At 63.6% G+C, this 55,439-nt stretch carries 53 protein-coding genes (1 of these 53 cut by a window edge); 16 read left to right on the top strand and 37 right to left on the bottom strand.

From position 1 onward, the window contains the following. Positions 1-106: 106 nt before the first annotated feature. The gene (locus HF885_RS03645) at positions 107-1,039 is read right to left on the bottom strand and encodes a site-specific integrase (protein ID WP_170103580.1); all 933 of its coding nucleotides are present in this window, start codon (positions 1,037-1,039) and stop codon (positions 107-109) included. Between the two features lie 357 nt (positions 1,040-1,396). On the opposite strand from HF885_RS03645, the gene HF885_RS03640 reads away from it, so the two are divergent. Beyond that, positions 1,397-1,957 carry a flavin reductase family protein gene (locus HF885_RS03640; RefSeq protein WP_170103579.1) on the top strand — a complete coding sequence of 187 codons (561 nt, stop codon included), beginning with the start codon at positions 1,397-1,399 and terminating at the stop codon, positions 1,955-1,957. 172 nt (positions 1,958-2,129) lie between these two features. On the opposite strand, the gene HF885_RS03635 is transcribed toward HF885_RS03640, so the two are convergent. Then, entirely contained in the window at positions 2,130-2,438 is a 309-nt protein-coding gene (locus HF885_RS03635; protein ID WP_206109754.1) for a DNA/RNA helicase domain-containing protein, read from the bottom strand. 294 nt (positions 2,439-2,732) lie between these two features. On the opposite strand from HF885_RS03635, the gene HF885_RS03630 reads away from it, so the two are divergent. Then, positions 2,733-3,692, top strand: a complete 960-nt coding sequence (locus tag HF885_RS03630) for an Abi family protein (RefSeq protein WP_206109753.1) — start codon at positions 2,733-2,735, stop codon at positions 3,690-3,692. Positions 3,693-4,158: 466 nt separating this feature from the next. Then, a complete protein-coding gene (locus HF885_RS03620; protein WP_206109752.1) occupies positions 4,159-4,803 on the top strand; it encodes an NUDIX hydrolase in 645 nt (214 codons plus the stop codon). 180 nt (positions 4,804-4,983) lie between these two features. Here HF885_RS03620 and HF885_RS03615 read toward each other — a convergent pair whose 3' ends face one another. Beyond that, the gene (locus HF885_RS03615) at positions 4,984-5,280 is read right to left on the bottom strand and encodes a DUF1292 domain-containing protein (RefSeq protein ID WP_206109751.1); all 297 of its coding nucleotides are present in this window, start codon (positions 5,278-5,280) and stop codon (positions 4,984-4,986) included. A gap of 202 nt (positions 5,281-5,482) precedes the next feature. Between HF885_RS03615 and HF885_RS03610 the strand changes: the two genes are divergently transcribed. After that, positions 5,483-6,208: an SDR family NAD(P)-dependent oxidoreductase gene (locus HF885_RS03610; protein ID WP_206109750.1), complete on the top strand. Its 726-nt coding sequence runs from the start codon at positions 5,483-5,485 to the stop codon at positions 6,206-6,208. 40 nt (positions 6,209-6,248) lie between these two features. On the opposite strand, the gene HF885_RS03605 is transcribed toward HF885_RS03610, so the two are convergent. Next, positions 6,249-6,758, bottom strand: a complete 510-nt coding sequence (locus HF885_RS03605; protein ID WP_170103574.1) for a pyridoxamine 5'-phosphate oxidase family protein — start codon at positions 6,756-6,758, stop codon at positions 6,249-6,251. A 152-nt stretch (positions 6,759-6,910) separates the two neighbouring features. On the opposite strand from HF885_RS03605, the gene HF885_RS03600 reads away from it, so the two are divergent. Beyond that, positions 6,911-7,687, top strand: coding sequence for a helix-turn-helix domain-containing protein (locus HF885_RS03600; protein ID WP_206109749.1), 777 nt, complete (start codon positions 6,911-6,913; stop codon positions 7,685-7,687). Positions 7,688-7,701: 14 nt separating this feature from the next. On the opposite strand, the gene larA is transcribed toward HF885_RS03600, so the two are convergent. Further along, on the bottom strand, positions 7,702-8,958 hold the full coding sequence (gene larA / locus HF885_RS03595; RefSeq protein WP_170103572.1) for a nickel-dependent lactate racemase: 1,257 nt from the start codon (positions 8,956-8,958) through the stop codon (positions 7,702-7,704). Positions 8,959-9,144: 186 nt separating this feature from the next. On the opposite strand from larA, the gene HF885_RS03590 reads away from it, so the two are divergent. The 9 genes from HF885_RS03590 (at position 9,145) to HF885_RS03550 (ending at position 17,244) form a co-directional block, all read left to right on the top strand. Further along, complete coding sequence (locus HF885_RS03590; RefSeq protein ID WP_170103571.1) at positions 9,145-10,032, top strand: CDP-alcohol phosphatidyltransferase family protein; 888 nt, start codon at positions 9,145-9,147, stop codon at positions 10,030-10,032. A 4-nt stretch (positions 10,033-10,036) separates the two neighbouring features. Next, positions 10,037-11,182 carry a D-alanyl-D-alanine carboxypeptidase family protein gene (locus tag HF885_RS03585; protein WP_170103570.1) on the top strand — a complete coding sequence of 382 codons (1,146 nt, stop codon included), beginning with the start codon at positions 10,037-10,039 and terminating at the stop codon, positions 11,180-11,182. A gap of 8 nt (positions 11,183-11,190) precedes the next feature. Next, entirely contained in the window at positions 11,191-12,048 is an 858-nt protein-coding gene (locus HF885_RS03580) for a hypothetical protein (protein ID WP_170103569.1), read from the top strand. A gap of 64 nt (positions 12,049-12,112) precedes the next feature. Beyond that, entirely contained in the window at positions 12,113-13,342 is a 1,230-nt protein-coding gene (locus tag HF885_RS03575) for a MalY/PatB family protein (protein ID WP_170103568.1), read from the top strand. Next, entirely contained in the window at positions 13,339-13,719 is a 381-nt protein-coding gene (locus HF885_RS03570) for a Rid family detoxifying hydrolase (RefSeq protein WP_170103567.1), read from the top strand. Before HF885_RS03575 ends, HF885_RS03570 begins: the two co-directional genes overlap by 4 nt. A gap of 45 nt (positions 13,720-13,764) precedes the next feature. After that, complete coding sequence (locus HF885_RS03565) at positions 13,765-14,193, top strand: FHA domain-containing protein (protein WP_170103566.1); 429 nt, start codon at positions 13,765-13,767, stop codon at positions 14,191-14,193. Positions 14,194-14,196: 3 nt separating this feature from the next. After that, on the top strand, positions 14,197-14,919 hold the full coding sequence (locus tag HF885_RS03560) for a MerR family transcriptional regulator (RefSeq protein WP_170103565.1): 723 nt from the start codon (positions 14,197-14,199) through the stop codon (positions 14,917-14,919). A gap of 42 nt (positions 14,920-14,961) precedes the next feature. Beyond that, a complete protein-coding gene (locus tag HF885_RS03555; protein ID WP_170103564.1) occupies positions 14,962-15,495 on the top strand; it encodes an adenine phosphoribosyltransferase in 534 nt (177 codons plus the stop codon). Positions 15,496-15,591: 96 nt separating this feature from the next. Further along, the gene (locus HF885_RS03550) at positions 15,592-17,244 is read left to right on the top strand and encodes a ClC family H(+)/Cl(-) exchange transporter (RefSeq protein WP_170103563.1); all 1,653 of its coding nucleotides are present in this window, start codon (positions 15,592-15,594) and stop codon (positions 17,242-17,244) included. A 676-nt stretch (positions 17,245-17,920) separates the two neighbouring features. Here HF885_RS03550 and trxB read toward each other — a convergent pair. The 6 genes from trxB to HF885_RS03520 all read right to left on the bottom strand — a co-directional run bounded on the left by trxB (position 17,921) and on the right by HF885_RS03520 (position 23,206). Beyond that, positions 17,921-18,862, bottom strand: a complete 942-nt coding sequence (trxB, locus tag HF885_RS03545; protein ID WP_170103562.1) for a thioredoxin-disulfide reductase — start codon at positions 18,860-18,862, stop codon at positions 17,921-17,923. A 128-nt stretch (positions 18,863-18,990) separates the two neighbouring features. Further along, positions 18,991-20,268 (bottom strand): uracil-xanthine permease family protein, encoded by a 1,278-nt coding sequence (locus tag HF885_RS03540; RefSeq protein ID WP_170103561.1) that lies wholly within the window; start codon positions 20,266-20,268, stop codon positions 18,991-18,993. Between the two features lie 62 nt (positions 20,269-20,330). After that, the gene (locus tag HF885_RS03535; protein WP_170103560.1) at positions 20,331-21,662 is read right to left on the bottom strand and encodes an NCS2 family permease; all 1,332 of its coding nucleotides are present in this window, start codon (positions 21,660-21,662) and stop codon (positions 20,331-20,333) included. Between the two features lie 63 nt (positions 21,663-21,725). Further along, the gene (dut, locus tag HF885_RS03530; protein ID WP_170103559.1) at positions 21,726-22,172 is read right to left on the bottom strand and encodes a dUTP diphosphatase; all 447 of its coding nucleotides are present in this window, start codon (positions 22,170-22,172) and stop codon (positions 21,726-21,728) included. Beyond that, entirely contained in the window at positions 22,165-22,617 is a 453-nt protein-coding gene (gene nrdR, locus HF885_RS03525; protein ID WP_170103558.1) for a transcriptional regulator NrdR, read from the bottom strand. Before nrdR ends, dut begins: the two co-directional genes overlap by 8 nt. A gap of 112 nt (positions 22,618-22,729) precedes the next feature. After that, positions 22,730-23,206 (bottom strand): hypothetical protein, encoded by a 477-nt coding sequence (locus HF885_RS03520; protein WP_206109748.1) that lies wholly within the window; start codon positions 23,204-23,206, stop codon positions 22,730-22,732. Between the two features lie 179 nt (positions 23,207-23,385). Here HF885_RS03520 and lexA point away from each other — a divergent pair, with 179 nt between their 5' ends. Further along, entirely contained in the window at positions 23,386-24,051 is a 666-nt protein-coding gene (gene lexA, locus HF885_RS03515) for a transcriptional repressor LexA (protein WP_170103556.1), read from the top strand. A 7-nt stretch (positions 24,052-24,058) separates the two neighbouring features. Beyond that, positions 24,059-24,820: a heparan-alpha-glucosaminide N-acetyltransferase domain-containing protein gene (locus tag HF885_RS10700; protein ID WP_170103555.1), complete on the top strand. Its 762-nt coding sequence runs from the start codon at positions 24,059-24,061 to the stop codon at positions 24,818-24,820. Positions 24,821-24,844: 24 nt separating this feature from the next. Here HF885_RS10700 and hflX read toward each other — a convergent pair whose 3' ends face one another. The 26 genes from hflX to HF885_RS03380 form a co-directional block, all read right to left on the bottom strand. Beyond that, entirely contained in the window at positions 24,845-26,140 is a 1,296-nt protein-coding gene (gene hflX / locus HF885_RS03505; protein ID WP_170103554.1) for a GTPase HflX, read from the bottom strand. Continuing rightward, positions 26,141-27,082, bottom strand: a complete 942-nt coding sequence (miaA, locus tag HF885_RS03500) for a tRNA (adenosine(37)-N6)-dimethylallyltransferase MiaA (RefSeq protein ID WP_170103553.1) — start codon at positions 27,080-27,082, stop codon at positions 26,141-26,143. Next, on the bottom strand, positions 27,079-28,389 hold the full coding sequence (gene miaB, locus HF885_RS03495) for a tRNA (N6-isopentenyl adenosine(37)-C2)-methylthiotransferase MiaB (RefSeq protein ID WP_235927273.1): 1,311 nt from the start codon (positions 28,387-28,389) through the stop codon (positions 27,079-27,081). Before miaB ends, miaA begins: the two co-directional genes overlap by 4 nt. Before the next feature lie 61 nt (positions 28,390-28,450). Next, a complete protein-coding gene (locus HF885_RS03490) occupies positions 28,451-28,768 on the bottom strand; it encodes a stage V sporulation protein S (protein ID WP_170103551.1) in 318 nt (105 codons plus the stop codon). A gap of 101 nt (positions 28,769-28,869) precedes the next feature. Continuing rightward, positions 28,870-29,952 carry an ATP-binding protein gene (locus tag HF885_RS03485; protein ID WP_170103550.1) on the bottom strand — a complete coding sequence of 361 codons (1,083 nt, stop codon included), beginning with the start codon at positions 29,950-29,952 and terminating at the stop codon, positions 28,870-28,872. Between the two features lie 5 nt (positions 29,953-29,957). Continuing rightward, entirely contained in the window at positions 29,958-31,508 is a 1,551-nt protein-coding gene (rny, locus tag HF885_RS03480) for a ribonuclease Y (protein ID WP_170103549.1), read from the bottom strand. Positions 31,509-31,776: 268 nt separating this feature from the next. Further along, entirely contained in the window at positions 31,777-32,433 is a 657-nt protein-coding gene (locus tag HF885_RS03475; RefSeq protein WP_170103548.1) for a regulatory protein RecX, read from the bottom strand. Positions 32,434-32,435: 2 nt separating this feature from the next. Beyond that, entirely contained in the window at positions 32,436-33,536 is a 1,101-nt protein-coding gene (gene recA / locus HF885_RS03470) for a recombinase RecA (RefSeq protein ID WP_170103547.1), read from the bottom strand. A 219-nt stretch (positions 33,537-33,755) separates the two neighbouring features. Beyond that, complete coding sequence (pgsA, locus tag HF885_RS03465; RefSeq protein ID WP_170103546.1) at positions 33,756-34,355, bottom strand: CDP-diacylglycerol--glycerol-3-phosphate 3-phosphatidyltransferase; 600 nt, start codon at positions 34,353-34,355, stop codon at positions 33,756-33,758. Between the two features lie 4 nt (positions 34,356-34,359). Beyond that, on the bottom strand, positions 34,360-35,721 hold the full coding sequence (gene rimO / locus HF885_RS03460; protein WP_170103545.1) for a 30S ribosomal protein S12 methylthiotransferase RimO: 1,362 nt from the start codon (positions 35,719-35,721) through the stop codon (positions 34,360-34,362). Beyond that, a complete protein-coding gene (locus HF885_RS03455; RefSeq protein WP_170103544.1) occupies positions 35,687-36,184 on the bottom strand; it encodes a YajQ family cyclic di-GMP-binding protein in 498 nt (165 codons plus the stop codon). The genes rimO and HF885_RS03455 overlap by 35 nt, the downstream gene beginning before the upstream one ends. 69 nt (positions 36,185-36,253) lie before the next feature. Further along, positions 36,254-38,008: a helix-turn-helix domain-containing protein gene (locus HF885_RS03450; RefSeq protein ID WP_170103543.1), complete on the bottom strand. Its 1,755-nt coding sequence runs from the start codon at positions 38,006-38,008 to the stop codon at positions 36,254-36,256. A 3-nt stretch (positions 38,009-38,011) separates the two neighbouring features. Continuing rightward, positions 38,012-40,726 (bottom strand): FtsK/SpoIIIE family DNA translocase, encoded by a 2,715-nt coding sequence (locus tag HF885_RS03445; RefSeq protein ID WP_170103542.1) that lies wholly within the window; start codon positions 40,724-40,726, stop codon positions 38,012-38,014. After that, the gene (locus tag HF885_RS03440) at positions 40,727-42,391 is read right to left on the bottom strand and encodes a ribonuclease J (protein ID WP_170103541.1); all 1,665 of its coding nucleotides are present in this window, start codon (positions 42,389-42,391) and stop codon (positions 40,727-40,729) included. A gap of 556 nt (positions 42,392-42,947) precedes the next feature. Continuing rightward, a complete protein-coding gene (locus HF885_RS03435; RefSeq protein WP_170103540.1) occupies positions 42,948-45,161 on the bottom strand; it encodes a polyribonucleotide nucleotidyltransferase in 2,214 nt (737 codons plus the stop codon). A gap of 89 nt (positions 45,162-45,250) precedes the next feature. Further along, positions 45,251-45,529 carry a 30S ribosomal protein S15 gene (rpsO, locus tag HF885_RS03430; protein WP_090845618.1) on the bottom strand — a complete coding sequence of 93 codons (279 nt, stop codon included), beginning with the start codon at positions 45,527-45,529 and terminating at the stop codon, positions 45,251-45,253. A 203-nt stretch (positions 45,530-45,732) separates the two neighbouring features. Continuing rightward, positions 45,733-46,485, bottom strand: a complete 753-nt coding sequence (gene recO, locus HF885_RS03425; protein WP_170103539.1) for a DNA repair protein RecO — start codon at positions 46,483-46,485, stop codon at positions 45,733-45,735. Positions 46,486-46,491: 6 nt separating this feature from the next. Beyond that, positions 46,492-47,430 (bottom strand): GTPase Era, encoded by a 939-nt coding sequence (gene era / locus HF885_RS03420; protein WP_235927272.1) that lies wholly within the window; start codon positions 47,428-47,430, stop codon positions 46,492-46,494. Positions 47,431-47,529: 99 nt separating this feature from the next. Then, on the bottom strand, positions 47,530-47,916 hold the full coding sequence (locus HF885_RS03415; protein ID WP_170103538.1) for a diacylglycerol kinase family protein: 387 nt from the start codon (positions 47,914-47,916) through the stop codon (positions 47,530-47,532). A 2-nt stretch (positions 47,917-47,918) separates the two neighbouring features. Further along, complete coding sequence (ybeY, locus tag HF885_RS03410; protein ID WP_170103537.1) at positions 47,919-48,422, bottom strand: rRNA maturation RNase YbeY; 504 nt, start codon at positions 48,420-48,422, stop codon at positions 47,919-47,921. Continuing rightward, positions 48,412-49,407, bottom strand: a complete 996-nt coding sequence (locus HF885_RS03405) for a PhoH family protein (RefSeq protein WP_170103536.1) — start codon at positions 49,405-49,407, stop codon at positions 48,412-48,414. Before HF885_RS03405 ends, ybeY begins: the two co-directional genes overlap by 11 nt. 60 nt (positions 49,408-49,467) lie before the next feature. Continuing rightward, positions 49,468-50,748 carry a MiaB/RimO family radical SAM methylthiotransferase gene (locus tag HF885_RS03400; protein ID WP_170103535.1) on the bottom strand — a complete coding sequence of 427 codons (1,281 nt, stop codon included), beginning with the start codon at positions 50,746-50,748 and terminating at the stop codon, positions 49,468-49,470. Next, on the bottom strand, positions 50,745-51,938 hold the full coding sequence (gene dnaJ / locus HF885_RS03395) for a molecular chaperone DnaJ (protein WP_170103534.1): 1,194 nt from the start codon (positions 51,936-51,938) through the stop codon (positions 50,745-50,747). The genes HF885_RS03400 and dnaJ overlap by 4 nt, the downstream gene beginning before the upstream one ends. A 75-nt stretch (positions 51,939-52,013) precedes the next feature. After that, entirely contained in the window at positions 52,014-53,147 is a 1,134-nt protein-coding gene (locus HF885_RS03390; RefSeq protein WP_170103533.1) for a DnaJ domain-containing protein, read from the bottom strand. A 189-nt stretch (positions 53,148-53,336) separates the two neighbouring features. Continuing rightward, entirely contained in the window at positions 53,337-54,557 is a 1,221-nt protein-coding gene (locus HF885_RS03385; protein ID WP_328804322.1) for a coproporphyrinogen-III oxidase family protein, read from the bottom strand. An 8-nt stretch (positions 54,558-54,565) separates the two neighbouring features. Beyond that, positions 54,566-55,439 carry the 3' portion of a tRNA dihydrouridine synthase gene (locus HF885_RS03380; RefSeq protein WP_235927271.1) on the bottom strand. Its footprint extends 212 nt past the window's final position, so 874 of the gene's 1,086 nt are visible here — the last part of the coding sequence; the start codon falls outside the window, past its right edge; its stop codon occupies positions 54,566-54,568.

Below are 55,439 nucleotides of genomic sequence, written 5' to 3'. Positions count from 1 at the left end.
CCTTCTTCGCGAGAGGAGCAGGAGCGAATCGGCGCCCTCTTCGCTCGTCTCGACAACCTCATCACCATTCATCAGCGAGAGCCGCCCTATTGACTTACGCTGAAAATCAGACGAGGCTAGTGAGGGAGCGCATCACCAGGTCTACGTCCTTGTTCTCCAGCTCCTGGATGATATGGAGATAGGTCTTCTCAGTTGTGTTCATGCTGGCATGGCCGAGCCTCTTCGCGACGCTTGCTATTGACACCCCTGCGAAGAGGAGCAGGGAGGCGTGCGTGTGTCGCAGTCCGTGAATCGTGATCACCGGTACCCCTGACTTCTTGCATAGCCTGGCGAGGGTGTTGTTCGCTGTCGAGTTGTAGACCTTCTCGTTCCCTCTGACGAAGATGGGACGTTCTTCCGGGAGGTCCTTAACCAGGACGGAGAACTGAACTATCAGCTGCCAGTCAATCTGGACCTTCCTCACGGAGGACCGGTTCTTTGTCGGCACGAAGCCCCCGCCGTTCTTGTAGTCCCAAGTTTTGTTTACCGAAAGCGTCTGCCTGGTGAAGTCGAAGTCTGCGGGGGTGATTGCGAGCGCCTCGGAAAACCGCAACCCGGTCTTTGCGACCAGAAGGATGAACCACTCCCAGCTAATCTCTGACCCCAAATCGAGGCCGGCGAGCAACCGATGGAGCTCAAACTGGTTGAGATAGCGATTCTTCTTCGGGCGTGGTGGCTTTCCCTTGACGATTGCCTTCCTGGTTGGGTCTCTGGGCACGAGGCCATCATCGACCGCGTCGAGCACAGCGCCCTTTAACAGGTGGTGGAAGTCCATCGTGGTCTGTCGCTCGTGCTCCTTTGCGTACCCGTTTAGGATTCTTTGGTAGGAGATTCGGTCGAGCTCCGACAGCTTCATGTCTGGCGCAAGCCTCTCTATCCAGGCATGGGCGAGATGGTACTTGTTGAGCGTCACTTGCCTTACTGCGTTCTCCTTATATACGGATATCCATTCCTTGTAGTAGTTACAGAACAGGTCGTTGCCGGAAAGTTCGTTAAGCATCGTTCACCTCGATAATGCTTGCAGGGCGACTCTCTTCTTTTGGATGGAAACAGCAGGTTTGAAATCACGCAACAACGAAATTGGGAACATCGCTTGCAAGGGGCTCCATCAGCAGTTCTCGCCTAGCGCGCTTCTCGCTTCTATGGTTACCGACAAGTGCCTTGGTATCCCAAAAGGACGGTATTGTGCCCATGGTGGCTCTCACGTACGGTTGAGGCGTGTAGAGCCGTCGCACGGAGGGAACAGAGCTCCTGCACAAGGGGACGCTGACCGTGCTCGAGGGCAAGTGGCATGCTCCAGCGGCGAAATATACTCTTCTAAACGGTACGCGCAAGGTGAACCAAAGAGGAGGACAGCATGAAGAAGGACCTTGGAAGCGCAGGCGAGCTCTTTCCGCAGTCGGTGTTCATTGTTGCGAGCTATAGCGAGGATGGCACCCCCAACGCTATGAACGCGGCATGGGCGGGGGAGTGCGGCAACAACGAGATTTGCCTCAACATCGGGAACCACAAGTCGACGGCAAACATTGTGGCAAGGCGCGCCTTCACCGTGGCGCCGGCTGACGCCGCCCACGTGGTGGAGGCTGACTACTTTGGCATCGCTACCGGCAACAAGGTGGACAAGGCCGCCGCGTCTGGCATGACCTTTGTGAAGTCTGAGCATGTGGACGCGCCCGTGATCGAGGAGTTCCCCCTGACCATGGAGTGCGAGGTCACAGACGTCCAGGGAGACGAGCATGGCGCGCGCATCGTTGGACGCGTCGTGAACACTCGTGTGGACGAGTCGATCCTCGACGACGAAGGACGGGTCGACTTTGGCAAGATGCGCCCGATTATCTATGACAGCACGAGGCGCATCTACCGCGTTGTAGGCGAGGAGGTTGGCGGCGCCTGGAACGCTGGCAAGAAGCTGTTATAGCAGCGCAGCAGAAAGATCATTTTTTTCTTTCCCCGCACCGCGTTCACCGCAGGGGCGACGATGTGGGGATTCTCATGCTTGGTGGCAATGTATCGGGACTCCCTCTGTCTGACAATCGGTATCGATACTCGTGGTATACGTTGCCGATGCGAGCATACAGGCGGTGACAAGATTAAGCGAAGTGCTGTCGCAGGTGTGCTCGGAGGGCCCCGTCGCAGACGAAGAAGTGGGTCCCGAGGATTCCCCTTGTCAGGAGCACGTAATAGATGTGGCGGACGTACTCCGCAAGGTCCTTCTCGCTCGCCGTCTTCTTGCCGTTGACATCGAAGTAACTGGCCCTGTTGACCACAATCTTCTCGGTAGACCCGTCGTAGGAGAGGTCGGGGTCGACCCAGTTCTCCGGCTTGCGGTTCCAGCGAATCTTGAGGCCGTCAATCTCGATGTCGTACAAGTTGGGGTCGTCGTTTTTGTCTTTCGTCACCCACTTCCACGCGTAGCCGGCGACCATCCTCGTGAGGTCGTGGCGTTCGAGATACCTGTCGAAGGTGTCGTGGAAGTCCGCGAAGCCCTCGTGGAAGACGAGCTCGTAGCCGTCAAACCGTCGCGGCGTGGGATTCCTGTCTCAGAGAATGTCCGCCACGTAATGAATGGCTTGTATTGGGAACGCACTGTTTATTCTTGACGACATTACCTTGGGTGATATAAACTATCGCTCCAGTGAAACGCGTGCAGTCTCGACTTGAGCTGCGGGCAGGAGAGCCGTCAGGTTGCGCATATGCAACTTGGCGGCCTCTCTGTATATGTTGGAGATGCCTCGGAAATGAAGAATCCCAAGCCATTCAAAACTGTTGAAGAGCAGATCGCAATACTTGAGTCCCGTGGCATTCATTTTTCAAACAAAAAGGACGCGGCACGTTTTCTTCTTAAGGAAAACTATTATGCCGTCGTTAATGGCTATAAGGATGCCTTTCTTGATAAACAGAAAACCAACCTAGACAAAGAGGACCGCTACATAGACGGTACTAATTTCGAGTCCTTCAAGCGTGTTTACATCTTTGACAAAGCACTTCGTAATGAAACCATGAATGTGCTTCTAGAAGCAGAAAATGCCATGAAGACTGCAACCATCTACGCCTTTTGCGAAGTGCATGGCAATGTAGACGAGTATCTTGACCCTGCCTGTTATTGTCGTAAGTCCGAGTATAAATATGAGGACTACTATACAAAGGGTCTAATTAAGCTACTTTCAGTTCTCCAAGGCATTCGAGAGAACAAGCCGCACAAGCAATACATCAAGCACTACGTTAACGAGCACCACTGCCTTCCGCTTTGGGTTGCGTCTAAGTGTCTAACTTTCGGAAACATGTCGGCGTTCTTTGACTACCAGCAACAACGAGTGAAGACAAAGACTTGCGTGGCATTAGCAAGGTCACTGAACAAGCAAGTCGTAAAGCAGAAGCAGCTTACTTTCGCGTTTCATGTACTCCCTGCATTCAGAAACATATGCGCGCATGACGAGAGGCTTTACTGCGCAAGGGTTGGCAGACTGGGTGATATGGGCTTTGACCAGCTACTTCGTGCTTTGGCGACTGTTACCACGAAGGAAAGGCTGAGTCAGTTTTCAAAAAGCGTGCTCGTTCTTCTTGATGAGGTGGCAAGAGGTGACCCTTCACTTGAATCCGTGATTCTTCGAGGAATGCGAATCTCACGCAAGGACTTAGAGGAACTCATTTAGCCACATTGAATACAGAGTCATTTTTCGCACCATTTCTGGAGCGACTTGTATGTTCTTCTTGCTTGCCGGCGCTTCCCACGATCGTGTTGGCGAAATTGATGGTGAGTCTGGTGGTTTCCGCCGCGCGATCGCTCTGCGATAGCAGGATGCTGACGGCGAGTGGTCTTACGCTTGCCTCCGCCATCGCGATGAGGAGAAACGCGAGGGAGAACATCTAGGGAGAAGAGCAGTAAATGACTTTACGCGGAGCACTCGAGCGAACTGCTTGAACGTATCACGGACACTGCTGTGCTCGCGGTTCTGGGCAGGGAGGGCCCTTGGCGGGCATGCCCTCGTACGCTCTGGTGTCGGCATACGAGTGCATGCGCGGCATGGCATATCGACCGCGCAGGCCGTCACGCATGGTGGAACGTCGCGTCAATAAGGAGTAGCCTTGTACGGGAAATCCACACGGGAAGGCGGGAGCATGGCATTTGTTCAGGATGCGCGCCACGACGTCGCGCGCGAAGGCGATGCCCTGGGCGTAGCGGCGGAGGAACGTATGCGGGACAGGCGACGCCTCGTCGCGGAAGTGGAGCACTTCTCGCCCACGTGCGAGCAGGAGGAGAAGGACCAGGCGCTGTTTCTGCAGTGGCTTGAGCGCCGCGGCTGCCCCGATATCAGCACGCGCGCAAACGACGTGGCGCACCTGACTGCGTCCGCGTGGGTGGTCGATGCAGACCGCACGCACGTTCTCATGGCGTACCACCGCATATACGACACCTGGGCGTGGCTGGGCGGTCATGCGGACGGCGACTTTGACCTCGCACGCGTGGCGCTGCGCGAGGTGGGGGAGGAGTCCGGCCTTGCGCACGCGCGCCTTGCCGCGCCGTCGCCCGTCTCGCTCGAGACGCTGTGCGTGAACGGCCACGTCAAGCGTGGCGTTTACGTGTGCAGCCACCTGCACCTTAACCTAACGTACCTAATCGAGGCCGACCCGGCGGAGCCCATCCGCCCGAAGCCTGACGAGAACAAGGCGGTCCGCTGGTTCGAGAAGGACGAGGTCCTCGCAAACGTGGCCGAGCCGTGGATGGAGCGTTGGGTTTACCCCAAGCTGCTGCGGCTTATGTAAGCTGTGCCGCATCCGATATCGGATGCGGCACAGTCGACGCAGCGACGTGCGCAGGTCTTTTGGGTCTGGTTAGCGGTCGCCGGCTGCGGAGGAAGCTTTTCTGAGTCTTGCTTGTTTCTCCCAAGGAGTCGTGCACGCCTCGCGGGCTAAACCCGCAGCGAACTCGGAGCCGCCCGGGCCCTATCCCTCCAGCTCGCCCTCAAGCTGGTCCTGGATCGCCAGATACGCGGCGCTCACGTCGTCAAACACGGATTCGTCCAGCTCAAGCAGGTCGAAGCCCCCGTCGTCCGTCTCGCGGTACCCATAGATGTACACGTCGTCGCTCTCCTCGGGCCCCAGCGCGATGTACTCGCCGCCGTCGTGCTCGAAGATTCCGATGACCTCGCACTCCTCCGAGGTCCCGTCATCGTAGTCAAGCGTGATGAAGTAGTCGTCGCCCAGCTCGACGTCCATGTCGCTCGAAGTCTCGTCCGCCATAGAAGCCTCCCTCGCACTCGTACGCGTGATACATCAATCTTAGGCGCCCAACCTTGCACGTAGCTGCGCAAACGCGCACCGTCTCGCACGAGGTCCCCATTGCCTGGCAAACGGCCTGACCTCGCCCACGCGCTCGCCACGCCACGGGTCTACCATGGGCAAAAACCGCCCGTCCTTCTCGGGCACGTCGATTGGGGGAGAAGTGCATACCGACATTTCCGGAGAGCTCGCCTTGGTCACGGGCGCGGGCTCGGGCATCGGCAGGGCAGTCGCGATCCGGCTTGCCAGCTTAGGGTGCGACGTGGTTCTTGTGGGCAGGACCGTCTCGAAGCTCGAGCAGACGGCAGACGAGGTTCGCGCACGGGGCGCGCGTGCCCACTGCATGCCGTGCGACCTCACGGACGCGGACGCAATCGCTCGCCTCGCACGGCGCGTTACAAGCGAGCTCGGAAGGCTGGACATCCTGGTAAACAACGCCGGCGTCATGGTGCGCAAGCGCCTGGAGGACACGACCACCGCGGAGCTGGACGCCATCCTCGCCACGAACGTTCGCGCGCCGTTCCTGCTGTGTCGCGAGCTTATGCCCCTGTTGCTTGAGTCCGACGCGGCGGAGGTCGTCAACGTGTGCTCCGTCGTCGCGCACGAGGGGTATCCCATGCAGGCGGCGTACGCGGCAAGCAAGCACGCCCTTCTCGGCATGAGCAAGTCGCTTGCGAACGAGGTGTACGAGCGCGGGGTGCGCGTGCACGTGGTGGCGCCGGGCGGCGTCCGCACGGACATGGTGGGGGAGGCCAGGCCGGACCTTGCGGGCGTCCCCATGATCGAGCCGGACGACATGGCCGATGCCGTCGAGTACCTGCTGACGCACCGCAGCGACGCCGTCGTGGACGAGATCAGGCTGCACCGATCGACGAAGGCACCGTTCTAGCGCCTTTCTGCGGGGCGGCGCGGCGCCTGCCCGACTCGCCTTACGGCTCCAGCCACTGCCGCACGTCATAGCCCCCGTCCTTGAACGCGGAGCACAGCATGTCCACGCGCGTCGGCCTCACGCGGATGACCATCATCGTGAACGGCAGCGCGCGAAGCCTCTCCGCGGGGATGCCCTTGTGCCCGCATGCGGCAAGGTAGTCCGGCCCAAACGGCTCCAGAACCTCCGCGCGTCCCGTCACCTGCATGCCCGCAAGGTGGCCAAACGTGGGGTCGGGGTCGAAGATCGCGAGGCACACGTTCTTGTTCGACTCGAGCGCGCGGAACTTGAGCCCACCCTCCGAGAACATCCAGAACGCGCCGTCGAACCACTCGTACTCGATGGGGGTGTTGCGCACGAGCGACCCGTCGGAGCTGGCGCACGCAAGCGCGCACACCCTGTGGCTCGCAACAAACTTCTCCATCGCGTCCCTAAGCTCAGCCTCTGGCATGCGGACGGCGTCCTTCTCGCTTGCCTGCCAATGCCCTGCCGCCTCTTCGTAGTCGACCATGTGTCCTCCAACCCTCGCGTCCATCTGACACCCATACTTTAGTTTGTGATGCGGACACCTTTGTCCTAAACCAAAAACAAACCCGTATGCGACATGCGTGTCGTGTTATTTCGCGACGCTTCCGCCTACAATTGCCGCCCAAGGAGGTCGGGATGGAAAGACAAGCGAAAGAAAGCCAGTGCCATACGCACGGGGAGTCCGTCCCCACGCCGCAAGGTGCGGATCAGACAAAGGCGTTGGACCTGCAGCGCATGGGCGCGTTTCTGCGTCAGCTGCGCTGCGAGCAAGACGTGACGCAGGAGGCGCTGGCGGAGCGGCTTGGCGTATCCGCGCGCACGGTATCCCGCTGGGAGAACGGCACGACCATGCCTGACCTTGTCATGGTGGTGGAGCTGGCGAACACCTTTGGTGTGAGCATCCCGGAGCTGGTTGGAGGCAGTAGAAAGGAGCCCGAAATGGATGCGGCGACGGAGGAGACGGCGCGCACGATGGCGACGTATGGGGAGCACGAGCTTCGCGCCCGCCGCAGGAAGACGGTTGCCGCCATGCTCGTGGCATTTGGGGCGCTCGTGGTCATGAGCGCGCTCGCGGTGTTCCCGTCCGACAGCAGCTGGGGCTCCGTCTACGCGATCGTCGGTGCCGTCGTCGTGGTCGCGGCGACGTGGGAGCTGCTCGGCGGCGTCGGCGCCACGCGCCGCGTGCGGGTGGCGGCAACGGCCGCACTTGCAGTAGCCTTCGCGGCAGTGTTCCTGCTGAGCGACTACGTAGGCGTGTCGCAGTTTAACCAGCCGCCCCGCTTCTGCTATCAGAAGGAGTACACGGCGGATTCCGCAGGACACGAGCGCATGGTGTGGCGGACCCCGCTCTACAGCGTCGTGAGCGACGACCCGTCAGACCCATCTGCACCACTCAGGATTCAGGCACGCTAGCGGGCGCGCTTGCGCTATACGCGCATGAGCGGCAGCGTGGAGCCGCCGTGCGGCATGATGAGCACGCGCGGCTCGCGGCCTAGGCGGCGACGCTGTGCCTGCATCGCCGCGTCCACGGCGTCCTGCACGGATGCGAACGGCGTCATGAAGCAGTCGCGAACCTGGTCGGGCGCCATGTCCGAGACCAGGTAGACGTCGCAGCGCAGCTCGATCTGCGCGATGGCGGCCGCCTTGTGCCCGCCAAGGCGGAAGTCGCGTCGCAGGTGGTCCACCACGTCCTGCGGGGACCGCGCCTCGTGCATCCACTGCGCAAAGGTCTCCTGGCCCATGCCCTCCGCGCACGAGCCCACCAGCACTATGACGCCGCCGTCGCGCACGGGGTGCTTCGCGTTGTCGAGCGCCTTCTGCAGCTGGTACAGGTTAAGGTCCTTTGGCGCGCCGCCCTGGCTCACCACGACGACGTCCGCGTACTCGCGCAGCTCGCAGCCGTACAGCGCGTCCAGGTGGCGGCACGCGTCGCGCTGCGCGGCCACGAAGTCGCCCGCGGCGCTGTAGACCACGTTCTTCTCCTCGTCGAGCACCACGTTCACGATGAAGTCCAGCCCCACCATGGAGCAGGCCTCCTCGAGGTCTAGGCGGACGGGGCTCTCCATGTTGCCGGAGTGCGCCGCCGGGTCCACCATGAGCGAGTGGTTTGCCTGGATCGCGGCGAACGTGGAGCAGCCAGGCATGATGGCCTTCGCGCCGCCGGAGTAGCCCGCGAAGTAGTGGTATTCCACGTTGCCCAGGGCGACGCGCACGTCTGCCGCCGCGACCTCGGACAGCACGTCCACCGGCGTGCCGTGCGACGTGGTGCCCACGTGCGCAAGCCCGCGCGAGTCTCCGTTCAGCACGCGCAGGCGGCCGTAGTACGGGCCCATGATCGCGCGGAGTTCTTCGGGGGTCTGCGGGCGGTGGCTGCCCAGGGCTATGGCCAGGAGCACGTCCTCGTCGCGCACGCCGGCCGCGTGGAGCTCGTCCATAACGGGCGGCAGCACCGTCGCCGTGGGTAGCGGGCGCGTCACGTCGCTCGTGATCACGCACACGGTCTGACCGGGGCGCACCAGCTCGCGAAGGCGCGGCGTGCCGATGGGTGCCTCGAGCGAGGCGCGCACGACCTTCTCGCCCGTGGGGCCCGGCGCCACGGGGTTTGCGTGCATGACCTCTATGACGTCGCGCTCCGGAAGCTCGAAGCCCTCCGTGCGCGTGCCGATGCCCACCTCGTAGCGCATGCGTTACCTCCACGTTCGCGATGCCGCAGCCGCGGCGCCTACCATGAGGCAACTGTACTACGGCGCCGCGGCGTGACGGGCCCGCGCGTCCGCGCCGTGACGCATGCGTAATCTTGGCAGAGTTTGGGAATCACGCCGCCAATCGGGTAACATGGCACCGTTATCGATTAAACGAGGAGAGTCCCCTTGGGCACCAAGCGCGAGAACTTCAAGATATCCGTCAAGAACCAGGTCGGTCGCGATGCCGCGATCGCGCAGGCTCAGGGCACGAGCGCCCCGGAGGGGACCTCGGACAACCCCTCACATAGGATCTTCACCGTCGCGAACGTGATAACGATGTGCCGCTTCGTCCTGACGGGCGTGTTCCTGTACATGTTCGTGAACGACCTCAACCGCTACCTTGCCCTCACGTTCTACGTGATAGCCGCCGTGACGGACTTCCTGGACGGCCAGGTGGCGCGCCGCACGCAGACGGTAAGCTGGCTCGGCAAGATCATGGACCCCGTGATGGACCGCGTGCTGCTGTTTACGGGTGTGCTCGGCCTCATGCTCACGGGGGAGCTGCCGGTGTGGATGGCCGTGTTCGTGATCGGCCGCGACGCGTTGCTGTTTTTGGGCTCCATGGTCCTGCAGAAGTACCAGCGGCGCCCCGTCGACGTTATCTACGTGGGCAAGTTCGCGACCGCGTTCCTTATGACGGGCTTCAGCTTCCTGCTGCTGGGGCTGCCGCAGGTGAGCGGCCTGGGCCTGGTTGACGTGAGCTGGCTTCCCGGCCTGGGCCACGGTCGTGCCGCGCTCGGCATATTCTTCGTGTACCCGGGGCTCGCTTGCTCGCTCGTGACGGCGCTGGTGTACACGAAGCGCGGGCTTGCCATCAAGCGCCGTGCGCTCGAGCTGGGCCACCGCACGGACGAGACCCCGGAGGGCGAGCCCACGCCCGCATCCGCCGTTGCCGCGGAGGCGGCCGCTGCCGGCGCCGCCGCGAAGGAGGCAGCCGTGCGAGAGGCCGCGGCCGAGCGGAGCGCGGAGCGCAGCGCCAAGAAGAAGGGCAGCCGTGCCACGGAGGCGAACTAGCAAGATGAGAAGGACGATCTTCCTCATGGCGGCCGCGCTCGTGGCCGCACTGTTTGCGTGGCCCGCGGCGCCAGCGGTGGCCGAGGAGGCAGAGCCGCAGGTGACCGAGGCCAAGAGCTACGAGATCATAGACCAGGACGGCAACGTGCTCGCAAGCCACGACGCGACTGAGCACATGGCGCCGGCCTCGATCACCAAGATCATGACGGCCATGGTGGCGCTGGACTCCGGCGTGGACCTGGACAAGCGGTGCACCATCCAGGACATGACGTACCAGGACGGCGCGCAGCTCGCCGGCTACAAGGCGGGGGACACTCCCACGCTTCGCGAGCTCATGATGGCCATGCTCGTGTACTCCGCAAACGACGCCGCCGCAAACATCGCCTTGACGGTCTCTGGCAGCGTGGACAAGTTCGCGGAGTTCATGAACAAGAAGGCCAAAGAGATCGGGATGACGAACACGCAGTTCAAGAACCCGCACGGCCTTGAGGAGGACGGCCACTACTCCTGTGCGCACGACCTTGCGCTCATGGGACGCTACGCGCTGCAGAACTACCCGTTCATCGCGGCCGCCGTGACCACGCATTCCGTCACGGTGACGGCCGGCGGCCAGCAGAAGACGCTCGCGTCCACGGACGACCTCATGGGCAGCTACGCGGGGCTCTGCGGCATCAAGACCGGCGCGGTCGAGTCTGGCACCACGTTTCTGGGGTCGAGCCGCCGCTGGGGCGTCCAGCTCTTCTCGGCCGTGCTGGGCTGCGCCACGCACGAGGGCCGCTTCACGGACACGGCCATCCTGATGGACTGGGCGTACGACACCTACCTGGGGCGCATCAGCCTTGCGCGCAAGGCGTGGCCCGTACGCGTGGTGGCGGACGCGGACTGCTTCTGGGCAAAGCGCGTGGTTACGGCGCAGTGGGACGCCGCCGGGCGCGTGGTGCGCGGCCGTGACGTGACGTGGCACACCACGATGCTTCCCTCCGGCACGATGCTTGGCGCGCAGCAGCCGTTCGGCCGCTCGACGTGGACGCAGCAGGGCCGGCCGGTCGCGCGCGACGTGTACCGCGCAAGCCGGTGGCTGCATCGGGTATCATCCTATAACGTATTTGCGCTGCCGCTGTTCTACGACGTGGCGGGGCTCGTCTCGTAGGGGGTCTCATGGACGAGAAGGACAGGGTGCCTGGGGTCGTGGGGCCCTTGTACGAAGAGCACCTGCTTCTGGGTGCGACGTTCGAGCGCACGGAGCTGGGAGCTCTCAGGACCGTGGCGTACGCGGCGTCCGAGCCCGTAGCGGAGGCGCTGGGGGACGGCACGCTTTTGGCGGACGCCTCCGGCATGCGGATGCTTTTGGCCTCGGGCGACCCGGTCGCGGCGTTTGGCGAGGCCGCGTTTGCGACGGAGCCCCTGGCCGTAGGGCGCGCGGGCTTCTCGCCCGTGTTCCTGGGTGACGGCGCCGTCGCGTCCATCCCGTTGGCGGCGCGCACGGGCGACCACGAGCTGCTGGCGTTTGACGCGAGCCCGCGCGCGGGGGTGCTTTCCGCGTGGCTCACGTTCGTGGCGTCCATCGAGCAGGGCGGCTTCCGCCCGTACGAGGGGCTCGAGGTGGAGGACGTGAGCCACGACCTGGTGCCGCTCGTCCTGTGGGGAAACGACGCGCCGCGCGTGCTGGGCGACTACGTGGGCGGCGCCGGCGCGCTGCCGCGCGCGGGCCGCGTGGCGAACCTCATGCTCGACGGCCACATCCCCGTGGTGGCGTGCGCGGTAGAGCTGGGCGGCGCGCCGCTGTACGTGATGCTGGTGCCGCCCAACTTCGCACGGGTGCTGTGGCGCAGCCTCCTGAGCTTCAGGGGCGTTCGCCCGACGGGCCTTGCGGAGCTGTGGGACGCGGCGCGCGCGAGGGTGCCGTGGCTCGAGGCGATGCAGAAGCCGGACCGCGTGCGACTTGACCGGGCAGACCTGCTTGAATGGGGCCTCATAAGGCCGTCGGCCGACTTCATAGGCGGGCGGGCGCTGTAGCGCATGGTTTGCGCGGCCCCGCTCTGGATATAATTCCTAACATCTAACGCGAGGGGGGTGCGCCATGCACTACGACTTCAAGACGCTGCCGCGCCGGCGCGGCACGGGATCGGCAAAGTGGGAGCTCATGTACCGCGACCAGCCCGACCTGGGGCCAGACGTCGTGCCGCTCTCCGTGGCGGACATGGAGTTCGAAAACCCGCCGGAGGTGAAGCAGGCGCTTCGCGACTGGCTCGACGGCGCCGTCATGGGCTACACGGAGCCCACGGACGAGTTCTTCTCCGCTTGCCTTGGTTGGCAGGAGCGCCGCCACGGCTGGACGCCACAGCGCGAGTGGGTGGTGACGTCGCCGGGCGTGGTTCCAGCGATCTTCAACGCGGTGCGCACGCTCACGAACCCGGGCGACGGCGTCATCGTGCAGCCGCCGGTATACTACCCGTTCTTCATGGCGGTGGAGAAGGGCGGGCGGCGCATAGTCCGCAACCCTCTTGTGCAGGACCGCCAAGACGGCCGCCTGCGCTACCGCATGGACTTCGATGACCTGGAGCGCAAGGCCGCGGACCCCGCGAACACCATGCTCGTGCTGTGCAGCCCGCACAACCCCGTCGGCCGCGTGTGGACGCGGCAGGAGCTTGAGCGCGTGCTCGAAATCTGCCGGCGCAACGGCGTGACCGTCGTCGCGGACGAGATCCACGACGACCTCGTCATGCCCGGCGTCAGCCACACGGCCATCATGTCCGTCACGCGCAAGGAGGACTGGCCGCGCCTGGTGGTGTGCACCGCGCCCAGCAAGACGTTCAACATCGCGGGCTGCCAGGCGTCCGTGAACTACGTGCCGGACGAGGACGTGCGCGACCGCTTCGTGCGCGGCTTTAGGGACGTTGCGTCCACGGAGCTCAACTGCTTTGCATATCCAGCGACCATTGCCGCATACACCCGCTGCGACGAGTGGCTGGGGCAGCTGCTGGGCGTCATCTGGTCCAACTATCAGGCGCTGTGCGGCTTCATGCGCGAGCGCATGCCCGAGGTCGAGGTGTGCCCGCTGGAAGGCACGTACCTCGCGTGGGTGGACTTTCGCGCGTGGGGCATGACCCCACGCGAGCTCGAGCGCTTCATGCGAAAGGACGCCCAGCTCTACCTGGACGAGGGTCACGTGTTCGGCAGCGAGGGCGACGGCTTCGAGCGCTTCAACCTCGCGTGCCCCCAGCACGTGCTGCTGTCTGCGCTGGAGCGCCTGCACGCCGCGGCGAGAAAAGCCGGCCCCTTGGGCCCAAATGGAGGGAGCCAAACGTGAAGTATGCAATAAACGCGCCTGCGGCGCCTGATTCCATCGGCCCGTACTCCCAGGGCACGACCGCGGGCAGGCTCGTGTTCGCCTCCGGGCAGCTGCCCATCGACCCCGAGCACTGCGACCGGCTGATAGCGGGAGACGCCGCGGTCCAGACAGAACGCGTCATCCAGATTGTCCAAGCGCTTCTCGCCGAGGCGGACTGCACTCTTTCGGACGTGGCCCAGACGACGCTCTACCTGGCGAACCTGGACGACCTCGACGCCGTGAACCGCGTGTACGAGCGCTACTTCGTGGCGCCGGCGCCGGCCCGCACCGTCGTGGAGGTGTCGCGCCTGCCCATGGGGGCGCTCATCGAGATGGACTGCGTCGCATGCCGCTAAAGCGCTATGATGGAACGGAAACTCAACAAGAGGGGAGATAGGCACATGCAGCCTACCAAGAACAACGACGCGGGAGCCACCAAGATCTTCCGCATGCCCGCCACGGACGCCACCTCGCCGGACCTCATGGCCGCGTCGACCCCCAGCCACCCCACGCTCACCATCGTGAAGGGGCCTCAGATGGGCTCGACGTTCGAGCTGGCAGACAGCGTGGTCACCATCGGCCGCGACCCCAGCAACACCGTGTTCCTCAACGACATGACGGTGTCGCGCCGCCATGCGCGCCTTGACCTCTCCGGCCTCGAGAGCGGCCTTGCCACCATCGAGGACCTCGGCTCGCTCAACGGAACGTGGGTCGACGGCGCCATCGTCAACCGCGCGCTGCTCAAGGACGGCTCGACCATCCAGGTGGGCACCTTCCGCATGATCTTCCACACCAACCGGAAGAACGTGAGGATCGAGACTGGGAACTAAGCCATGCCCGATGCCGGATACCTCACAATCGGCAAGGTAGTCAAGCGGCTGCAGGGCCAATACCCGGACCTATCGATATCAAAGGTCAGGTACCTCGAGGACGAGGGGTTGCTCAACCCATCGCGCACGCCCTCGGGGTACCGCCTGTACTCGCAGAAGGACGTCCACAGGCTCGAGACCATCCTCTACCTGCAGAAGAACCGCTTCATGCCGCTCTCCGTCATTAAGCAGCAGCTTGATGGGGGAGAAGGGCGTGCGGACCTTGCCCAGACGCCGTATCCCAACATCGGGGAGGATGACGAGGAGGTCCGCCAGAAGTTCCACCCCATCGACCGCATGCCCGAGCTCCTGGGCGTGCCCGTGAGCTTCGTGCGCCAGCTCTCCGAGGCCGGCGTGATCCGGCTGCGCGAGTCGCCGCACGGCCGCTCGCTCGTGGACGGCAAGGACTTCCAGCTCATCAGGACCTGCGGAGAGCTTCGGCACTTTGGCATCGGCCCGAAGAACCTCCGCCAGTACGTCACGGCAGCTAACCGCGAGAGCGCCATGTTCGAGCAGGCGCTCGTCGTGTTCGCCAAGAAGGGCGGCGGGGTCGAGATGGAGCGCACGGAGGAGAACCGCCAGCAGTTTGGCCAGGCCCTCTCCGAGATGCTCGCGCTCACGGGGCAGGTACGCGATACCCTCATCCGCAGGCAGATCTCGAAGACCTTCAGCGAGATGGAAGAGTAGAATTACGTACTTGGCAGTGCGAAACAAGTGAAAGGAACACCCGTGGCAGAGAGCGACTACGCAGGCCTGATCGTGGACATTCCCGACTACCCCGAGCCTGGCGTCATCTTCAAGGACATCACGCCCCTCATGGCGGACCCCAAGGGCTTCGCTGCGGCCATCGACGACCTCGCGGACCATTTCAAGGGCGAAGGCATCACCAAGGTCGTGGGTGCGGAGGCGCGCGGCTTCCTCGTGGGCGCTCCCGTCGCGTATCGCCTGGGCGCCGGCTTCGTCCCCGCGCGCAAGCCGGGCAAGCTGCCCCGCGAGGTCTACTCGCAGACGTATTCCCTCGAGTACGGCACGGACGAGCTCCAGATCCACAAGGACGCGCTCTCCGCGGACGACAAGGTGCTTATCATCGACGACCTCGTTGCCACCGGCGGCACCGCCGTCGCCACGGCCAAGCTCGTTGAGCAGACCGGTGCGGAGGTCAAGGGCTTCGGCTTCATCCTCGAGCTCTGCTGCCTCGACCCGCGCAAGGAGATCGGCGCTGCCTACGACCAGGACGTCTTCACGCTCATCAAGGTAAGGTAGTCGTAGGGCATCGTGACAACAGGCAAGTAGCTTGATCGGGCACCTGTCGGCTTCCGCTGGCAGGTGCCTCTCATTGGACGCGGAATGGACTGACGCATGGCAAGACGCAAGGACATCGTGAGCAGGCACTTCTCGCGGCGCTTCCAGGTATACATGATCGGCGAGGGCCTCTTCGTGGGCGTTGCGGCAGGCGCGGTCGTCTCGCTCTACCGCCTGGCGCTCTCGCACGCCGAGACCCTCCTGCGCGCCATCGCGGCCGCAATCCAGTCCAACTGGGCGTTCCTGCCCCTGTGGTTCGCGTTTCTCGTCGTTATCTGCGGCGTCGTTTGCCGTCTCATGGTATGGGAGCCCTACACGCAGGGTTCCGGCATCCCGCAGATCGACGCCGAGGTGATCGGCCGCCTCGACATGCCGTGGTGGCGCGTGCTTTCCGCCAAGTTCGTCGAGGGCACGCTCTGCGCGTTGGGTGGCCTCTCACTCGGGCGAGAAGGACCAAGCGTCCAGCTCGGCGGCATGGCCGGCAAGGCGGTCTCGAAGCTGATGGGGCGCGAAAGGGGAGAGGAACGCCTACTCACGACCTGTGGAGCGGCGGCCGGCATGTCCGCGGCGTTCAACGCGCCGCTCACGGGCGTACTCTTCGCAATCGAGGAGATCCACAAGGAGTTCAACGCCCCGCTCATCGTTTCCGTCATGGCAGCTGCCATCAGCTCCGATTTCGTGGTGTCCCAGGTTCTGGGCGTGAGGCCCGTGCTGCAGTTCGTGTTCGCGGCAGACCTGCCTCACCACAGCTACGCGTTCGTCATCGCGCTCGGCATCTTCTGCGGCATCGCCGGTGCCGCGCACAACCGCGGCATGTTCTGGATGACGGAGAAGTTCGACAAGATCAGCCGACACGCGCCGTACACACGACTCATCATCCCGTTCCTCACCTCAGGTGTCCTCATCTTCCTGGCGCCAGACCTCGCCTGCGGCGGTGACGCGATCGTGGAGCGCCTCGCGCAGCAGCAGTCGCTCGCCATCGGGACGATAGCGCTTCTCCTCTTGGGAAAGTACCTCTTCACGACGCTCTGCTTTGGCTCCGGAGCCCCTGGTGGCACGCTGTTCCCGCTTTGCGTCATGGGAGCGCTCCTCGGCTGCCTGTTCGGCAGGCTTGCCGTCAGCTATCTGGGACTCCCTTCCGTCTTCGTCACGAACTTCATCGTCCTGGGCATTGGGGGTCTGTTTGCCTCGGTCGTGAGGGCCCCCGTCACGGCGGTCGTGCTCGCGTTCGAGCTCACGGGCAGCATGGACGCGCTGCTGTCCGTCTCAATCGTGTCCATCCTTTCCTACGTGACCGCAAACCTTCTGCAAGTCGACGCGTTCTACGAGCATCTTCTGGGTCGCCTTCTGGGCAACATGGGCCACAAGGACTCGGACCGCCTGAACGGTAACGGCGAGAAGTGCCTGCAGAACTTCGTCGTGGGCGCCGGGTCGGAGTGCGAGGGTAAGCTCATCCGCGACATCGCGTGGCCCAAGTCCGTGCGCGTGGTCCTGATAGACCGCGCCGGCGAGGAGGTCGTTCCCACGGGAAGCGTCAAGCTCCAGGCACTCGACAACCTGCTGCTGATTCTGGACGCCAACAGGCAGGACGAGGTGCGCGAGCAGCTGTGGCAGATGTTCGGAAGCTCGCTTACGTCCAACTGGAGACCGAAGTCGTCGCGCCTGCGCCACCAGATTCGCAAGCTTCGGGCGGAACACGACTCGAGGTAGGGGAAGCTGGACGGCCTTGGGCATCGATGTCTCGTATGGGAGAAACACTCTTACTTTACATAAGATATATTATCACGGTTTTAAGTCAACTTTGACCGTACGCCTGTCTTACTAGTTCATGGACCGTGCTGCGACTACCGGATCCTCTCTCTCGGCTGATACGGCTATTGCCAGAACCACACCTAATCGAAAATGGCACCTGAGTCTTCCGCGTGCTCCCACGTTGGTCCGTCAGTCGCAGCCTAGCGCCCAGCAAGTATCACGACAACGCCTTCCCATACGCAGGAGTCATCACATCATCCGGACATGTTGCACGTCCCAATACTATCAACGCACCCGATGGCACATGAAGGTACGCGGCCGGACGTGCTTGGTGATTGCCAATCCGTAATTGCAGTTCGTCCGCAACGTAACCCTCCGCAGTCACTACCATTTACGCCCCTGCGCTACGTAGGGAGCGTGGCCAGTCAAGCTCCATGCCCGACAAGCTTCATGCCCGACAGGTTGCAGGAGCCACCGCAACCCTCAACCATGTCTTCTAGAGAGCTGAAAGGTAGCCTGAACGTTACATAATATACTTGAGAGTTTTCCAGAACTCTCAAGTTACAAGTCAACAAGCAGCAAAAACGCCGCCCTTGATACAAGGGCGGCGTAACAGTACGCGTATTTCAACAAACTAGCCCTCAACCGGCTGCCCAAGGAATCCCGCGACGCTTGTGGCTGCAATGGCGCCGTCAGAGGCCGCCGTGACAATCTGCCTGAGTGCCTTCTGACGTATGTCGCCGGCCGCATAGAGTCCTGGCGTGGCGGTTGCCATGTGGTCATCCGTTATGACGTAGCCGCTCGAATCCCTTTCGACGAGGTCGCGCACGAGCTCGCTAGCGGGAACGCGTCCCACAAACACGAAGACCCCAAACGAGCCCTTATCGAAGTCCTGCGTAGTCTTCTCACCCGTAACGGTGTCCTCAAACGTGATCGACTCAAGGAGGCCGTCTCCAGAGACGGAAACCACTTTCGAGTTGAACATGACGTCTATCTTGTCGCTCTTCTCGACCTGGCTTTGCACGGCCGCCTGAGCCCTCATGTGGTCCTTGCGCACGACCATGGTTACCTTATCCGCAAACTTGGTGAGGAAGAGCGCCTCCTCTGCCGCGGAGTTGCCCCCTCCGACAACGAAGATCCGCTTGCCGCGATAGAACATGCCGTCGCATGTGGCGCAGTAGGACACTCCCCTTCCGCCAAACTCCTTCTCGCCGGCAAATCCCGCATGCCGCGGCGTAGCACCACCAGACACGATCACTGCCTTGGCAACGTACTCGTGCTCCGAGGTCGTGACGACAAAGACGTCCCCGTTCTTCTCGACGCTTCTGACAACTTCCATCTGAATGGTTCCGCCAAGGTCTTTGACCTGGGTCTGCATTGCCTCGACGAGACTGTAGCCATCGGTGTGAGGAACGCCTGGATAGTTGTCGACTTCGCTCGTGAGGATTACCTGTCCTCCAACCGCCTCCTGCTCCAGGACGACGTTGTCGAGAAGAGCTCTCTGAGCGTAGATGGCGGCAGATAGACCGGCTGGCCCTCCGCCGATAATGACAAGGTCCTTCTTGATCTGATCCATGTCGGGTCCCTTCTTCGGAGTCTGTTCTAGTAGCATTATACCCGACTATTTTAAATAGCGCACAATATAATCGGCCACATACAAAATGCATGCGGCCGATTACGGACTTGGAAGCTTTTCTCGTCTTCCTACTTCTGGCTATCCACAGCCTCGTTCTTTGGCTTTGCGGGCGGAAGAATCAGGTTCATGATGATTCCCACGAGCGTGGACGTGGCCATTCCGGGAAGGGTGTAGGACCCAATGGGAATGGAGATGCCGGAGGTCTCCATGCCGACGCCAAGGATGATGACGACGGACGCAATCATGAGGTTACGGTTCTCGTCGAAGTCGACATGATTGGTCACAAGCATCCTAAGGCCGTTCGACGCGATGAGGCCGAACAGGAGGAGGCTCACGCCGCCCATGACGGGGACGGGGATTGAGTTGATGAACGCAGCGAGCTTGGGGCAGAAGCCGCCTACCAGCAGCGCAAAGCCAGCCGCATACCAAAAGACCTGCGTAGAGTAGACGCGGGTGACGCTCATGACGCCGATGTTCTCGGCATACGTCGTGGTGGGAGGACCTCCAAGGAAGCCAGAGATGAGCGTGGACAGGCCGTCGCCTGCAAGTGAGCGAGGAAGCATCTCTCGGTAGTCCTTGCCAACGATTTCACCAACCGCGAGGAGGTGTCCGATGTGCTCGATAACTACCACGATAGCGACAGGGGCGATGAGGGCCACGGCACCCGGATCGAAGTGCGGCGCCTGAATGGGCGGAAGGCCGATCCAGGGGGCGGAGACGACCTTCGAGAAGTCAACGAGCCCGAAGAAGCTGGAAACGATGTAGCCGACGATGATGGCAAGGAGGATCGGCAGCGTTCCGATGAGGCCTCCCATGCTGGAGAAGACCACCGCCGCGACAAGCGTGATTGCAGCGACTATCGCACCGCTTGCCACAAACGAATCCGTTGACGAGTTAAGTGCCATCTTCGCTGCGGTCGCAGAAAGGCCGACTCCAATGACGACCATGACCGAGGCGACAAGTACGGGCGGAAGGAGCCTGTCGAGCCACCCGGTACCGACGAGCTTGATGATCCCTGCGGTAGCAAGGAACACGAGGCCGGCAACCACGACGCCCGAGAGTGCCGTGTGTATGCTTCCCGTCGCCGCGGTCGCCGCGAGGATAGGGCTGATGAAGGCAAACGAGCTGCCAAGGTAGCTTGGAATCTTGTTGCGCGTGACGAGCAGGTAGCAGATCGTTCCGATACCGGAGCACATGATGGCGACGTTCGGGTTGAGACCCGTGAGGACGGGCACCAAGACGGTGGAACCGAACATGCTCATCATATGCTGGATGCCAAGAGGTATGGCACGTCCAACAGACACGCGGTCGTCGACGCCTATGATTTCTCTTTCGTGGTGAGCCATGCGCTCCCCTTTCTTTACTTGCAAAAAAGGGCCCGGCGGTGCCGGGCCCTCGTGAGCCGAGACTAGGACATCAGGAAATAGATGATGAACGCCACGATGGCGACCCACATCAACGGCTTGATCTCCTTGGCCTTGCCAGTGACGATGGCGGTGAGGCCATAGGCGATGAAGCCAAGGCCGATGCCGGAGGAGATTGAGTAGGTCATTGCGATTCCAGCGGTAGTGAGGAATGCGGGGAAGCCCTGCAGGAGGTCGGTCCAGTCGATCTCGTGGACCTCAGTCATCATGAGGAAACCAACGTAGACAAGTGCGCCGCAGGTTGCAGCGGAGCTGACGACGGAAATCAGGGGCGCGAAGAAAGCGGCGAGGATGAACAGGACACCAGTGGTGACGGAGGTGAGGCCAGTGCGGCCACCGTCAGCGGCGCCAGAGGCGGACTCGACGAAGGTGGTGATGGAGGACACACCCATTGCGCCACCCACGGCAGCCGCCGCAGAGTCGACGATGAGGATCTCCTTGATGTTCTCGACGTTGCCGTCCTCGGTGAGGAACTCGCCGTTCTTAGCAACGGCCATTGCAGTTCCCATGGTGTCGAAGAAGTCAGACATCATGAGCGAGAACGCAAAAACAAGGGCCGTCGGGTTCGCAAATACCTTGATCAGCCCCATGGTTCCGTTCTTGTCAGACATGAAAGGAGCGCCGACCGTAGAGAAGTCCAGTGCGTCTACGATGCCCTTGGGAGCGGCAGTCACACCAAGGGGGATTCCTACGAGAACGGCAACGATGATGCCGAAGAGGATTCCACCATTAACGTTAAGAGCAGCAAAGATGAGCGTTGCGACGATGGATACAATGCCAACAATGAACGCGGGGTCGTATACGTTGCCGAGGGTAACGACGGTACCCTTTCCAGCAACGACGATGCCGGCGTTCACGAGGCCGATCATTGCGATGAAAAGACCGAGGCCAACGGAGATTGCGTGTCGAAGGCTGACAGGAATCGCGTCCATGATCTTCTCGCGAAGCCCACAAAGGACGAGGATGAGGATGGCCATGCCCTCGACGAAGACGATGCCCATGGCCTCATGCCAATCGCCACCGCACATTCCAGGGGTGACTGCGGCAATCATCGCGTTGACGCCAAGGCCAGAGGCGCAGGCGAGCGGACGATTTGCGGCGAGACCCATGATGATGGTCATGATGCCGGCGCCAACGCAGGTGGCAGTGACCAGCGCACTGGTCAGAGGCTTACCGTCAGCGCCCAGTACGGCGCCGCTTAGCACTGCGGGGTTTACCGCAATGATGTAGGCCATGGCGAGGAACGTCGTGAGACCAGCGCGTAGCTCATCGCTGATCGACGAACCCCTTTCCCCAATATGAAAGAACTTGTCCATGGAACTCCCCCTCTTGGTACAGACAAACAGATACTCAGGTCGAAAGACCTATCCAAAAGGCGTCTAAACGCCACTTGAACCGAAACCGCCAGATCCCCTGTCAGTCTCGTCCAGTTCTTTAACCTCGACGAGACTGACAACGGGCACCTCTTGTATCACGAGCTGGGCAATTCTATCGCCCCTCTTGATGCGGATAGGATTGTGCGGATCAAGGTTGATGGCCACAACCTTCAGCTCACCACGATAGTGTGAATCGATGAGTCCGGGAGTATTGGGGAAAGAGAGGCCCTGCCTTAGTGCAAGCCCACTGCGCGGCTGCACAAACCCCGCGTATCCCTCCGGAATTGCGATGGCAAGACCCGTGGGGATTAACCTTCGCTCAAAGGGTTCGATAACCAGGTCCGCATTCGACCTCAGATCAAGACCTGCATCCCCCGGATATGCGTATCTGGGCAGCTCGACATCATTGTCAAGCCTCTGTATGTTCAGATTGATTTGCCTGCTATTCATCCGCAAGACTCCTAAGCTCCTCGTTGAACTCGTCAACGTCTTTGAAGTCCCTGTACACAGATGCAAATCTGACGTAGGCCACCTTGTCAATTACAACGAGCCTCTGCAGGACGAGCTTACCAATCTCCTGCGATTCAACCTCAGTCATACCATGGTCTCTGAGGTATGACTCGATATCGTCGATCAGTGCATTGAGACGTTCCAAAGGCACGTCGCGTTTGACCGTCGCAGCGACGAGGCCTCGCATGATCTTTTGTCTATCGAAGGTTTCTTTGGAACCATCCTTTTTTATGACAAGAAGCGGCATTTCTTCCCGTCGCTCATAGGTAGTGAAACGAGTGCCACACTTCACGCACTCACGCCTACGTCTAATCGCGTCATTACTTTCAGAAGGCCTAGAGTCAACGACTTTTGACTCGGTGCAGCCACATTTGGGACAGCGCAAAATACCTCCCTTACAGTTTTACAGTAGGAAGATTAACACAATTCCCACAATCAAAACCGCTCAGGAGGAAATTGAATCATTTCACGAAATATTAGTAGTAAAAGAGAGAAACTTACGCTTGATAGTTTGGCAAAACAATCTCAGTGCCGGGTACCAGTCCGTTAACGCCGACATCATTCTTGCTCTGAATCCAGTCTGCAATCTCTTTAGTCGATACGCCCTTAACTTTGCACATCTCTGCATATGACCATATAGACGATCCCTGCTTTGCAGCCACCTTGCTGACCTTAACGTCTTCGAAAGCATGGGAAATTCTCGAGGCTTCCGCCACTTGAATGCCGAAGCTTCCAATTACCACGCTCGCAACTATTGCAAGAGCGAGAACCGCGATTGACACCGGCCCGATCCGGTCGCCTCTCTCGCCTTCTTGTCCGTTGCGAACCCTGCCTTGATTTCGGCTGCTTACACAAGCGGGCTTCGTAACGTTGCCGGAAATAACTACAAAGGTATGGCTTTGCGGGCTAAGTGCGAGCGATCCGTCGGTGGTAAAGCTATAGCTCGTGTACTTGCGCTGAGTTGCGTTGCTCATATTGTCTTCTCTCTCGAAGTTGTTGCCACCTGTTTTAATCGAGGCGGTGGACATCAATTCGACTCCGAACATAGGTACGATATTAAGGAGAACATATGTTTGTGTCAATGCAAATCAGAACATCTGTTTGAATTCATTTGGCAAATGAAATATCATTGCATCAGTCGAAGGAGGAGAACATGTCTAAGGACCGACTCAGCAAGCGTCAGCTAGATATCTACAACTTCATCTGCAAATACACTGACGAGCACGGTTTCCCACCCTCGGTGCGTGAAATCGGGAAGGCAGTCGGCCTTGCGTCCCCGTCGACCGTGCACATGCACCTCAAGGTTCTCCAGGAGCGTGGCTACATTAAGCGCGACTCAAAGAAGCCTCGTACGATTGAGGTTGTTGACGGGGAAGGACGTCGTTCCAACTCCGCCATCGGCACTAAGGGAGTTGCGGAGATTAGACAGGATTTGGATTCGAACTCCATCAGTTTGCCCCTGGTTGGTCGGGTTGCCGCGGGCATACCTATACTTGCCGAGCAAAACGTCGAAGAGACACTCACCCTTCCGACAAGCATTGTTGGCGATGCAAGCTCATTCGTTCTCAGGGTGCATGGTCACTCGATGATTAACGCCGGAATCCTCGACGGCGACTACATCGTTGTGAAGGAGCAACACGATGCTCATGACGGTGAGATTGTCGTGGCACTGATTAATGATTCTGCAACGGTCAAGACGTTTTACCGCGAGAAGGACCGCATTCGACTTCAGCCCGAGAATGACTCGATGGAGCCAATCTATGTTCAAAATCCCATAATTCTCGGCAGGGTGACAGGTCTCTTCAGGTCCATCTCGTAAGGATCTTATGCTTTGCAAAGACGCCACAGAGAGTGCCGTTCTTGATCGAGTCCATGCGTTTGATTTGATACGTGGGTTTTCGGTCATATCGATGGTTCTGTTCCACTATTGCTATGACCTTAGGTTTCTCGCGGGTGTCCACCTGGACTTCTTCGCTCCGCCCTTCGTAGATATATGGAGGGCAAGCATTTCATGGACGTTTGTCTTTGTTGCCGGCTCCATGTACTCCTACTCGCATGACAACCTACGACGAGCGGGCAAATACCTATTCGTAGCTCTCCTCATATTTGTCGCGACATCAGTCGCGCGCGTGGACATTCCTATCAACTTTGGCATCATCTTCTGTATGGGGGCATGTACTCTTACGACTTATATCCTGGATAGACTGAGGATCCTACCCAAGGGAATATTCGGAGCCGTTGTTCTAGCGCTCCTATTTCTCTCTTCCCTCCACGTTCCTCAGGGGTACCTATCTCTCCTTGGTCAAAGAGTCTTTCTTCCGCGAGGGCTCTATGATTGCGGTTGGCTTTCTTGGGCCGGATTTCCAGGACCGTCCTTCTCTTCTGGTGATTACTATCCCCTTATCCCCTATGCGTTCCTCTATCTCTCCGCAAACTCCCTCACTACGCATGTGAAAAAGTCCGGGTTTCCAGTGTGGTTCTCGAAGCTAAAAGGCGCCCCACTTGAGTGCGTGGGACGCCATGCTCTTCCAATTTACCTGCTCCACCAGCCTGTCCTGCTGCTTCTCTCATTGCCCTTCATGGGTTGATTTACTGCGGCTTCGTGGTCTTCCCTACTCTTCCTCGACCTTATAAGGATTGAGCGTCTCATACATTCTTGCGGACGCTTTGACGGTAGCCAACAGGCCCTTCTGCTCGTATCTCTCGCTGATGACTTGGCATCTCTCGTGAACCATCTTCATGAGTAAGCCCTTCTCGTACGGTATCAAGGCCGTTATCGTCTTATCCCCGCGAGAGGCCTCTTGCGAAACGCGATAGAGCAAGCCCTTTATCCCCGTGCCCTCTTTTGCAGAGATGAACTCGGATTCGGGATTCGATGCAAGCAGGTGAGCCCTTTCATCTTCGTCAAGCAGGTCCATCTTGTTATATACGACAACCGATGGGATCTCGTCTGCGCCTATCTCCTTCAGAATCGAGTCTACGGCAGCGATTTCCTTGCCAGCATTCCTGTCATTGGAATCTACCACCTTAAGTATGAGGTCAGCCGCCGTGACTTCCGCCAAGGTCGACTTGAAGGATTCCACAAGCATGGTTGGAAGTTTCTGTATGAATCCCACCGTATCTGTAACGGTGATCCTCCTGCCCTCTTCAAGGTCCATGGCGCGTGTAGTAGGGTCCAAAGTTGCGAACAGCTCGTCCTGGACGTAGACTCCGGCGTTCGTGAGTCTGTTAAGAAGAGTTGACTTGCCGGCATTCGTATAGCCAACGAGGGCAACCCGGTAGACGCCAGAGTCCCATCTCGCCTTGCTTCGGACTCCGCGACGCGTTTCGAGCCTGTCAAGCTCTTTCCTTAGCCAGGAGATGCGCTTCCTCACAAGACGCCTGTCGACCTCGAGCTGGCTCTCGCCCTGTCCAAAGCGGCTTCCGATTCCTCCGCGGGTCTGTTCGCCCACAAGGTGGCTCCACATGCCCCTGAGGCGCGGGTAGACATACTGCAGCTGCGCAAGCTGAACCTGCAGCCTTCCCTCGTTCGTCTTCGCGTGTTCGCCGAAGATGTCGAGTATCAGCGCGGTCCTGTCAATCACCTTTACGTCGCGGCCGACGATACGCTCAAGGTTCGACTGCTGTGACGGAGTCAACTCGTCGTCGAAGATGACGACGTCCGCCTCCAGGTTCCTCGCAAGGCTTACGAGCTCCTCGGACTTGCCGCTTCCAATGAACGTCTTCGGTACGGGTGCGTCCAGCCTCTGTACCATCCGGTAGACTACTTCCGCGCCATCCGTCTGAGCCAGCCGCTCAAGCTCGTCCATGGACTCCTCGATCGACCATTCGGAATCGCCCATGTCGACGCCCACCAGAATCGCCCTCTCGGGGACCGGCGCGGTGTAAAGTGGCTTGAACCTTCCCACCTACTCATCTCCATCGCTCTTGAAGCCGTCAATCACAAACTCTGATGCCTCTTCGATCGTCATGGCATCCAAGTCGACCTCTCGCGCCCTGCCGTCGCGTCGTATCCATGACAGCTGCCTCTTCGCATAGCGCCGCGACCTGAGCTTTATCGTCTCCACGCACTCCTCGAGCCCGCAGTTTCCGTCCAGGTACTCGACTACTTCCTTGTACCCTATGGCCTGCGCTGCGGTAGTCGATTCCCGCAGGCCCTGGTCGAGAAGGGCTTTGACCTCTTCCACCAAGCCCGCTGCCATCATCGCGTCCACGCGGGCATCGATTCGTCTGTACAGCTCTTCTCTCCTACGAACCGTTGCGAAGATCGATGCGACGTAATGCGGGGCGTGTCTCTTGAGCCCCTCGTGCTCCTTTGCGTAGGACGTTCCCTCGTCCAGCAACTCGAGCGCACGCTCAACCCTGCGTACGTTGTTGGGGTGTATGAGTTCCGCGCTCCTAGCGTCACGGCTCCTGAGCATCTCCCACAGCGACGCGGCTCCCTGTCGACGAGCCAGTTCCTCGTACTTGCGCCTTGAGTCGCCGCCCTTCGTACCGCGCGGGAAGTCCATCTCGTCGATCACGGCGTCGAGGTAGAGGCCAGTGCCGCCGCACAGCACGGGTACCCTGCCGTTTTGGAGCAACCCGTCCACGCGGGCCCTCGCCTCCCGCTGGAACACCTGGGCGGAATAGTCAAACCTCACGTCCGCAACGTCCACCATGAGCAGCGGAACGCGCCTTGACTCCTTGGGCTCCTTCGCCGTGCCGATGTCCATGCCGCGATACACCTGCATGGAGTCCACCGACACGACCGACGTCCCAAGCCGCAGGGCCACCTCGTCCGCAAGGGAGCTCTTGCCCGAGGCGGTCGGCCCCACGATCGCTATCAGCCTAGGCCTGTCGTCGCTCATCGCGGCTCGCCGACCAGCTTACCCCGCAGGTACCACGTCTTCGCGACGTCTACCTCGACGTCGCACATCTTGCCGACGAAGTCCCCTGCCACCTTGCCCTCGGGCAGGTCGAACAGGACGGTCTGGTTCTTCGGGCTGTGTCCCACGAGCACGGAGCTGTCGCGCTTCGAAGTCCCCTCCACAAGCGACGTGACCGTCGTGTGCAGGTCGACCTGGTTCGCATCGTGCGCTAGGTCCTCAACGAGCCTGGCAAGCCTGTCGAAGCGTTCCTGAATCACCTCGCGCGGAGTGTCATCCTGGATCTTCGCAGCAGGCGTGCCCGGACGCTTGGAATAGATGAACGTATACGCGGATGAGAAGCCCACCTCGCGGACAAGCGTGAGCGTCTGCTCGAAGTCCTCTTCCGTCTCCCCCGGGAACCCGACGATGATGTCGGTGGTAAGCGCGATGCCCGGAACGGCAGCCTTGATCCTCTTCGCAAGGTCGATGTACTGCTCTCGCGTGTAGCTACGGTTCATGGCCTTCAGCACTCGCGACGAGCCGCTCTGGACTGCAAGGTGCAGGTGCGGCATCACGTTGGGCACCTCCGCCATGGCGGTGATGATCTCGGGCGAGAGGTCCTTCGGGTTCGATGACGTAAACCTTATGCGCTCGACACCCGTCTCTCCCACCGCGCGAAGCAGTTCCGCAAAGCGAAGCTCGCCATATAGGTCCTTGCCGTACGAGTTGACGTTCTGGCCGAGCAGCGTCACCTCGCGCACGCCGTCGTCCACCAGGCGGCGGCACTCGTCCACGATGCGCTCGAAGACACGGCTCTTCTCGCGTCCGCGAACGTACGGCACGATGCAGTACGTGCAGAAGTTGTTGCAACCGGTCATGATGGGAACCCATGCGTGGAACTGCTGCTCGCGATGGCTCGGAAGCTCCGTTGAGAAGCCCCTGCCCTCCTCGACCGTGTCGACGAACACCTCTCCATCGTCGCCGTCCTCGAAGGCGTCCACCAGGAGCTGTGGCACGGACGCGAGCGCGCTCGTGCCGAACACGACGTCCACGTTGGGAATCTTCTTCTTGAGGGCCTCGCCATCGCGCTGCGCAATGCAGCCGCCTATGGCAACGACGCGCCTCCCGCAGGGCGGCTTTGGCAACCTCACCAGGTTCGACGCCTCGCCGTACAGGTGCGTGTCCGCCTTCTCGCGCACGGAGCACGTCATGAACACGACGATGTCCGCCTCGGAGACGTCGCTTACCTGGACGCAACCGCAGTCGTCCAGAAGACCCGCCACCCTTTCCGAGTCGTGAAGGTTCATCTGGCATCCGAACGTTCGGACGTGGTAGGTTTTCCCTACGAGCTGTGGAACGTAAGACAAGCTAGACCAACTCCGTTGTTTCGTGTGGCGACGACTCCGTGCGAGCCGCGGGAACCAGGCGATGGACATAGACCGCTATTCGAATTGCCGTCCTATTGTCGCCGTTGATTTCGATGTCGGCAAACGTGGGCGCACAGGAAATGTCCACGCCTGTGGGGATAAGGAAGCCACGCGCGATGGCTACGGCCTTTATGGCCTGGTTGACGGCTCCTGCTCCTACCGCCTGCATGTTCACCGGGACGCCGTCCTTCACCATGCCGGCGACAGCACCTGCTACGGATGCCGGGGACGACTTGCTGGAGACCTTGAGAAACTCCATCTCTGTAACTCCTGATTACGCTGCGAGCTGTTTCGTTTCTGGTATGGGTTATTGACGTACTGAAGGTACCATTTCCTGCTCAAACGTCAATCCCCGTGATTCTAATCCGATTCGTCTATGTCGAACGTCACGACGATCTTTCCGCGGGACACGCGAATTCGCGGCTCGTCCGAGAGGTTCAGGTAGTACTTGTCCGCAAGGATCCTGAAGTCCCTCTCGACCGCGCGCGAGAATTCCTCCGCGTCCCCCTTCGATATCTTCAGGCCGCGCCTGTCCTTCATGAGGTCGATCGCGCGTTCGATCGACTTGTCGCTCTTGTGCGTGAGCCGCTTCAACACGCTCCGCTGCGGATGTATCTGGCCCGCTATGATGCGGTGCGCGGTCCTCTCGCTCATATCGAGCCCAAGGCTCGCCGAGACCCTCATGAGCTCGGAGGCGTCCGCGGCGGCATGCATCCTCTCCAACACGGGCAGCTCGCCCAGGTCGTCGATGAACAGTAGAGAAGAGCCTTCGACCGTAGGCTTGACGCGCTTTCGGGCCGTCGCCACCATCTCGGCGGGCGACCCGAAGTACACGTTGCATCTCCCCCGCTCCTCGAGCGCGAACTCGCAGCACGTTCTCACGATGTTGTGCGGACCCGTGGCGACGACCTGATTGCCCTCCTCGTCCGTACCGAGCGTCGGCCAGGTAGACTGGTCCTTTCGCTCCGCAAGGGTCCCTGCGTCGGTGACGATCCTGATGGCGCTGCCAAGTCCCGGTGCCGATGACATCACCCGTGCGGATTCGGCGTTCTCCCTGACGGAATAGAGCGCCATACCCCTGCCGTGAATTCCCCACCGGTCCATGTGGACTGACTCGAGCTTCGAGGTCACACGTGCCTCGAAGATCCTGTCCTGCATCTCCTCCGGGATGCCGCATCCGTCATCGAGGACGGTGAGGTAGCGCTTCTCGCCCTCGCGCGTCGTCGCGACGAAGATGTTCTCGGCACCGGCATCGCGCGAGTTTCGAAGCATCTCTATCACGACGTCCTCGATGCAGCGGATGTCGTGCTTTGCCTGACGCCTTTCGGCCTCGGCAACCCGGAGACGGACGAATCCGTCTCCGTAGTTCTCCTCTACCCTCAGCGACCTCTCGCCGCCCATGGAGGCGACGAAGTCCACGAGGCTTGACGCAGAATCGGACATCGCAGCTACTTTGCGATGTCGACCGCGCGAGACTCGCGAATCACGACGACGCGCACCTGACCGGGATACTCCATCTCGTCCTCGATCTGCTTCGCGATGTCGTGGGCGAGCACCGTGGCCTCGGCGTCGGAGATCTTCTCGGGCTCAACCATGACGTGGAGCTCGCGACCGGCCTGCATGGCGTAGGTGCGCTCGACGCCTTCATGGGCGTTCGAGATCTCCTCGAGCTTTTCGAGCCTCTTAATGTAGTTCTCGGCGGACTCGCGACGAGCACCAGGTCGTGCGGCCGAGATGGCGTCGGCGGCCTGGACGAGGGCGTCGAGGACGGTGTCGGGCTCGATGTCGGCATGGTGCGCCTCGATCGCGTGCACGATCTCGGGCTTCTCACCATAGCGACGGCAGAGGTCGGCACCAATCACCGCGTGCGGGCCCTCGACCTCGTGGTCGATTGCCTTTCCGAGGTCGTGGAGGAGCCCCGCCCTCTTGGCGGGAGTGGGATCGAGGCCAAGCTCGGACGCCATGATTCCGCAGAGCTCGCTCACCTGAATCGAGTGCTGCAGCACGTTCTGCCCGAACGACGTCCGGTAACGCAGCGCGCCAAGCGTCTTCACGAGCTCCGGGTGCAGGTCGTGGATGCCGGCGTCGAACGCAGCCTGCTCGCCAGCCTCCTGGACGCGTTCGCTCACGAGCTTCTCGGCCTTCTTGTACATCTCCTCGATGCGCGCGGGATGAATCCTGCCGTCCGCGATGAGGTTCTCGAGCGCCACGCGCGCCGTCTCGCGGCGGACGGGGTTGAAGCTCGAGAGAACGACGGTCTCGGGCGTGTCGTCGATTACAAGGGATACGCCCGTTACCTGCTCGAAGGTTCGGATGTTCCTTCCCTCTCGACCGATGATACGACCCTTGAGGTCGTCGGAGGGAATGTGCACGGAGGTGACGGTGATCTCGCCGGCCTGGTCGGCGGCGCAGCGCTGAATGGCCGTGGAGACGATTTCTCGTGCGGTCTTGTCAGCCTGCGCGCGAACCCGCTGCTCCGACTCGCGCAGGATCTGGGCCTCGTCGCGGACGGCCTCGGAACGCACCCTGTCCAGCAGCTCCTGGTGCGCATCCTCTCTCGTGAGGTCGGCGATGCGCTCGAGCTCCGAGGTCTGCTTGTGGAAGAGCTGGTCCACCTCGCTCTTGCGCTTGTCTAGCTGCCCCTGGAGACTCGAGAGCTGGTGCTCCTTGCGGTCGAGCGCGTCATTCCTGCGGTCGAGAGACTCCTCGCGCTGCATGATCCTGTTCTCTAGCTTCTGGATCTCCTGCTTGCGCTTCTTTTCGTCAGACTCGGACTTCTGCTTCAGCTGCAGAATCTGCTCGCGCGCCTCTACGAGCGCGGCCTTCTTCGCGGTCTCCGCGTCGTGCTTCGCGTCGCTTGCGATGCGCTCCGCCTGTTCCCTCGCGTCCTCGACGGCCTTGTTGGCCTCCTGGACCTTCGAGTTGTTACCACTCGTGACCACGAAATAGGTGACGAGCGCGCCTACGACGAGGCAGACAATTCCAATTACGATTTCCATGTCTGGGCTCCTTGATGTATGAACGTGCATAGTGGTTCAGGAGACTGCCATTCTTGGCAGAACCCGCCATCAGAGGAAAATCCCGGCCCTGGAAAGCCTATGTCAGCAGAACAGATATCAACTAATGAACGTCAGCTGCCATAACAGCAGACGAGAAAATACTCAAACGGCACATTTATCGTAAGTTTATTCGGGCAGACTGTCAATCTGGCCTTCCGCTTACATGAGGCGTCGTACTTCTGGCAACATAATTACTGCAAACGCAGTCTCACTCTGCATCGTCACAAATCTTGTGGGCCACGCCATATGCAACCGCCCCCGAGAAACCTCTCCCCATCACGAAGCGAACCACCTTGGAGAACCTGTTCCGCTCCGAGAACGTCTTCCTGGATGCGATCTGCAAGGCGCGCTCGAACTCGTTGACCTCGTCGAAGTACTCGAATGGCCAGCCGTCGAGGCATCCTGCGTCGACGCCCCTCGCCCTCAGCGCGGCAGACACCTTTCGCTCGCCCCACCCTGACGACACCTTTGAGCGTATGAAGGCGTCGGCGTATCTCGCGTCATCAAGCAACCCCACGTCGCTCGCGCGCCTGAGGTACTCGTCGACGACTGGACCATAGAACCCGTCCTCCAGAAGCTTCGCCCTCATCTCGGCGGTCGAGTAGTCCCTTCTGTTAAGCAACGACTCCGCCCGCTCGGAGCAGCACTTCCTCTCCAGGTCCCGTTCCAGCTCCATGACGGAACGCGCACTATCGGCCGCCCAGGGCCTCTCGTCGGCAATCCCCTTCAGACGCTTCGCAACCACGACGGGAATCGACAGCCTTCGCTCCGACCCCTCCTCCGAAAGGACGAGCTCGGCGCGCGCCTTTCGCGCGCCGAGCCGAGCCTCGCCCCTTTTCGGGAGGTTGAGCTCCCATGACTCCATGCCTAAGCTTCCTTGCCCTCGCCATCGGCCGGCTTGGAGACCGGCTCACCGACCCTTTCGTCGCCGAGCGCGAGACCGCAGGCGACGCGCACCTTCTGGTCGATCTCGTCCCTGAGGTCGGGGTTCTCCGCGAGGAACTCCTTTGCCGCCTCTCGCCCCTGTCCAAGGCGCTCCGTCTCGTACGTGAACCACGAGCCGCTCTTGTCCACGACGCCGTAGTCGACGGCCATGTCCAGGATCGAGCCCTCCTTGGAGATGCCCGTGCCGTACATTATGTCGAACTCCGCCTGCTTGAAGGGGGGAGCCACCTTGTTCTTGACGACCTTCACCCTGACGCGGTTGCCGATGACGTCGCCGTTCTTCTTGATGGAGTCGATCCTGCGAATGTCCATGCGCACCGACGAGAAGAACTTGAGGGCTCGGCCGCCGGGCGTGGTCTCGGGGTTGCCGAACATGACGCCGATCTTCTCGCGAAGCTGGTTGATGAAGATGCACGTGGTCTTGGACTTCGCAAGGGAGCCCGCGAGCTTTCGAAGCGCCTGGCTCATGAGACGCGCCTGCAGTCCCACCGTGGTATCGCCGATCTCCCCCTCGATCTCCGCACGCGGGACGAGTGCCGCAACGGAGTCAACGACGACGACGTCGATGGCGCCGGAGCGAACGAGCATGTCGCAAATCTCAAGCGCCTGCTCTCCCGTGTCCGGCTGGGAGATCAGCACCTCGTCGATGTCGACGCCGATCCTCGCCGCATATCCTGGGTCGAGGGCGTGTTCCGCGTCGATGAATGCGACCACGCCACCCATCGCCTGGGCCTCTGCCAGGATCTCGAGGGAGAGGGTCGTCTTTCCCGAGGACTCGGGACCGTAGATCTCTATGATTCTGCCGCGTGGAACACCACCTATGCCGAGTGCGGCGTCCAGCGCGAGCGAGCCAGTCGGAATGGCCTCGATCTCGAGGTCCGGGCCATCATCGCCGTACCTCATGATGGAGCCCTTGCCAAACTTCTTGATGATCTCGGACGTGGTCGCGTCGATCATCTTGTCTCGCTCTTCTCCGTACGTCTTCTCGTGCACCTCGCGCACGGAACCCTTGCTCTTGGCCATTGCCCTCCCCTTCTCTGCTACCAGTCGCAATCTTATACGAACAACCGTTCTATGTCAACGTTGACACCCCATGTTAGCGCAGCGCACTCGCAGATGCTTCTCATTTGCTTTGCCGAAGTCTTTGCCATGCGAGCCGCATGAGAAAAACAAAAGGACCCGGTGGTGCCGAGTCCCAAGTACCGAAACTAGTTTGCGATATTCAACTCAGGTTGCAGAAGGTTAGTCTGCGTCCGCAATGTAGCGCCACGACTTCATGAAGTAGTCGATGCCAGACCATGCCGTCAGGACGACCGCGATTATCAGCAGCACGTTCGAGATCCCCAGAAGGACGGTGTACAGGGGCCCCGCGGGAAGCGCGCGCACAAGCAGCAGGCCGGAGATCGAGACCATCGTGGTCGCGGTCTTCCACTTGCCGAGGTTGCTCGCCGCGATGACGGTGCCCTCGGAGGCCACGACCATGCGCAGGCCGGACACCAGGAACTCCCTCGCGACGATGATGAGGAGCACCCACGCGGAAACCGCGCCCTGCTCCAGCAGGAAGCACAGCGACACGATGACGACGAGCTTGTCGGCGATCGGGTCGAGGAACTTACCGAACGTGGTCACCTCGTTGCGACTACGCGCAAGATAGCCGTCGAGCTTGTCCGTGAGGGACAGCACCATGTAAAAAAGCGCGACGAACAGCGCCGCACCAGAGAACGCCTTGCCGTCGCCGGAGCCGCAGACCTCGGCCGCAACCAGCCAAATCGGCACGAATACGACTCGAATGGACGTGACGATGTTCGCCGGGGTCCAAATACTGCTCTTTTTTCCTGCCATCAGGCTACTCTCCATCCACAATCTCGCCGACCAACTCATAGCAGAACGAATCCACGAGGTCGACCGTCACGACGTCGCCAACCGTCGCCTCCCCGGACTCGATGTGAACCGCACCGTCACAGTCGGGCGCCTGGAACCAGGTGTGACCGATGAGCTCCACCCCGTCGTCCGAATCGTCAACGCCGTCGATGATGACCTTAACCCTCTCGCCCACGTGCTTTGCCGTGGCACTGAATCCAAGCTCCTCCGCAACGTCGAGCAGCCGCTGCGCTCGGTCCATCTTGACGTCCTCGGGAACCTGGCCCTCCATGTTGGCTGCCTTCGTACCGTCCTCCTTCGAGTACGGGAAGACGCTCATGTAGTCGAACTCCTGCTCCTTGAAGAAGTCGAGAAGGGCCTCGAACTCCTCTTCCGTCTCCCCCGGGAAGCCGACGAGCCCCGTGGTCCGGAGCACCATGCCGGGAATCTCGGCGCGAAGGCGCGCGAAGAGCTGGCGCAGCTGCCCCTCGGAGCCGGAGCGCCCCATGCTCTTGAGCACGCGCTCGCAGCAGTGCTGTATGGGGATGTCGATGTACGGCAGAACCTCAGGCACGTCGCGGATGACGCTCACGAGGTCGTCCGTCATGCCCTCGGGCTGCAGGTACAGCACGCGGACCCAGCCGTCGTACGGCCTCACGACCTCCGCGACCCTGCGCAGCAGGTAGGCGAGGTTGCGCCCGTCGCCCAGGTCCGTGCCCCAGATGCCGGTGTCCTGGCCTATGAGGACCACCTCTCGGACGCCGCCCTCCATGAGCGAGGACACCTCGTCCAGGATCTCCTGCTCTTCTCGCGACTTGTAACGACCCCTGATGTAGGGGATCGCGCAGAACGCGCAGAATCGGTCGCAGCCCTCGCTGATCTTCACGAACGCGCTCGTGCCCTCGATGGTGCGGTGCGTGCCGGTGAGGTCCGCACGCCCTTCTCGCCCGTCGTTGCCGAGCACGGAGTCGACGACGGACACGATGCCGTCCTCCTCGTCGGCCTTCACGAAAGCCGCGACCTCGGGCAGCTGGTCGTCAAGGTCGTCGCCGTAGCGCGACGGCACGCAACCGCACATGACGATGGGCTTCTTGCGGACGCCTGCGCTGACCTCGTCCGCGAGGTCCAGCGTGGTGTCGATGGACTCGGACGTGGCGGACGCCAGGAACGAGCACGTGTTGATGAGGACGACGTCCGCGGAGTCGACGTTTTCCGCGACGCCGTAGCCCGCGTCTATCAGAAGCGAGCGCATGCGGTCCGTGTCGACCTCGTTCTTTGCACAGCCGAGCGTGACGAAGAGGCAGCGCTGCGGGCTAGCGGTAGTTGGTGAACTGGAGAGGCTGTCCATAGTCCCTTTCCTTTAGAGCGGCGATGACCTGTTGCAGGGTGTCGCGCGATGCGGAGCTCACACGGAGCTTGTCGCCCTCGACCGTCGCCTTGCACTTGAGCTTGAGGTCGCGGATGTCCTTCGAGATTCTCTTGGCGGTGTCCTTGTCGATACCCTGCACGAGCTGTGCGCGGCGCCTGACGGCCGCGCCCGTAGCTGGCTCGAGCTCGCCCCACCTGAGGGCGCCCAGCTCTATGCCGCGCTTCACCAGCTTGCCGTTCAGCACGTCCACGACCTGCCCCGCCACGAACTCCGATGGCGCCGTGACGGTGAACGTCTCGTCCTTGCGCGAGAACTCGATCGTGGCGTTGCTCTGCTTGAGGTCGTAGCGCTGCGTGAGCTCGCGCGCCGCCTGCTGGTACGCGTTGTCCACCTCTTGCATGTCAATGCTCGACACCACGTCGAAGCTTGATTCCTTGGCCATGCCTCATCTCCCTTCTTACGCGGTCGCGGGGCGCGGCCTCGCGTCCCGCCCGCTTCGCGAATCGAAAACCTATCCGTTGTCCGTCGTCTGGCCCGTCTGGTTCGTCGAGGTGCCGGTCGTCTGGGTCGACGTGGCTCCGGTCTGCTGCGTCGACGTCGTCGCAGCGTCCGTCGACGTGCCGCTCGTCGAGTCCGTGGACTGGCCGTCCGTGGACGTCGCGTCCGTCGTACCCGTTGCCGAATCGGTCGCCTGGCCGTTCGTGGACGTCGCGTCGTCCGAGCTGGAGGCGTCGTCCGTCTTGGTCACCTTCGTGCCCTGGATCGTGATCGAGCCGACGCCCGCAGTCTTCGAGTCGAACTTCTGCTTCTTGCCGTTCTTCTTGACGGAGACGGCCGTCGGGTTGCTCACCTGTATGGTGATGGAGTCCGTGACCGTGTACGTCTTCTTCCACGGGCCGGTCACTTGTTCCGCAACGTCGCTCTTGCCGTCCACCTCGATCTCGACCCACGAGACCTCGCCGTCGGCCACGGACACCGTGACCTTCGTCTCGGTGTTGGCCTCCTTCTCGGCCTTCGCCTTCTTCTCGGCGGCAGCGGCCGCCGCGGCCTCCTCCGCCTCCTTCTTCTCGGTCGACGTCTTGGACGAGCTCTTCTTGGTGCTTGAGGAGGAGCTCGACGTCGACACGGACACGGTCTTCTCGCTCGTGGCGCCCTGGTTCCTGACGCACGAGCTCACGGACGAGATGATGACCACCGTGATGATGAGGGCCGCTATGACGAGCGCGAACGCCGCGGCGCGGCGACCATCCGAGAAGAACGCCTCAACGACGCCCAGGACGCCGCCGTGACGCGGGGCCCGGCGCCGGCCGTCGCGCTGCTGGCGCGAGCCGCGTCCGCCCTGCGGCGGACGGCGCCGCACGTTGGGGCGCTGCATGTTCGCGATGTTGCGAGACGACTGGCGGCCGGAGCGCGTGGACGCGGCCTCGTACGGACGCGCGTCGTCGTAGCGGAGGTCGTCCACGTACTGGCCGGAAACGTCCTGCGTCATGACGCTGTCCCGCGCGGCGCGTTCCGCCCTGCCCTCGCGACCGGTGTAGCGCGCCGCGTTGCCGTACTCGTCGGGCTGGCGGCGGTACCTACCCTGCTGCTGGGTGCGACGCCTTCCGCTGCGCACGGGAACGTCCCGTCCCGTGTATCGCCTGTCCTCGTCGTAGACGCGGCCGTACGCTCCCTGCGGCGCGCCGGTGGCATAGCCCCGGTCGCGGCTGTAGCCGGCGTCCTGCCGGTAGCCTTGGCCGTACCCCTGCTGGTAGCTCTGTCCGTAGGCATCGTCGCCCGTCGCGCGCTGCATGCTCTGCCGGTAGTTCACGAGCGGGCTCGGGCGCGAGTTCTTGGGGCGGGGGCTCGACACCGCGGAGAACGTGGTGAGGTCGCCCGCGAAACCGCCGGACGTGGGCAGCAGGCCTGGCGTGCCACGGTAGCTCGCCCTTCGGCTCGCGGGGTCTCCCGGCAGCTCGTACACGGGCTCGTCGCGACCCGCGGCCCTCGTCCTTCTCGCCCTGCCGCCCGCGGTCTGCCGCTCCCACTCGCGCAGGTCGTTCGCGAACTGGTTGATGACCTCGCGGCTGTTCATGCCGAGGTAGCGAGCGTAGGAGGACAGCATTCCCTGTGCGTAGCCGCTCTTGGGCATCGCCTCGAAGTCGCCCTCCTCGAAGGCGATGAGCACCTCCTCCTTGAGGCGCAGCACGCTCGAGGCCTGCTTGACCGAAAGGCCCAGCTGGCGCCTCCTGTTGACGAGCATCTCGCTAAAGCGTGGACGTGGCATGCGCTACACCTCCCTGTACTTTGCCTCGGCGGCCCTGAGCTCCTCAAGTCCGTCCTTGTCCAGCAGCACCTCGCGCGGCTTCGAGCCCTCCGGCGGTCCGACGACCCCCTTCGCCTCGAGCATGTCCATGATCCTGCCTGCCCTAGCGTAGCCCACCTTGAGGCGCCGCTGCAGCCCGGAGGTGGAACCCAGCTGAGAGTCCACAACAATCTGCGCGGCCTCCCACACCAGCGGGTCGTCGTCCTCCGCGACGTCAGCGCCGCCGCCCGCGCTCGGCTGGCCGGGCACCACCTGCGAGAGGATCTCGTTGTGGTAGTCCGGTTCCGCCTGGTCGCGGATGAAGCTCACGACGGACTCTATCTCGTCGTCCGACGTGTAGCAGCCCAGCACCCTTCGCGGCGCGAGCCCGCGGTCCTTGAACAGCATGTCGCCGTTGCCCAGCAGGCGCTCGGCTCCCGTCTCGTCCAGGATGACGCGCGAGTCGATGCCGGAGGACACCTTCAGCGCCACGCGGCTGTCGATGTTCGACTTAATGAGGCCGGTCACGACGTTCGCGGACGGGCGCTGCGTCGCGATGACCAGGTGTATGCCCGCGGCGCGCGCGAGCTGCGCGATGCGCACGATGGACGCCTCGACGTCCTTTCCGGCCGTCATCATGAGGTCGGACAGCTCGTCGATCACCACGACGATGTACGGCATGGGCTCCGGCGGGTTATCCATCTCGGATAGCTTGCCCGTCGTGCACATCTGGTTGTACACCTTGATGTTCCTGGCGCCCGCGCGCTCGAACACCTTCAGGCGGCGCTCCATCTCGCTCACGGCCCACTGCAGCGCACTCGCAGCCTGGCGGGGGTCCGTGACGACGGGCACGTACAGGTGCGGCAGCCCGTTGTAGCAGCTGAACTCAACGCGCTTGGGGTCGATCATGATGAGCCTGACCTGCTTGGGGGTGGAGCGCATCAGAAGCGACATCACCATGGAGTTGATCATGACGGACTTGCCCGAGCCCGTGGTGCCGGCCACCAGCATGTGCGGCATCTTCGCGATGTCAGCCACGACGGGCTTCCCAGCGGAGTCGCGTCCGATGGCCACCTCGAGCGGGCCGCCTGTGGCGTACGGCAGCACGTCTCCCAGGTGCACGTTGGCGCGCCGGCTGTTCGGGATCTCGATGCCCACGTACGACGTGCCGCGAATGGGCGCGAAGATGCGCACCTTCTCGGCAGCGAGCGTGAGGGCGATGTCGTCCTCCAGGTTCTTGATCTTGCTGACGCGCTCGCCCTCGCCCATCTCGATGCGGAACGTCGTGACGAGCGGCCCCGAGACGTAGTCCACGACGCGGCTCGAAAGCCCGAACTCGTGCAGCGTCCCCTGCAGGCGCTCCTTCGTCTCGTCCAGTTCCTCCTTGCTCGAGGCGGAGTTCGCGCTGTTGGGGTTGGAGCTCAGCATCGAGAACGGCGGCAGCTCGTAGTCCTCGACGCCGTCGCCGGGCCGCTTCACGCCCTTTGGCGCCGCGGCGACGGCGCCCTTGGGCGAGAAGGACTCGCCCTCGGGCACGATGGGCATGGCCGTCTGCACGGACGCGGCCTTCGCCCCGGCGGCCTTGCCCGGCCGGGACGCCCGGCCCTTCTCGCCCGGCGCCTTGCGCGCGCTGTCAGATGTGCCCTTGCGGCCTATGCCCGAGCCCTTCGCGTCTCGCAGGAAGTCCGGCACGGCCGGCTGTGCGGCGGGCCTTTCGCCGGGCACCACCGGCAGCGGCGCCGTCACGGCAGGCGCCACGGCAGCTTCCGCGCCGTCCGTTTTGACGGAGCCCGCGGGAACGGCCTCGTCCTCGTCGATGGGCGGGTGCTTCTTGCGCCTGCGCTCCAGGATCTTGGTCTTCGCGCTCGAGAGCACGGTCGTCTTCTGCTCGGGCTCGTCCTCCGCAGGCTTCATGTCGGCCTCCGCGGTGGCCTGGTTGCGCCTGAACACCGTGGTGCGGCGCTCCGCGATGGGCGCCATGCCCGCGTCGTGCTGGTCGGCAAACGGGTCCTGCGCCATGTCGAGCGTCTCGTCATACGCATCGTACGCGGCGCCTCGGCCCGCCATGCGCTGCTGGCGCGCCGCCTCGTGGCGCGCCTCGAACGCCTGGTAGCGCTCGCGCAGCCTTTCGACGGCGCCGGATAGCGAGAACCCGCACACTATCGCGCCGGCGGCTATCACGCCCACCAGCACCACGTTGCCAACCGTCATGCCCACGGACTCAAGCAGGCACCACGCGATGCCGCCGCCCACGTACCCTCCGCGCGACGCCGCGACCTGCGCCACGAGCACGGCGTCGGGGTTCGTCTCCGCACCGGGCACGTTGATGCTCAGTATTCCCAGGATCGCCGCCACCACGAGCGCAAGCCCCACTGCGACGCGCGTTCCCGCAGAGCCCTCGCGCTCCACGAAGAACGTTGACGAGTACACGATGAGCGCCACGGGGCACAGGAACGCCCCCATGCCGAAGCACAGGGTCAAAAACTCGCCCAGGGCACGCGTGACGGGCGCGCTCGTGGGGGTCACGAGCGAGAGGAACATGACGACGGACACGACGATAAGCGCCACCCCGAGGATGTCGTTCGCCGCAGTGCCCCGCGCCGGTACCAGAGACTCTCGCTGGGCCCTGCCGCGGCCGGCCGAGCCCGAGCCCTTTGCCCTTCTCTTCTGTTGTGCGTTTGAGCTGCGTTTAGAGGGCATCTAAACCTCCATCACGACCGGGATGACCATGGGTCGCGTGTGGGTCTTGCTCCAGAGGAAGTTTGAGAGGCTGTTGCGGGCGTTCTTCCTGAGCATGTCGATGCTCGTGCCCTCCTTGCCGGCCGTGACCGAGACGTGCTCGCGCACGACGTCCTGCGCCTCGGTTATGAGCTGGTCGTCGCCGCTGAACGACACGCCCCTGCAAGCGATCTCCACGTCGCCGACCTTCTTGCTGCGCGGCGCGAACGTGACGACGCACGTAACGATGCCGTCGCTCGCGAGTTTCTGGCGGTCGCGGAACACGATGGGATCCGCGTCCGTGATGGAGAGGCCGTCCACGTACACGACGCCGGACTCAACCGGCTCTCCCCATGTGACCTTGCCGTTGCGCATCTCGAGCGTGTCGCCGTTGTCCGCGATGAAGATGTGGTCCGGCTTGATGCCCATCTTCAGGCCGAGCTTCGCGTGCGCGCGCAGGTGGACGGCCTCGCCGTGCACCGGCATGAAGTTGTGCGGCTTCGTCATCGCGAGCATGAGCTTCAGCTCCTCCTGGCTCGCGTGGCCGGACACGTGCACCAGGGTGTTCGACCTGTCGTACACGGTGCAGCCGATCTTCGAGAGCGAGTTGATGATGGACTGGACGCTCTTCTCGTTTCCGGGGACGGGCGTCGCGCTGATGATGACGGTGTCGTCGGACGTGATGGTGAACGACTTGTGCTCGCCCGCGGCCATGCGGCCGAGGGCGCTCAGGGGCTCTCCCTGGCTGCCGGTGCACAGCACCACGATCTTGTCGTCCGGGATGTCCTTCACGTCGTACGCGTCGATTATGTCCTCCTGGGAGATCTTCAGGTATCCCAGCTCGCGCGCGATCTTCGTGTTGTTAACCATGGAGCGGCCGGTCACGACCACCTTGCGGCCCACGGCCGTCGCGGCGTCGCACACCTGCTGCAGCCTGTGGATGTGGCTCGAGAACGACGCCACGAACACCCTGCCCGTCGCGTTCTTTATGATGTGGCGCAGCTGCGGCCCCACAGCGGCCTCCGACTGGGTGAAGCCCGGCCTCGTCGCGTTGGTGGAGTCGGACATCAGAAGGTCGATGCCCAGCGTTCCGTACCTGCAGATTGCCTGGTAGTTGGGCGTCACGCCGTCGATGGGCGTCTGGTCCAGCTTGAAGTCGCCCGTGTGGAGCACCGATCCCGCCGGCGTCCTCATGTACACGCCGAGCGCAGCCGGTATGGAGTGCGTCATGCTGAAGAAGTCGATGCTGAAGACGCCCAGATTGATGTGGGTGCCGTTCTTGACCTCGCGGAACTTGGGCGAGTTCAGCTTGAACTCCTGCAGCTTCGCCTCGATCATGCCCAGCGTGAGCTTGGACGAGTAGATGGGCACCTTGCGCCCCAGGTCCATCAGCAGGTACGGCAGCGCGCCCGTGTGGTCCTCGTGGCCGTGCGTGATGATGATGCCGCGAAGCTTCTCCTCGTTTTCCAGCACGTAGGAGTAGTCGGGCAGCACCAGGTCGATGCCGGGCTGCTCGTCGTCGGGAAACATCAGGCCCGCGTCCACGAGCACCATGTCGTTGCCGTACTCGAACGCGGTCATGTTCTTGCCAATGCCGTCGAGGCCTCCCAGCGGGATGATCCTCAGCGGCGTCTGCTTTTTCGCCATTGTCAGATTTGTCCTTTCGACAGGTTTGTATCTCAAATATCTTTTCGGCAGCATTGTGCTGTCGGACATTTCGTAAAGAACTATTGTAGTGTGCCCGCCCACATCTTTAGTGATGCAGGTGTGGATTCGAAAACACAAGCTCTCGTCATTGCGCGCAAACGCCCATGCGCGTCACATATGTCAATTGAGTCTAGGAAGAGAGATTCCTGACGCTTTCGGCGATTGATTCTTTCCGTTAACCGAGACTCCACGAGTTCCATCTCGTTTAGGTCATCATGAAATAGAAGTAGTCTGTTTCGTTGAGAAGGGGTGGTATGTATGACTCCCGATGTTGCATTCGCCACTCTCGCATCGATTCTTCAAATAGTTTCTGAAATTGTCAAGCCCGTAGCCTTGGTTCTGCTGTGCGTGGCCCTCGTCATCTACATTCGCAAGAACCGTTAGTTTATCCTAAATGCATCCATCCTTCGTACGTACCAATTTCTCCGTACGAGAAGAGCGGGGAGCCCCGGTTGGGACTCCCCGCTCGCTTCATGCGTAGTGCCTCTCGTCGGGCCTAGCCCTCGTGGTGGCGCCTAGGCTGGCGCTGCTCGCCATTTCCGCCCTTGTCGCCCACGTGGCGGCGACGACGGTGGTCGCCCTCGCGCTTCTCGCCCTTGCGCTCGGCGCCTGCGGGAGCCTCGGGCTTGTCAAGACGGTCGAGACTGATCTTGCCCTTCTCGTCCACCTCGATGACCTTGACCCTGACCTCGTCGCCCACGTTGAGCACGTCCTCGACCTTGTCGACGCGGCCCTTAGCGACGCGGCTGATGTGCAGCAGGCCGTCCTTGCCGGGCAGCAGCTCCACGAACGCGCCGAACGGCTGGATGTTCACGACGCGGCCGGTGTACTCCTCGCCCACCTCGGGAACCTTCACGATGGCCTTGATGCGCTCCGCGGCCTCCTCGCCGGCACCGTTGGTGCCCGCGATGAAGACGGAGCCGTCCTCCTGGATGTCGATCGTGGCGCCCGTGTCGTCCTGGATGCCGCGGATGACCTTGCCGCCGGAGCCGATGACGTCGCGGATCTTGTCCGTCGGGATGTTGAGGCTGATGATCTGCGGCGCGGTCTCCTTGGTGTGGGCGCGCGGCGCGGGAATCTGCTCCAGCATCGCGTCGAGGATGAACATGCGGCCCTCGTGCGCCTGCTGCAGCGCCTGCTTCAGGATCTCGGGCGTGAGGCCGGTGGCCTTGTTGTCCATCTGCATGGCCGTGATGCCCTTGGTGGTGCCGGTGACCTTGAAGTCCATGTCGCCGAGGAAGTCCTCGAGGCCCTGGATGTCGGTCAGGACGACGGTCTTGCCCTCCTCCTGGATGAGGCCCATGGCGACGCCGGAGACCGGGCGCTTGATGGGCACGCCCGCGTCCATGAGGGCGAGCGTGGAACCGCAGGTCGACGCCATCGACGAGGAGCCGTTGGACTCCATGACCTCGGACACGACGCGGATGGTGTACGGGAACTCCTCCTCGGAGGGGATCACGGGGAGAAGCGCACGCTCGGCCAGGTTGCCGTGACCGATCTCGCGGCGCTTCGGGCTTCCCATGCGGCCGGTCTCGCCGGTGCAGAACGGCGGGAAGTTGTAGTGGTGGATGTAGCGCTTGCCGTCCACCGGCTCGATGGTGTCGAGGCGCTGCCACTCGTTGAGCATGCCGAGGGTCGCGACGGAGAGCACCTGGGTCTGGCCGCGCTGGAACAGGCCGGAGCCGTGCACCAGCGGCAGGTAGTTCGGCTTCACCATGAGCGGACGGACCTCGGTCGCAGTGCGGCCGTCGACGCGCTCGCCGGTCTCGACGACCATCTTGCGCATGGCGTGTTTCTCGAGGCTCTTGAGCTCGACGGGAATCGCACGGTCCCACTCAAGCTGCTCGTCCTCGGTAAACTCGGCCCTGATGGCCTCCTTCAGGTCCTCGACCTTGCCCATGCGGGACTGCTTGTCCGCATCCTTCAGGGCCGCGGACATCTCGTCGAAGTGCGCGAACACGCGCTCGTGCACCTCGGGGACGGGCTCGTCCAGCTCGTACTCGCGCACGGGGAACGGTCCGTTGACCTCGACGCACTTCTGGAAGAACTTCTTCTCCTCCTCGCAGAACGCCGCGATGGCCTCCTGGCCAAACGCCATGGCCGCGAGCATGTCCTCCTCGGAGATCTCCTTCGCGCCCGCCTCGAGCATCGAGATGAACGTGGCGGAGCCGCCGAGCTCGAGGTCGAGGTCGGAGTTGTCGCGCTCCTCGTACGTCGGGTTCACGATGAACTCGCCGGTCTCGACGTCGCGACCGATGCGCACGCCCGCGAGCGGGCCCTCGAACGGCACGCCGCCCACGGTCAGCGCCGCGGAGGCGCCCATGATGCAGATGGTGTCGACGGAGTTCACCTGGTCCGCGACGAGCGGCATCGCGACGATCTGGACCTCGTTCCTGAACCCGTCGGGGAAGGACGGGCGGATGGGACGGTCGATCATGCGAGCCGTGAGGGTGGCCTTCTCGCTCGGACGCGCCTCGCGCTTCAGATATCCGCCGGGGATGCGGCCCACGGCGTACATCTTCTCGATGTAGTCGACGGTCAGGGGGAAGAAGTCGTAGTTCTTGCGCTCCTTCGAGACGACGACCGTCACGTTGACGGTGGAGTCGCCGCAGGAAACCAGGCACTCGCCCGTCGCCTGCTTTGCGAGCTCGCCCGTCTCCAGCTTGTAGTGCTTTCCGTAGAGGTCGAACTCGTGCGTAACCTTTGCCATTACTTTTCCTCTTATCTCCGCCTGCCCCTTTGCAGGCGGGCCGACAAACAAAGAGAGCGCCATGCCGGCGCCCTCCTCTTAACACCTTGTTACTGGATGTTGTCGCGAATGCCGAGGCTCTTGATGAGGCGACGGTACTCCTCGATGTCCTGCTTCTTGATGTAGGACAGGAGGCGACGACGCTGGCCAACGAGCATCAGCAGGCCACGACGGGTGTGGTGGTCGTGCTTGTGGAACTTGACGTGCTCGGTCAGGCCCTTGATGCGCTCGGTCAGAAGCGCGACCTGCACCTGCGCGGAACCGGAGTCGTGCTCGTCCTTGCCGTACTGCTTGATGAGCTCGGCCTTGCGCTCCTTGCTTACTGCCATGGTAAAACCCCTTTCACATAGATACGCCCCGAACTGGGTTGGCCGTCTGGCATTGGGCGGGCCACCAAGTAGGGGGTACGGACTGGTTGATAGTATCACGTGAGGGGACGCCGTAGCCGCGACGCCCGCGTCTTTTCTCGCCCCGGGCGCAATCACCGCATTTGGAACACAACTGCGACACAACTCGGACGGCGGGCTCGGCCCTAAAGGCTCAGCATGAACTCGAACGCGCGCAGGCGCGCGTCCAGGTGCGTGGCCGCCCACACGTGCGCGAGCGAGACGAGCTCCGTCGTCACGTCGACGCCAAGCTCCATCCGCAGGATGTCGTCGAACGTGGACTTCACGAGCGCCTGCAGGCGGTCGCGGCCCAAAGGCCCCATGGGCACGGCGCCGGCCACGTCCTTGGCGCAGCTCGCGCACAGCATTCCTCCGGCGCGGGGCGAGAAGAACGCGACGTCCTCGTCGCCACAGAGCGTGCAACGCCGCAGCTCCGGCCTCCAGCCGCCGTGCGCCGTTACCTTGAACGTGTACGCGGCGACGACGAGGTCGAGGCGCTCCTGGTCCGAAGCCTGCTCGCACGCCGTGAGCGCGCGCGAGCATATCGCGAACAGGTACGGGTCCGGCATGTCCTCGAAGCACGTGAGACGCGCCACCTCGCACACGCACGACGCCGCGCTCACGCGCGCCATGTCGCCGCGAAGCCCCGCGTGCGGGTTTACCGTCGCGGCCTCCGTGATGATGCCGAGGCTGCGCCCGCTTGCGATGAGGAAGTCCGTCTCGCTGAAGAGCTCCACGCGCGCGGCGAGGCGCCCTCCCGGCTTCAGGCCGCCCTTCGCGATCACGTCCGCGCGCTGGCCGTCCTGCGTAAGCAGCGTCAGGATCAGGTCCTGCTCCTTCAGGCGGGTCCTCCTGTCGATCACGATCGCCCTGGTGCGGACGCTCCTCCTTCCGGCCACGGGACGCTACTCCTCGTAGTCGTAGCCCAGGCGGCGGATCTCGTTCTGGTCGCGGCGCCACTGCGGCTGCACGCGCACCTGAAGGTCCAGGAACACCTTCGTGTCGAACAGCCGCTCCACGTCACGGCGCGCCTGGGTGCCGATGCGCTTGATCATCTGGCCGCCCTTGCCGATCACGATGCCCTTCTGGCCCTCGCGCTCGACGATGATGGTCGCGCGTATCGAGGCGAGCCCGTCCTTGCGCCAGTCGATGTCGTCGCAGATGACGCCCACGGAGTGCGGGACCTCCTGCCGCAGGTTGTTCAGCACCTTCTCGCGCACGAACTCCGCCACGAGCTCCTCGTCCGTCGCGTCGCAGTCCATGTCCTCCGGGAACCACCGCGGGCCCTCGGGCAGGTGCTCGCCCACCAGGCTCACGAACGAGTCGACGTTGAAGCCCTCCTTCGCGGATATGACCATGGCGTCGTCGAACCTCGCGAGCGCGGACGCCGCGTCGAGCTGCGACCTCACCTGTTCGGGCTTCGCGAGGTCCGCCTTCGTGATCACGAGCAGCTTGAACGGCGCCCTCGAGGCCGCCACGTGCTTCGCGACCCACTCGTCGCCCCTGCCGACGGGCTTCGTCGCGTCGACGAGAAACGCCACCACGTCCACGTCGCCCAGCTCGCCGAGCGCCACCTTGTTCAGCTCCTTGCCCAGGGCGTCCTTCGGCTTGTGCAGGCCCGGCGTGTCCACGATCACGAGCTGCGAGCCCGGCGTGTTCACGACGGCCCGCATGCGCCTGCGCGTCGTCTGCGCGACGGGGCTCGTGATGGCGAGCTTGCCGCCCACCGCGGCGTTCAAAAGCGTCGACTTGCCGACCGAGGGCCGTCCCACCAGCGCGACGAAGCCGCTCCTGAACGGCGCCTCGCCCTTCTCGCCCATCTGGCCCTTCTCGTCCTTTTCCATGGAGCGCACCCCCTGGGTGATTGCGTCCTCTACGTTCTTGGCCGCGCCGTGCACGGCCAAGGCACCGGCTCCGGGTGCCGGTCTTTCCCCGTGCGGCGCCTAGCCGGCCAACAGCCTCACGAGCGCGTTCGCGTACACGATGACGCCCACGACGGCCGCGGTCAGGCTCAGCACCCACGACGCCGCGGCCGCGATGTCCTTCGCCTGGCCCGCAAGCGGGTGGAACTCCGGCGACACCAGGTCGACCACGGTCTCGATCGCGGTGTTAAGGAGCTCGGCCGCGATGACCATGCCGCAGCACACGAGCACGATGGCCCAGCTCACGGCGTCAATCCGCAGGATGATTCCCATCGCCACGGCAAACGCTCCGCCCGCGAGCATGACCTTGATGTTGCGCTCCTGCCGAAGCGCTGTTCGAAAGCCCTGCAGCGCGAAGAGGAAGCTCCGCCTGAACGAGGGATGGCTCGGCGAGCGGCCGGGTATCATCTCTACTCACCGCCCCGGTGGCGCGTGAGGGTCACGTGGTCGATGGCGCGGTCCGTCCTGATCTGACGCAGCAGCTCGTCCTCGCGGGCCTCCATGACCTCGGCCTCGTCGTCCTCCAGGTGGTCGTAGCCCAGGAGGTGCAGCATGCCGTGCACCAAGAGCAGCCGGAACTCGTCCGCAGGCGTCGTGCCAAAGCCCTTGGCCTGGCGCTCGATGTAGGCGGGCGCGAGCACGATGTCGCCAAGCTCGCACGGCTCGCCGGGCGCGAGGTCCGCGTCGTCCGGGCGCTCGCACTCCAGCGACAGCACGTCCGTCACGCGGTCCTGGTCGCGCCACTCGGCGTTGAGCTCGCGCATGCGCGCGTCCCCCACGACGGAGACGGAGACCATGCACGGCCTCCCTACGCCCTCGCTCCTGAGCACGAAGTCGCAGTCCTCGCGGATCTCGTCCGTGCCAACCGGGCACACGACGCCCTCCTCGAGCACGATGTCGTAGCTATTCCCCATGTCGGGTGGTCTCCCTTCCCGCGGCGGTCCCCGCGGCGTACGCGCCCTGCGCCCTGTCGTACGCGTCCACGATCTTCGCCACGAGCGAGTGCCGCACGATGTCGTTTCTGCCAAGGTCCACGAAGCTCACGTCGTCCACGTCCCCAAGCACGGCGCGGGCGGACTCCAGCCCGTTCCTGCCGGGCAGGTCGCGCTGGGTGAGGTCGCCCGTCACGACGAACTTCGACCCGAAGCCCAGCCTCGTGAGGAACATCTTCATCTGGTCCGGCGTCGTGTTCTGGGCCTCGTCCAGGATCACGAACGCGTCGTTCATGGTGCGCCCGCGCATGAACGCGAGCGGGGCGATCTCGATGACGCCCTGCTCGATGAGGGCGTTGCCCTTCTCCATGTCCGTCATGTCGAACAGCGCGTCGTACAGCGGCCGCACGTACGGGTCCAGCTTCTCCTGCAGCGTTCCGGGCAGGTAGCCCAGGGACTCCCCCGCCTCGACCACGGGCCGCGCGAGCACGATGCGCCCCACCTCACGGCGCTTGAGCGCGCTCACGGCCATGGCCATGGCGAGGTAGGTCTTGCCGGTGCCTGCGGGGCCTATGCCAAACGTGATGGTGTTGTCGCGGATGGAGTCTATGTAGCGCTTCTGCCCGGCGGTCTTCGGGCGTATGGCGCGCCCGCGGTACGTGAGCAGGATGTCGTCCGAAAGGTCCGACGAGTCGCTCGCCCCGTGGCTCACCTGGCCTATCAGCAGGTCGACGTCTTCGGTCGTCGGGACGTCGCCCTTCTCCACGCACCTTATGAGGCGAGAAAAGACGGAGACCACCTGGTCCACCACGTCCGTGGGCCCGATCACGCTCACCTGGTTGCCGCGCACGGTGACCATGGCGTCGAATGCCCCCTCTATCCTGCGAAGGAGCGAGTCCGCCGGCCCCATGAGCAGCGTTGGGTCGACGGAGTCCGGTATGGTGAGCCTGACGTGGGTGGGTTCCATGTTCCTCCTGACGGACGATGCGTTGTCCCTATGATAGACGCTTTCGCGTCCGCGCCCAACCTACGTGCGGGCGCACACGAGCGTTCCGTCGTCCATCACGGAGCTCACGCGCACGCGCACGAGCGAGTCGAGCGCGATCCCTGGGTCCACGAGCGCGTCGAACAGCCCGCCCGTGACGCCGCGGCCCGGGTACTGCACCACGACGAGCTCCTCCTCGCCAACGTGCTCAAGCGCCTGCTCGCGGCGCATCCGCTGCGCAAGCTCGCGCATGCGGCGGCTGCGCGTCGCCATGACGTGGGGGTCCACCTGGCCCTCCGCGCGCGCCGCCGGCGTGCCCGGGCGCCTTGAGTAGCGGAACACGTGCATCTTCGCGAACGCCATGTCGCGGCAGAACTCGAGCGACCGCTCGAAGTCCTCGTCACTCTCGCCCGGGAACCCCACGATGAGGTCCGTGCCGAGCGCGATCCCGGGGACCGCCCGCCGCGCGCGCCGCACGACGTCGGCAAAGTACGCCGTGTCGTACACGCGGCCCATGCGGCTCAGCGTCGCGTCGCAGCCGGACTGCAGGCACACGTGCAGGAACGGTGCCACGCGCTCCGGGTTTTCGCCCATGACGCGCAGCAGCTCGTCCGTCACGTCCGGCGGCTCGATGGAAGAGAGCCTCAGGCGCTCGATCGAGGTCTCCCTCAGGAGAAGTTCGATGAGCCCCGGCAGGCCCACCCTCGTGCCGTCCGGCGCCTCGGCGCCGAAGCGCCCGAGGTTGATGCCCGTGAGCACCACCTCGTGCGCGCCGCGGGACTGCGCGTCGCGCACGCGCGCCACGACCTCTTCCGCGCCCATGGAGCGCGAGGCGCCGCGCGCCTTCCACACGATGCAGTACGTGCAGCGGTTGTCGCAGCCGTCCTGGATCTTTATGCCCGGGCGCATGCGGCCCGTCGGCGTGGGCGTGACGCTCACGACGGAGCCGGAATCGTCCACGGCCCCGTCAACTATGCCCAGGTGCTCAAGCACGCGCGCCGCGACGCGCGCCTTGTTGGGCTCCACCACCACGTTGTCCGCGATGGCCGAGAGCTCCTCCGCGAACAGGCTCGCGACGCAACCGGTAGCGACGACGGTGGGGCATCCCGGCAGGCCCGCCGCGTGCCGGACGGTCTTTCGGGTCTTCGCCTCCGCCTCGCCCGTGACGGCGCACGTGTTAACGACGATGGCCTGGGCCTCGCCTTCCGGCACGAGCTCGCAGCCGTGGCGCTCGAGCTCGCTTGCGATCACGTCGGTCTCGACGCGGTTGACGCGGCAGCCCAGGTTCACGAACGCGACCCTCGGTCGCGGGGCGGCCGTCACTTCGACCTTCCGTTGCGACGCCCGCGGCCCTTGAACTTCGGCTTCCTGCGGGTCTCCGCCGAGGCGCCGTCCCGCGCCGGACCTGCCGCGCCCTCGCGCGCCGCGTCCTTCTCGCCCCGCGCGTCCACGATCTTGCGGATGCTCTCGAGTTGCTCGGCGGTAAGGTCCTTCGGCGGCACGACCTGGACGACCGCGATGAGGCTGCCGCGAGCCGTCGTGCCCACGCGCGGCATGCCCATGCGCTCCACGCGCACCTGCTGGCCGTAGGAGCAGCCCGCGGGGACCTCGACCACGACCTCGTCGTCCGGAAGGATCCCCCGCATGCGCACCGTCGTGCCCACGATGGCCTCGAGCGAGTCGACCGTCACGCGGCAGAACAGGTCGTCGCCCTGGCGCTGGAACGTCTCGCTCTCCGCGACCTCCACGCGCACGACGAGGTCGCCGGACGCGTCGCCGCGCACGCCCGCCTCGCCCTTGCCCTTCACGGTGAGCGACTGGCCGGAGTGCACGCCGGCGGGGATCTTCACGTCCACCGTCTCGCGCGAGGGGGTGCGGCCCTGGCCCTCGCAGGTCTCGCACGGCTTGTCGACGACCTTGCCCGAACCGTGGCACGCGGGGCACGTCGTCTGGGTCTGCATCTGGCCAAAGATCGTGCGCTGCACCTCTACCACGCGACCGGTGCCGTGGCACCTGTCGCACATCTTCACGTGGCCGCCCTCCGCCACGCCGGTGCCGCCGCAGTCGTCGCACGGGGCAAGGCGGTCGTACGCGATGGTCTTGGTGCAGCCGGCCGCGGCCTCCTCCAGCGTGATCCTGAGGGTGATGCCCATGTCGCGTCCGCGCGTGCGGGCGGCGCGAGAAGAGCCTCCGCCCTGCCCGCCGCCGAAGAACGAGTCGAAGATGTCGTTGATGCCGAAGCCACCGCCGAAGATGTCCGACATGTCCACGTAGTCCGAGCCGAAGCCGCCCGGTCCCTCCGCGGTGCCGTAGCGGTCGTAGTTCGAGCGCTTGCGCTCGTCCGACAGGACGGAGTACGCCTCGTTGACCTCCTTGAACTTCTCCTCCGCGTCGGGCTCCTTGTTGACGTCGGGGTGGAGCACGCGCGCCTTCTTCAGGAACGCGCGCTTGATCGTCTTCGCGTCGGCGTCTCGCTCGACGCCCAGAATCTCGTAATAGTCTTTAGAGGCCACTCTTACCTATCTCCCACATGTCGAACGTCGGGCCAAGGCCCGCAGGAACCTTTGCAAACGCGCCAGCCGGACGCGCTAGAAGCTCGCGCCGCCGGGCGCGACCGCTCCGCCGGAGTAGCGCGCGTACGGGCTGCACTGGAACATGAGCACCATGAGCAGCGCGAGCAAAAGGCCCGACAGCACGCCGTTGCCCACGTGCGTCGCGGCCTTCCTCCACCACGTGCCGCCATGGCCCACGCCGCCGCCGCGGCTGATCTGCATGCCCGCGATGACCGCCATGATGGCCAGGAACGGCAGCATGGACACGATCGTGCCCGACACGGCGCCCAGCACCACGAACGGCAGCATGAAGCCCACGGTCTGGAACCCGCGCGCCTGCAGCGGGTTCACGCGCTCCGCCGCCACGCCCACGCGGCAGACGAAGTCGCCGGAGGACGAGCCGTTCGTGCCGGCGTTGCCCATGCCCCTCACGCGCACCTCGTCGCCGTCGTGCGAGTTGGCGGGGATGTCCACCACGACCTCGCTCGCGGAGAGCACGCGCCCGGACCCGCCGCACGCCTCGCACGGGTCCGCGACGACCTTGCCCGCGCCCTCGCACTCCGGGCACTCCATCTCCATCACGCCGAAGCCGAACAGCCCCGTCAGGTCAAGGCTGATGTGGCCGGAGCCGCCGCACGTGGGGCACGTCTCCGCGTGCTCGCTTTCGACCGACCCGCTGCCGTGGCACACGTCGCACGCGACGTAGCGCTGGTACGTGACGCCGCGGCGCGTGCCCTTGCGCGCGGTCTCCTGGTCCAGCTCCACGTCGATGGTGACGTCCGCGCCGGCTCGCGGGTTGTACGCGCGCGAACGGCGGGCGCTCGTGCGGCGATAGGCGCCGCCGCCAAACGGGAAGCCCCAGCCAAACGGGTCCGCGCCGCCAAACGGGTCCGCGGGCGCGCCGTAGCCCTGCGAGCCGCCGCCGTACGCGGGCGCGCCAAACGGGGATCCGGAGCGCATGGCGTCGTAGCGGCTGCGCTTCTGCTCGTCCGAGAGCACCGCGTAGGCCTCGGACACCTCCTTGAAGCGCTCCTCCGCGTCCGGCGCCTTGTTCACGTCCGGGTGGAGCTTGCGCGCCTTCTGCTGGAAGGCCTTGCGTATCTCGTCGGTGGACGCGTCCTTGCTCACGCCCAGGATCGCGTAGTAGTCCTTCTCGTTCATTGATGCCATGCGGGGCTCCGAATCCATGCCGCCTGTCTGCGTTCCCACGCGCCAACGGCGCATGCGGTCAAAATTCTATCCAATGCGGCCGCCCGTTATTCATGCGGCGCCGCCGCGCAGGAAATCCCCACCTCGCGCCCCATGCTCCCAGGTCACGCGCAGGGGTGCCCGCGCGCGGCTCGTCGCGCCGCCCCCCGCTCAGGCGCTCGCCTCAAGCACCGTGCCCGGGGCAAGGTCCCACATGATGCCATAGAGCTCGTTTCCCAGGAGCCATCCGCGGCGCGTGGGCGCAAGACCGCCGTCCGGGCGCTCCTGCGCAAGACCCTCGCGCCGCGCCTCGGCCACGGCCGCGTCCACCGCCTGCGCGCCGAGGGCGCGGCGCGCATGGGCGAGAAGTCCTTCTCCCACGCCCTTGGCAAGGCGCATCCCCAGCATCAGGTCCTCGGCCGCGGCCTGCTGCTCGGTCAGGAACTCGAGGTCGTACGAGAGGTCTCCCATACCCGCGGCCTCTGCAAACGCGCGGCGCCCGCTCGTGACGGTCAGGCGCACGCGCCACGTGCCGTCCGGCGCCTTGGGCAGGCGCGGCGCCGCGGTGCGCAGGATCGCGTAGTCGCCAGCGCACAGCATGCCAGACGCGCCCGTGCCTATGCCAAGGTACGGCACGCCCGTCCAGTACGCCCGGTTGTGGGCGCACGCCTTGCCGGGCCGTGCGTAGCTTGCCACCTCGTAGCGCGCAAGGCCCGCCGCGCCAAGGGCGCGCTCCGCCGCCTCCATGCGCGCAGCCTGCACGTCCTCCGCGTTGAACGCGGGGTCCCCGTCCGCGTAGCGCCGTCCAAGAGCCGTGTCGTCCTCTATCTGGAGCGGGTACACGCTCACGTGGCCGATGCCGCAGGACAGCACGTCCGCAAGGCTCCTCTCCCACGACTCGTCCGTCTGCAGCGGGGTCGCGCACATGAGGTCACACGATACGTCGAGCCCCGCCGCCACGCCCCGCGAGAGCGCGTCGAGCGCCTGGGCTGGCCCGTGCACGCGGCCCAGCGCCGCGAGCTCGGCCGCGTTCGTGCTCTGCACGCCCACAGATACGCGCGTCGCACCCGCGCCAAGGAGCGCGTCCAGCACGTCATCGGTAAGCGAGTCCGGGTTCGCCTCGACGGTAAGCTCGCTCGGGCAGTGCGGCGCCATGGCCGCCACGAGCCCGCCGAGCACGTCCGCGCCCAGGTACGTGGGCGTCCCCCCACCCAGATAGCCCGTGCGGCAGCCACGGAGGAGCCCCATCGACCCCGCCTGGCTCACCATGCGCGCCGCGGAGGCCGCGTACGCCCCCATGAGCGGGTCGCCCGCGCGCGTGGCCCACGACGAGAAGTCGCAGTACGCGCACTTGCTGCGGCAGAACGGCACGTGCACGTACAACGCGCCCACGCCCACCGCTACCGCCCCGCCGCCGCGAGCCGCTCGCGCAGCACCCCAACCAGCGCCAGGTAGTCCTCGAGCGTCACGCACGCCATCGCGCGGTTTCGCCACTCCGCCGCGTACGGCATGCCCTTGAAGTACCACCCCGCGAGGCTCCGCGCCCGCGCCAGGTGCGCGCCCGTGGCGGCAAGCAGCCGCACGTGGCACTCAAACGCGGCAAGCCGCTCCGCGGGGCCAACATGGGCGGGCTCGCGTCCCTCGTCCAGGGCGCGCGCGGCCGAGAAGATCCACGGGTTTCCGTAGGAGCCGCGTGCCACCATGACGGCGGCCACGCCGGTCGCGGCCCGCATGGCCGAGGCCGCGTGCGCGTCGAGCACGTCGCCGGAGCCGATGACGGGCACGTCCACCGCCTCGACCACGTGGCGCACGGCGTTCCAGTCCGCCTGGCCGCGGTACAGCTGGCTTGCCGTGCGCCCGTGCACGGCGATCGCGGACGCGCCCGCCTGCTCCATCGCGCACGCGAAGTCCGGCGCCTGCTCGGGGCCCGGCTGGCGGCTGCGGCGGATCTTGCACGTCACGGGGACGTCCGCCTCCTCCACGCACGCGCGCACGATTTCCGCCGCGAGCGCCGGATCGTCCAGAAGCGCCGACCCCTCGCCCTTGCGCGTGACCTTCGGCACGGGACAGGCCATGTTGATGTCGATGAGGGCGAGCCTCCCCTGCAGGCGCTCCTGCACGCGGGACGCCGCCTCGCGGAACTGCTCCGGCTTGCTGCCAAACAGCTGCACCGCAATGTCGGGCTCTGGGTCGTGCGGCAGCACGAGATCCCACGTCTTCTGGCCACCGGTCTCGCCGCCGTAGTGGATCCCGGCGACGGACACCATCTCCGTG

The organism is Parafannyhessea umbonata (assembly GCF_012844235.1).
GTDB lineage: Bacteria > Actinomycetota > Coriobacteriia > Coriobacteriales > Atopobiaceae > Parafannyhessea.
This window is presented reverse-complemented; position numbering and strand designations above follow the sequence as displayed.

Bases quoted from the DNA above. Each gene is read 5' to 3' on its own strand.
- HF885_RS03645 (WP_170103580.1), bottom strand. From the start codon at position 1,039: ATGCTTAACGAACTTTCCGGCAACGACCTGTTCTGTAACTACTACAAG.
- HF885_RS03640 (WP_170103579.1), top strand. From the start codon at position 1,397: ATGAAGAAGGACCTTGGAAGCGCAGGCGAGCTCTTTCCGCAGTCGGTG.
- HF885_RS03630 (WP_206109753.1), top strand. From the start codon at position 2,733: ATGCAACTTGGCGGCCTCTCTGTATATGTTGGAGATGCCTCGGAAATG.
- HF885_RS03620 (WP_206109752.1), top strand. From the start codon at position 4,159: ATGGCATTTGTTCAGGATGCGCGCCACGACGTCGCGCGCGAAGGCGAT.
- HF885_RS03615 (WP_206109751.1), bottom strand. From the start codon at position 5,280: ATGGCGGACGAGACTTCGAGCGACATGGACGTCGAGCTGGGCGACGAC.
- HF885_RS03605 (WP_170103574.1), bottom strand. From the start codon at position 6,758: ATGGTCGACTACGAAGAGGCGGCAGGGCATTGGCAGGCAAGCGAGAAG.
- HF885_RS03600 (WP_206109749.1), top strand. From the start codon at position 6,911: ATGGAAAGACAAGCGAAAGAAAGCCAGTGCCATACGCACGGGGAGTCC.
- larA (WP_170103572.1), bottom strand. From the start codon at position 8,958: ATGCGCTACGAGGTGGGCATCGGCACGCGCACGGAGGGCTTCGAGCTT.
- HF885_RS03585 (WP_170103570.1), top strand. From the start codon at position 10,037: ATGAGAAGGACGATCTTCCTCATGGCGGCCGCGCTCGTGGCCGCACTG.
- HF885_RS03580 (WP_170103569.1), top strand. From the start codon at position 11,191: ATGGACGAGAAGGACAGGGTGCCTGGGGTCGTGGGGCCCTTGTACGAA.
- HF885_RS03575 (WP_170103568.1), top strand. From the start codon at position 12,113: ATGCACTACGACTTCAAGACGCTGCCGCGCCGGCGCGGCACGGGATCG.
- HF885_RS03565 (WP_170103566.1), top strand. From the start codon at position 13,765: ATGCAGCCTACCAAGAACAACGACGCGGGAGCCACCAAGATCTTCCGC.
- HF885_RS03560 (WP_170103565.1), top strand. From the start codon at position 14,197: ATGCCCGATGCCGGATACCTCACAATCGGCAAGGTAGTCAAGCGGCTG.
- HF885_RS03550 (WP_170103563.1), top strand. From the start codon at position 15,592: ATGGCAAGACGCAAGGACATCGTGAGCAGGCACTTCTCGCGGCGCTTC.
- trxB (WP_170103562.1), bottom strand. From the start codon at position 18,862: ATGGATCAGATCAAGAAGGACCTTGTCATTATCGGCGGAGGGCCAGCC.
- HF885_RS03540 (WP_170103561.1), bottom strand. From the start codon at position 20,268: ATGGCTCACCACGAAAGAGAAATCATAGGCGTCGACGACCGCGTGTCT.
- HF885_RS03535 (WP_170103560.1), bottom strand. From the start codon at position 21,662: ATGGACAAGTTCTTTCATATTGGGGAAAGGGGTTCGTCGATCAGCGAT.
- dut (WP_170103559.1), bottom strand. From the start codon at position 22,172: ATGAATAGCAGGCAAATCAATCTGAACATACAGAGGCTTGACAATGAT.
- HF885_RS03520 (WP_206109748.1), bottom strand. From the start codon at position 23,206: ATGAGCAACGCAACTCAGCGCAAGTACACGAGCTATAGCTTTACCACC.
- lexA (WP_170103556.1), top strand. From the start codon at position 23,386: ATGTCTAAGGACCGACTCAGCAAGCGTCAGCTAGATATCTACAACTTC.
- HF885_RS10700 (WP_170103555.1), top strand. From the start codon at position 24,059: ATGCTTTGCAAAGACGCCACAGAGAGTGCCGTTCTTGATCGAGTCCAT.
- miaA (WP_170103553.1), bottom strand. From the start codon at position 27,082: ATGAGCGACGACAGGCCTAGGCTGATAGCGATCGTGGGGCCGACCGCC.
- miaB (WP_235927273.1), bottom strand. From the start codon at position 28,389: ATGAACCTTCACGACTCGGAAAGGGTGGCGGGTCTTCTGGACGACTGC.
- HF885_RS03490 (WP_170103551.1), bottom strand. From the start codon at position 28,768: ATGGAGTTTCTCAAGGTCTCCAGCAAGTCGTCCCCGGCATCCGTAGCA.
- HF885_RS03485 (WP_170103550.1), bottom strand. From the start codon at position 29,952: ATGTCCGATTCTGCGTCAAGCCTCGTGGACTTCGTCGCCTCCATGGGC.
- rny (WP_170103549.1), bottom strand. From the start codon at position 31,508: ATGGAAATCGTAATTGGAATTGTCTGCCTCGTCGTAGGCGCGCTCGTC.
- HF885_RS03475 (WP_170103548.1), bottom strand. From the start codon at position 32,433: ATGGAGTCATGGGAGCTCAACCTCCCGAAAAGGGGCGAGGCTCGGCTC.
- recA (WP_170103547.1), bottom strand. From the start codon at position 33,536: ATGGCCAAGAGCAAGGGTTCCGTGCGCGAGGTGCACGAGAAGACGTAC.
- pgsA (WP_170103546.1), bottom strand. From the start codon at position 34,355: ATGGCAGGAAAAAAGAGCAGTATTTGGACCCCGGCGAACATCGTCACG.
- rimO (WP_170103545.1), bottom strand. From the start codon at position 35,721: ATGGACAGCCTCTCCAGTTCACCAACTACCGCTAGCCCGCAGCGCTGC.
- HF885_RS03455 (WP_170103544.1), bottom strand. From the start codon at position 36,184: ATGGCCAAGGAATCAAGCTTCGACGTGGTGTCGAGCATTGACATGCAA.
- HF885_RS03450 (WP_170103543.1), bottom strand. From the start codon at position 38,008: ATGCCACGTCCACGCTTTAGCGAGATGCTCGTCAACAGGAGGCGCCAG.
- HF885_RS03445 (WP_170103542.1), bottom strand. From the start codon at position 40,726: ATGCCCTCTAAACGCAGCTCAAACGCACAACAGAAGAGAAGGGCAAAG.
- HF885_RS03440 (WP_170103541.1), bottom strand. From the start codon at position 42,391: ATGGCGAAAAAGCAGACGCCGCTGAGGATCATCCCGCTGGGAGGCCTC.
- HF885_RS03435 (WP_170103540.1), bottom strand. From the start codon at position 45,161: ATGGCAAAGGTTACGCACGAGTTCGACCTCTACGGAAAGCACTACAAG.
- rpsO (WP_090845618.1), bottom strand. From the start codon at position 45,529: ATGGCAGTAAGCAAGGAGCGCAAGGCCGAGCTCATCAAGCAGTACGGC.
- era (WP_235927272.1), bottom strand. From the start codon at position 47,430: ATGGAAAAGGACGAGAAGGGCCAGATGGGCGAGAAGGGCGAGGCGCCG.
- HF885_RS03415 (WP_170103538.1), bottom strand. From the start codon at position 47,916: ATGATACCCGGCCGCTCGCCGAGCCATCCCTCGTTCAGGCGGAGCTTC.
- ybeY (WP_170103537.1), bottom strand. From the start codon at position 48,422: ATGGGGAATAGCTACGACATCGTGCTCGAGGAGGGCGTCGTGTGCCCG.
- HF885_RS03405 (WP_170103536.1), bottom strand. From the start codon at position 49,407: ATGGAACCCACCCACGTCAGGCTCACCATACCGGACTCCGTCGACCCA.
- HF885_RS03390 (WP_170103533.1), bottom strand. From the start codon at position 53,147: ATGGCATCAATGAACGAGAAGGACTACTACGCGATCCTGGGCGTGAGC.